The sequence below is a fragment of the Lysobacterales bacterium genome (assembly GCA_016703225.1).
Taxonomy (GTDB): Bacteria; Pseudomonadota; Gammaproteobacteria; order Xanthomonadales; family Ahniellaceae; genus JADKHK01.
In genome coordinates this window covers 1,901,050-1,954,133 of sequence record JADJCM010000001.1, presented here as the reverse complement: position 1 = coordinate 1,954,133, position 53,084 = coordinate 1,901,050, and the positions used below count along the sequence as shown (strand labels likewise).

52 protein-coding genes and 1 pseudogene (1 of these 53 running past the window's edge) are annotated in these 53,084 nt (G+C 66.8%); 28 read left to right on the top strand and 25 right to left on the bottom strand.

Annotation, left to right across the window (positions count from 1 at the left end; all coding sequences use genetic code 11):
* From IPG63_08460 to IPG63_08450, 3 genes are all read right to left on the bottom strand, one after another.
* Positions 1 to 356: DUF4238 domain-containing protein (locus tag IPG63_08460; protein MBK6727274.1), on the bottom strand; the 356-nt coding region annotated here is incomplete at its 3' end.
* Entirely contained in the window at positions 349 to 525 is a 177-nt protein-coding gene (locus IPG63_08455; protein ID MBK6727273.1) for a hypothetical protein, read from the bottom strand. The genes IPG63_08460 and IPG63_08455, both read right to left, overlap by 8 nt.
* Positions 526 to 1,030: 505 nt before the next feature.
* The gene (locus IPG63_08450) at positions 1,031 to 2,221 is read right to left on the bottom strand and encodes a hypothetical protein (GenBank protein ID MBK6727272.1); all 1,191 of its coding nucleotides are present in this window, start codon (positions 2,219 to 2,221) and stop codon (positions 1,031 to 1,033) included.
* 345 nt (positions 2,222 to 2,566) lie between these two features.
* Between IPG63_08450 and IPG63_08445 the strand changes: the two genes are divergently transcribed.
* The 6 genes and pseudogenes from IPG63_08445 (at position 2,567) to IPG63_08420 (ending at position 5,461) form a co-directional block, all read left to right on the top strand.
* Positions 2,567 to 2,977 carry an exo-alpha-sialidase gene (locus tag IPG63_08445; protein MBK6727271.1) on the top strand — a complete coding sequence of 137 codons (411 nt, stop codon included), beginning with the start codon at positions 2,567 to 2,569 and terminating at the stop codon, positions 2,975 to 2,977.
* Positions 2,978 to 3,093: 116 nt separating this feature from the next.
* Positions 3,094 to 3,375, top strand: coding sequence for a prevent-host-death protein (locus IPG63_08440; GenBank protein MBK6727270.1), 282 nt, complete (start codon positions 3,094 to 3,096; stop codon positions 3,373 to 3,375).
* A gap of 12 nt (positions 3,376 to 3,387) precedes the next feature.
* Positions 3,388 to 3,801: a PIN domain-containing protein gene (locus IPG63_08435; GenBank protein MBK6727269.1), complete on the top strand. Its 414-nt coding sequence runs from the start codon at positions 3,388 to 3,390 to the stop codon at positions 3,799 to 3,801.
* Positions 3,738 to 4,085, top strand: a pseudogene (locus tag IPG63_08430) (NTP transferase domain-containing protein). Before IPG63_08435 ends, IPG63_08430 begins: the two are co-directional and overlap by 64 nt.
* Positions 4,066 to 4,389, top strand: coding sequence for an NTP transferase domain-containing protein (locus IPG63_08425; GenBank protein MBK6727268.1), 324 nt, complete (start codon positions 4,066 to 4,068; stop codon positions 4,387 to 4,389). The pseudogene IPG63_08430 and the gene IPG63_08425 overlap by 20 nt, the downstream one beginning before the upstream one ends.
* 271 nt (positions 4,390 to 4,660) lie before the next feature.
* A complete protein-coding gene (locus IPG63_08420; GenBank protein ID MBK6727267.1) occupies positions 4,661 to 5,461 on the top strand; it encodes a DUF3800 domain-containing protein in 801 nt (266 codons plus the stop codon).
* Positions 5,462 to 5,728: 267 nt separating this feature from the next.
* Here the strand turns inward: IPG63_08420 and IPG63_08415 are convergent, their stop codons facing one another.
* From IPG63_08415 to IPG63_08385, 7 genes are all read right to left on the bottom strand, one after another.
* On the bottom strand, positions 5,729 to 8,575 hold the full coding sequence (locus tag IPG63_08415; protein MBK6727266.1) for an EAL domain-containing protein: 2,847 nt from the start codon (positions 8,573 to 8,575) through the stop codon (positions 5,729 to 5,731).
* A gap of 121 nt (positions 8,576 to 8,696) precedes the next feature.
* Complete coding sequence (locus tag IPG63_08410; protein MBK6727265.1) at positions 8,697 to 9,047, bottom strand: type II toxin-antitoxin system RelE/ParE family toxin; 351 nt, start codon at positions 9,045 to 9,047, stop codon at positions 8,697 to 8,699.
* The gene (locus IPG63_08405; GenBank protein ID MBK6727264.1) at positions 9,031 to 9,306 is read right to left on the bottom strand and encodes a type II toxin-antitoxin system ParD family antitoxin; all 276 of its coding nucleotides are present in this window, start codon (positions 9,304 to 9,306) and stop codon (positions 9,031 to 9,033) included. Before IPG63_08405 ends, IPG63_08410 begins: the two co-directional genes overlap by 17 nt.
* A gap of 72 nt (positions 9,307 to 9,378) precedes the next feature.
* The gene (locus IPG63_08400; protein MBK6727263.1) at positions 9,379 to 10,668 is read right to left on the bottom strand and encodes a hypothetical protein; all 1,290 of its coding nucleotides are present in this window, start codon (positions 10,666 to 10,668) and stop codon (positions 9,379 to 9,381) included.
* Positions 10,665 to 10,853 (bottom strand): DUF2249 domain-containing protein, encoded by a 189-nt coding sequence (locus tag IPG63_08395; GenBank protein ID MBK6727262.1) that lies wholly within the window; start codon positions 10,851 to 10,853, stop codon positions 10,665 to 10,667. The genes IPG63_08400 and IPG63_08395 overlap by 4 nt, the downstream gene beginning before the upstream one ends.
* A gap of 59 nt (positions 10,854 to 10,912) precedes the next feature.
* Positions 10,913 to 11,386: a hemerythrin domain-containing protein gene (locus IPG63_08390; protein ID MBK6727261.1), complete on the bottom strand. Its 474-nt coding sequence runs from the start codon at positions 11,384 to 11,386 to the stop codon at positions 10,913 to 10,915.
* Between the two features lie 66 nt (positions 11,387 to 11,452).
* Positions 11,453 to 11,974, bottom strand: a complete 522-nt coding sequence (locus IPG63_08385; GenBank protein ID MBK6727260.1) for a hypothetical protein — start codon at positions 11,972 to 11,974, stop codon at positions 11,453 to 11,455.
* A 323-nt stretch (positions 11,975 to 12,297) separates the two neighbouring features.
* On the opposite strand from IPG63_08385, the gene IPG63_08380 reads away from it, so the two are divergent.
* Positions 12,298 to 14,052 (top strand): M28 family peptidase, encoded by a 1,755-nt coding sequence (locus IPG63_08380; GenBank protein MBK6727259.1) that lies wholly within the window; start codon positions 12,298 to 12,300, stop codon positions 14,050 to 14,052.
* A 3-nt stretch (positions 14,053 to 14,055) separates the two neighbouring features.
* Positions 14,056 to 14,805, top strand: coding sequence for a hypothetical protein (locus IPG63_08375; GenBank protein ID MBK6727258.1), 750 nt, complete (start codon positions 14,056 to 14,058; stop codon positions 14,803 to 14,805).
* Between the two features lie 183 nt (positions 14,806 to 14,988).
* Here the strand turns inward: IPG63_08375 and IPG63_08370 are convergent, their stop codons facing one another.
* Positions 14,989 to 15,468: a hypothetical protein gene (locus tag IPG63_08370; protein ID MBK6727257.1), complete on the bottom strand. Its 480-nt coding sequence runs from the start codon at positions 15,466 to 15,468 to the stop codon at positions 14,989 to 14,991.
* Between the two features lie 56 nt (positions 15,469 to 15,524).
* On the bottom strand, positions 15,525 to 15,902 hold the full coding sequence (locus IPG63_08365) for a hypothetical protein (protein MBK6727256.1): 378 nt from the start codon (positions 15,900 to 15,902) through the stop codon (positions 15,525 to 15,527).
* 164 nt (positions 15,903 to 16,066) lie between these two features.
* Here IPG63_08365 and IPG63_08360 point away from each other — a divergent pair, with 164 nt between their 5' ends.
* A complete protein-coding gene (locus IPG63_08360; GenBank protein ID MBK6727255.1) occupies positions 16,067 to 16,897 on the top strand; it encodes a hypothetical protein in 831 nt (276 codons plus the stop codon).
* Positions 16,898 to 16,903: 6 nt separating this feature from the next.
* Here the strand turns inward: IPG63_08360 and minE are convergent, their stop codons facing one another.
* Genes minE through minC form a run of 3 tightly spaced genes read right to left on the bottom strand, consistent with a single transcriptional unit; the run spans position 16,904 to position 18,788 of the window.
* A complete protein-coding gene (minE, locus tag IPG63_08355) occupies positions 16,904 to 17,164 on the bottom strand; it encodes a cell division topological specificity factor MinE (GenBank protein ID MBK6727254.1) in 261 nt (86 codons plus the stop codon).
* Between the two features lies 1 nt (position 17,165).
* Positions 17,166 to 17,978, bottom strand: a complete 813-nt coding sequence (minD, locus tag IPG63_08350) for a septum site-determining protein MinD (protein MBK6727253.1) — start codon at positions 17,976 to 17,978, stop codon at positions 17,166 to 17,168.
* Positions 17,979 to 18,008: 30 nt separating this feature from the next.
* On the bottom strand, positions 18,009 to 18,788 hold the full coding sequence (gene minC / locus IPG63_08345) for a septum site-determining protein MinC (GenBank protein ID MBK6727252.1): 780 nt from the start codon (positions 18,786 to 18,788) through the stop codon (positions 18,009 to 18,011).
* Between the two features lie 331 nt (positions 18,789 to 19,119).
* Here minC and IPG63_08340 point away from each other — a divergent pair, with 331 nt between their 5' ends.
* The 4 genes from IPG63_08340 to IPG63_08325 all read left to right on the top strand — a co-directional run bounded on the left by IPG63_08340 (position 19,120) and on the right by IPG63_08325 (position 23,274).
* Positions 19,120 to 19,929 carry an alpha/beta fold hydrolase gene (locus IPG63_08340; GenBank protein ID MBK6727251.1) on the top strand — a complete coding sequence of 270 codons (810 nt, stop codon included), beginning with the start codon at positions 19,120 to 19,122 and terminating at the stop codon, positions 19,927 to 19,929.
* On the top strand, positions 19,926 to 21,617 hold the full coding sequence (locus tag IPG63_08335; protein MBK6727250.1) for an AMP-binding protein: 1,692 nt from the start codon (positions 19,926 to 19,928) through the stop codon (positions 21,615 to 21,617). The genes IPG63_08340 and IPG63_08335 overlap by 4 nt, the downstream gene beginning before the upstream one ends.
* Before the next feature lie 18 nt (positions 21,618 to 21,635).
* Positions 21,636 to 22,643, top strand: coding sequence for an NAD-dependent epimerase/dehydratase family protein (locus tag IPG63_08330; protein MBK6727249.1), 1,008 nt, complete (start codon positions 21,636 to 21,638; stop codon positions 22,641 to 22,643).
* 286 nt (positions 22,644 to 22,929) lie between these two features.
* On the top strand, positions 22,930 to 23,274 hold the full coding sequence (locus IPG63_08325) for a hypothetical protein (GenBank protein MBK6727248.1): 345 nt from the start codon (positions 22,930 to 22,932) through the stop codon (positions 23,272 to 23,274).
* A 45-nt stretch (positions 23,275 to 23,319) separates the two neighbouring features.
* Here IPG63_08325 and IPG63_08320 read toward each other — a convergent pair whose 3' ends face one another.
* Positions 23,320 to 24,099 carry an AMP nucleosidase gene (locus tag IPG63_08320; GenBank protein ID MBK6727247.1) on the bottom strand — a complete coding sequence of 260 codons (780 nt, stop codon included), beginning with the start codon at positions 24,097 to 24,099 and terminating at the stop codon, positions 23,320 to 23,322.
* A 121-nt stretch (positions 24,100 to 24,220) separates the two neighbouring features.
* Between IPG63_08320 and IPG63_08315 the strand changes: the two genes are divergently transcribed.
* The 8 genes from IPG63_08315 (at position 24,221) to IPG63_08280 (ending at position 31,993) form a co-directional block, all read left to right on the top strand.
* Entirely contained in the window at positions 24,221 to 24,469 is a 249-nt protein-coding gene (locus tag IPG63_08315; GenBank protein MBK6727246.1) for a CopG family transcriptional regulator, read from the top strand.
* The gene (locus IPG63_08310; protein MBK6727245.1) at positions 24,470 to 24,877 is read left to right on the top strand and encodes a PIN domain-containing protein; all 408 of its coding nucleotides are present in this window, start codon (positions 24,470 to 24,472) and stop codon (positions 24,875 to 24,877) included.
* A 17-nt stretch (positions 24,878 to 24,894) separates the two neighbouring features.
* Positions 24,895 to 25,722, top strand: a complete 828-nt coding sequence (gene thiD / locus IPG63_08305) for a bifunctional hydroxymethylpyrimidine kinase/phosphomethylpyrimidine kinase (protein MBK6727244.1) — start codon at positions 24,895 to 24,897, stop codon at positions 25,720 to 25,722.
* Positions 25,723 to 25,789: 67 nt separating this feature from the next.
* Entirely contained in the window at positions 25,790 to 27,175 is a 1,386-nt protein-coding gene (locus IPG63_08300) for an amidohydrolase (GenBank protein ID MBK6727243.1), read from the top strand.
* Positions 27,172 to 28,416: an amidohydrolase family protein gene (locus IPG63_08295; protein MBK6727242.1), complete on the top strand. Its 1,245-nt coding sequence runs from the start codon at positions 27,172 to 27,174 to the stop codon at positions 28,414 to 28,416. Before IPG63_08300 ends, IPG63_08295 begins: the two co-directional genes overlap by 4 nt.
* Positions 28,417 to 28,500: 84 nt before the next feature.
* Positions 28,501 to 30,585: a hypothetical protein gene (locus tag IPG63_08290; GenBank protein ID MBK6727241.1), complete on the top strand. Its 2,085-nt coding sequence runs from the start codon at positions 28,501 to 28,503 to the stop codon at positions 30,583 to 30,585.
* A gap of 44 nt (positions 30,586 to 30,629) precedes the next feature.
* Positions 30,630 to 31,334, top strand: coding sequence for an ATP-binding protein (locus tag IPG63_08285; GenBank protein ID MBK6727240.1), 705 nt, complete (start codon positions 30,630 to 30,632; stop codon positions 31,332 to 31,334).
* Positions 31,331 to 31,993, top strand: a complete 663-nt coding sequence (locus tag IPG63_08280) for a response regulator transcription factor (GenBank protein ID MBK6727239.1) — start codon at positions 31,331 to 31,333, stop codon at positions 31,991 to 31,993. Before IPG63_08285 ends, IPG63_08280 begins: the two co-directional genes overlap by 4 nt.
* A 138-nt stretch (positions 31,994 to 32,131) precedes the next feature.
* Here IPG63_08280 and IPG63_08275 read toward each other — a convergent pair whose 3' ends face one another.
* Positions 32,132 to 33,778: a CRTAC1 family protein gene (locus tag IPG63_08275; GenBank protein MBK6727238.1), complete on the bottom strand. Its 1,647-nt coding sequence runs from the start codon at positions 33,776 to 33,778 to the stop codon at positions 32,132 to 32,134.
* A 94-nt stretch (positions 33,779 to 33,872) separates the two neighbouring features.
* On the opposite strand from IPG63_08275, the gene IPG63_08270 reads away from it, so the two are divergent.
* The 3 genes from IPG63_08270 (at position 33,873) to IPG63_08260 (ending at position 37,602) form a co-directional block, all read left to right on the top strand.
* Positions 33,873 to 35,369 carry a tail fiber domain-containing protein gene (locus tag IPG63_08270; protein ID MBK6727237.1) on the top strand — a complete coding sequence of 499 codons (1,497 nt, stop codon included), beginning with the start codon at positions 33,873 to 33,875 and terminating at the stop codon, positions 35,367 to 35,369.
* 2 nt (positions 35,370 to 35,371) lie between these two features.
* Complete coding sequence (locus IPG63_08265) at positions 35,372 to 36,322, top strand: hypothetical protein (protein MBK6727236.1); 951 nt, start codon at positions 35,372 to 35,374, stop codon at positions 36,320 to 36,322.
* Between the two features lie 242 nt (positions 36,323 to 36,564).
* A complete protein-coding gene (locus IPG63_08260; protein MBK6727235.1) occupies positions 36,565 to 37,602 on the top strand; it encodes an IS630 family transposase in 1,038 nt (345 codons plus the stop codon).
* Positions 37,603 to 37,702: 100 nt separating this feature from the next.
* Here IPG63_08260 and IPG63_08255 read toward each other — a convergent pair whose 3' ends face one another.
* Positions 37,703 to 40,135, bottom strand: coding sequence for a hypothetical protein (locus tag IPG63_08255; GenBank protein MBK6727234.1), 2,433 nt, complete (start codon positions 40,133 to 40,135; stop codon positions 37,703 to 37,705).
* Between the two features lie 200 nt (positions 40,136 to 40,335).
* On the opposite strand from IPG63_08255, the gene IPG63_08250 reads away from it, so the two are divergent.
* Complete coding sequence (locus IPG63_08250) at positions 40,336 to 41,052, top strand: hypothetical protein (protein ID MBK6727233.1); 717 nt, start codon at positions 40,336 to 40,338, stop codon at positions 41,050 to 41,052.
* A gap of 8 nt (positions 41,053 to 41,060) precedes the next feature.
* Here the strand turns inward: IPG63_08250 and IPG63_08245 are convergent, their stop codons facing one another.
* Positions 41,061 to 42,284, bottom strand: coding sequence for a proprotein convertase P-domain-containing protein (locus IPG63_08245; protein MBK6727232.1), 1,224 nt, complete (start codon positions 42,282 to 42,284; stop codon positions 41,061 to 41,063).
* 97 nt (positions 42,285 to 42,381) lie between these two features.
* Positions 42,382 to 43,155, bottom strand: coding sequence for an SDR family oxidoreductase (locus IPG63_08240; protein ID MBK6727231.1), 774 nt, complete (start codon positions 43,153 to 43,155; stop codon positions 42,382 to 42,384).
* Between the two features lie 52 nt (positions 43,156 to 43,207).
* Between IPG63_08240 and IPG63_08235 the strand changes: the two genes are divergently transcribed.
* Entirely contained in the window at positions 43,208 to 43,450 is a 243-nt protein-coding gene (locus IPG63_08235) for a hypothetical protein (protein ID MBK6727230.1), read from the top strand.
* Between the two features lie 45 nt (positions 43,451 to 43,495).
* Here the strand turns inward: IPG63_08235 and IPG63_08230 are convergent, their stop codons facing one another.
* The 4 genes from IPG63_08230 to coaBC form a co-directional block, all read right to left on the bottom strand.
* Positions 43,496 to 46,243, bottom strand: coding sequence for an insulinase family protein (locus IPG63_08230; protein ID MBK6727229.1), 2,748 nt, complete (start codon positions 46,241 to 46,243; stop codon positions 43,496 to 43,498).
* A gap of 163 nt (positions 46,244 to 46,406) precedes the next feature.
* Positions 46,407 to 48,788, bottom strand: coding sequence for a phosphomannomutase/phosphoglucomutase (locus tag IPG63_08225; protein MBK6727228.1), 2,382 nt, complete (start codon positions 48,786 to 48,788; stop codon positions 46,407 to 46,409).
* Between the two features lie 70 nt (positions 48,789 to 48,858).
* The gene (gene dut / locus IPG63_08220) at positions 48,859 to 49,317 is read right to left on the bottom strand and encodes a dUTP diphosphatase (protein ID MBK6727227.1); all 459 of its coding nucleotides are present in this window, start codon (positions 49,315 to 49,317) and stop codon (positions 48,859 to 48,861) included.
* Positions 49,314 to 50,684 carry a bifunctional phosphopantothenoylcysteine decarboxylase/phosphopantothenate--cysteine ligase CoaBC gene (coaBC, locus tag IPG63_08215; GenBank protein MBK6727226.1) on the bottom strand — a complete coding sequence of 457 codons (1,371 nt, stop codon included), beginning with the start codon at positions 50,682 to 50,684 and terminating at the stop codon, positions 49,314 to 49,316. Before coaBC ends, dut begins: the two co-directional genes overlap by 4 nt.
* Between coaBC and radC the strand changes: the two genes are divergently transcribed.
* Together radC and IPG63_08205 are read left to right on the top strand one after the other, a co-directional pair.
* On the top strand, positions 50,628 to 51,302 hold the full coding sequence (gene radC, locus IPG63_08210; GenBank protein ID MBK6727225.1) for a DNA repair protein RadC: 675 nt from the start codon (positions 50,628 to 50,630) through the stop codon (positions 51,300 to 51,302). The two genes, coaBC and radC, sit on opposite strands and share 57 nt — an antisense overlap.
* A gap of 75 nt (positions 51,303 to 51,377) precedes the next feature.
* Positions 51,378 to 52,442, top strand: a complete 1,065-nt coding sequence (locus tag IPG63_08205) for a hypothetical protein (GenBank protein ID MBK6727224.1) — start codon at positions 51,378 to 51,380, stop codon at positions 52,440 to 52,442.
* 148 nt (positions 52,443 to 52,590) lie between these two features.
* On the opposite strand, the gene IPG63_08200 is transcribed toward IPG63_08205, so the two are convergent.
* Positions 52,591 to 53,084, bottom strand: partial view of a putative Na+/H+ antiporter gene (locus tag IPG63_08200; protein ID MBK6727223.1) — the end only. 766 nt of this gene lie beyond the right edge of the window; the window shows 494 of its 1,260 coding nt (coding positions 767-1,260); its start codon lies off the right edge, out of view; its stop codon occupies positions 52,591 to 52,593.

Here is a 53,084-nt window from a genome sequence, read left to right as displayed (position 1 = left end):
ACGACAGCGGCATGCATCTTGTCGAACACCCACACATTTCGCAGCTGCATCAACGCCACGAAGTGCGCAACAAACGATCTAATTTCGGGATCGGCTAGCGCCGTGTCGGTGCCTGTCAACATCGGCCATACGTCGCCGGCGCGAGTTTCGGTGATTCCTAGATCGTCTTCCATCGACCAGTCGCGCGTTCCGTCCAACAACCGTGGCGTGTATAGGAATCTCTTGCTGCAGATCGTATCCACTCGGGCCGGTCCACCCCTGAGCCGCTTGGTTGTCTTGTCCCACACCCACACCTTCGGATCTTGAGTTGCAAATGTGTCAGTCGTGGCGAAGTGCTTGAGGTAGACGCTAGGCACCCAGTGCTGCTGGCGAGGCTTGTTGTCTTTCTTTGGCGGCTGTATTGATGTCACGACTGGTCTCTCGGACGTTCTTGAAGTGCAGATCGACATAGTCGGTCGAGATGTCCGATTTGATTTGCCGGAGCCACTCGATGTTTTCGCTAGGGACTTTCTCGGCGGGGCCCATGCTGCGGTCGATTGTGCTCGCGACATCCGCAGTGACTCCGTCGACGCAGAGCCCCGGCGCCTTGGCTCCCCTGGGCATTTGGTGCGCATGGGATAGCCACCGGTGCCGCTTCGTCAGCCGGATAGAGACGACCTCTTCGCACCGCGTGAGCGTGGAACTTCTTGCTGAACGTCCGCCAGTCCTTCTCGGTATGGGGTGAGTAGTCGACGACAGCGTGCTGCGTTGTCAGGCAGCGGATCAGCGTAGGCGCTAGACAGTCTCGGCTGCGTACTCGCCGACTGTCACAGCCCACACACCACCAGATTTGCGTCCAGCCGCAGGTAAGCCTCAAATGCTTCGCGTGGTGTAACCATGCTATTGCGGTCCGAGGAAAGCTGACCCCCATCGTTTGAGTTCGGTTGGAACGAGCGGGTCGCTGGCCTGCCCTCCTGTATCCAAATCTCAATTACTTGGCGAAGCAGAAGCTCCTCGTGATCACCCAGCCTGTGTTCCTTCCCAACTGGCATTACGCCCCCCCTGTGTCGGAGTCCATTCCACTCCAAAATTGACTAAACGCGGATAGCGCATTCTCGTCGAACGGAGCGATGTCACCTTCGAGTTCTTCATTTGTCTCCACGTTTAGCGCGTGAAGATCAATCGCAAGGTTCGGCAGCGTAACCGTCGCACTGATTTCCCAGTCGCCGCGGGTCCACTCACCAGTGATGCTTCCATCGGGAAGTGGGTACACGTAAGGCATCGGCACACCAGCTTCGGTGGTGATGAGCGCCAGCAGTTCCCTCATTTGCGCTATAGCTGATCTGTCCGGCGCTGGATTCTGGCCCGAGTACCAACCCGCTGGAGTGCGAGCAATCTCGCCCAATCGTTCATCTAAAGGCCGCTGGGGTTCATCATCCGTGTAGATGAGCTCTTTGTACTTCGTAATCTTCGTGAGGCGATCCTGGCGATCGAACAATCCGGTGCCGACAACTCTCACTTGGTGTCGCCGCCGAGCGATAGCTTTCTCGCACTCTTCGTCAGTGTCGACCCGCAGGTCGAAGCGAATTCCATCTTCATCGGCGAGATGCACGATGAATGCGCGAATTTCGCCGCCGGTCAGCGTGAATCGCAGGTCTAACGCATTCTCGTAAGTTGCGTTGGCAGATAGAACAATTCGCTTGCGCGTCTCGCTGTCGTAGCGGACCGACGCTGTGCGTCCATGAGATAGATCGGCATGCTCACCGGCTCGGAGGCTTTGCCCAAAGCGATTGAATTTCCCGACCAACTCCCGCGGGAACCCTTGTGGAAGGGGCTGGCCTTCATTGGCTGCCGCAATCACTCGGTCGAGAAGATCACGGGCGTCCTCAAATTCGCTATACCTAGGGAAACCAAACCCAGCTTGTGCAGCATCTACGGGCTGGTCTTCCAACGTCTCCAGCCTCCGAGCTAGGGCTGTCGCACTATTGCCTTGGATGACTTGGGAGAGTCCGAGTTGGAACGACTCCTCAAAACCTTTAGGTACTCGCTGGCGATCACTGTTCCGTTCACGGAAAAGGTGCTTCGCTACTTCCACCACCAAATCACGGTAGGCAGCGAGATCGGGAAGTACGTCGAACGGAATAGTGTGAGAGTCGAAGCGCCCGCCAGCAAAGCGCACGCGCACGAAATCGCCGTTGTTCTCGATCTCTGACTGCGGTTGCTGGTCCGGTGCGTCCGTCATCTTACAGGCCTCCCCAGCCCATCCCTAGCTGGTCGATATAGCAGATTGCAGTTTATGTGTCTGTCTCAGTGAGACAGCAAGCCGCCGTTCTGGTTCCCGCGTTCTCTCAGCCCCTTGCCTATGCCGTGCGGCAGGACTACTGCTTGCGGCAATTGCCTCCAACTTCAGCGCGACGCCGGGGCTTGGATGAGCCATGAATGCCCAGCTCAAGGGGACGCCCCAAAGGCAGGCAAGGTGGTCGCGGGCTAGGTTTCGTGGCGACGGCCACATGATCCCAAATAGCACCGATCACTGAGTATCATCGTCCTGCTGGCGGTGGCGCAAAACAACGCCGGCGTGCCGGCCGTGCGTTTCGCAATCAGCAGCGGCGACGGCCCGTTCACTCTGCTGGCGAGCCGCATCGACGGCGCCGGCATTCCCGAACTCGCCGTGCTCGCCGACGGTTCGCTGCGGCTCTGCTACAACGCCCCTGGCGGTATCGCCAGCCGCCGCTCCTTCGACGCCGGCAACAGCTGGCAACCGGAAGCGGGGCTGCGCCTCGCGGTCGCCGAACCGATCGCCGACCCGAGCCTGCTACGGCGTGCCGAAGGCGGCTGGTGGATGTTCTACCAGGCATTCAACGGCAGCGGCACGCCGGGACCGGCCGGCCACAAGGTGCAACTCGCGCTCGCGCTCGACGGCGATACCTTCCTGCCGTTCAGCGCGGTCTTCGACTTCGCCAGCGTCCCCGACGGCGCGCTGCAGCCGGCGCCCTGAGCGCGACCCCGCGAGCGCGGCAGCGAAGACCGAAGCGGTTCGGGCGGGAGACGGCCACCGTCACGCACTTTCCTCCCGTAGCCGTTTTGGCTACGCTGGCCGCCGAGGTGATCCCCATGCGATGCGTTTCCCTGCGCGACTTCCGTACGCGCGGCACCAAGGCGCTGGAAGGCGCCGCCGCCGACGAAACCGTCCTGCTCTCGGGCCAACAAGGACCGGCCTATTTCCTGGTGCCCGCGCTCGGCGATATCGCACTCGAAGACCGCGACCTGCGCCGCGCCTTGGCACGCGCCGCGCTGCGTGCCAGTTGGCGGGAAGCGGAAGCATCGGGCCTCGCTGCCATCACCGACCGCGAGATCGACGCCGAGATCGAAGCCGCGCGCGTCGCGGCGAAGTGACCGGGAGCGCGCGTGCGCCTGGCGGTGTTCGATACCAACGTGATCGTCTCGGCCGGCATCCGTGCCGCAGGGCCGCCGGCGCGACTGGTCATGGATTGGGTGCTCGAAGGCCAGCTGCAACTGGCGACTTGCCCGGCAGTCACCGCGGAATATCGCCGCGTGCTCGCGCGCCCGAAGTTCCATCGCTATGGCTTTCCACCCATCTGGGTCGAGGTGCTGATCCAGGACAGCCTGCAGCTTCAGGATCCTTTGGCATGGCCATTGGCGCTGCCCGATCCGGACGACGCGGTGTTCCTGGCGCTGGCCGAACGGGCGGGCGCAGTGCTGGTCACCGGCAATTCCGCCGACTATCCCGCTGACCGCTGCGCGCGCGTGGTGGTGATGAATCCGGCCGATTATCTACGGGCTCTGGAGGCCGCGTCGTGAGCACCCACCTCGCCACCCTGGTCCTTGCGGCCGGCGCCGGTTCGCGCTTTGGCGGGGCGAAGTTGCTGGCGGAGGTGGAGGGCGAGCCGATGTTGCGACACGCGATCCAGCTGGCCGCAGCACTGACGCCAGGCGCGGCCTTCGTGGTGCTGGGTTGCGAGCGCGAGCGTTTGCGTGTGGCACTGCCCGCCGACGTGCACGCCATCGACCATGCGGCTTGGGCGGAGGGCCTCGGCAGCAGCCTTGCCGCCGGCGTCCGCGCGCTTGCCGACGCACATCGATGGCGCGCTGGTGCTGCTCGCCGACCAGGTCGCGCTCACCGCAGCCTCGTTGCAGCCGTTGCTCGCACGCTGGCAAGGTGCGCCCGAACGCGTCGTCTGCGCACACTACCGCGGCAGCCCCGGCGTACCCGCCATCTTCCCGCGCCGCCTGTTCGCCGAACTCGCCACCCTGCACGGCGACCGCGGCGCGAAACCGCTGCTGCTGCGCGAATCCGACACGACTACGCAACTACCGCTACCCGAAGCCGCCATCGACATCGACACCCCCACCGACCTCCACGCCTACCGCGCCACCTCGCGGGGTTAGGGTACGGGGTGGTCGAGCAGGGCTTGCGGCTACGTCGGCGCGAAAGTCCATGCCCTGCCACGGAGACGTGACCTTGGACAGCGCGCTGCCAGCCCAGCCGTACGCGGTAACCTAGACCGCAGAGCTTCTGGAATCCCCTCATCACCATGGCGCTGCACCCCGACTTCCCTCGCTCGCCCCACACGGTTCCCGCACCGCATACGCGCTGGTTCGAGCGGCAGCTATCAAGCTGGTTCGCCGCCCCGTTGGCGGGCTTCGTGAAGTACCAGGCGTGGGCGCGCCGAGCTTTCGCGTCTACGTAGACGAGTCCGGCGATGAGGGCTTCGTGTTCAGGGACAAGGGCGAGGGCTCCTCCCGGTGGCTGGTGCTGTCCGCCGTTGTCACTCGGTCCGAGCATGATTCCGAGGTGGTGAAGCTCATGGACGCCGTGCGCGCTTTATTGGGCCGGCCTTGGCGTCAGCAGCTTCACTTCGTCAAGCTGCAGCACGCGCAGAAGGTGGCCTACGCGCGGGAGATCGGGAAAGGTCGAATGCGGACGGTCAGTGTATTGATCCACAAGCCGTCCATCCTCGATCCGGAAACCTTCCAGGCGCAGAAGCATCAGCTGTATCGGTATGCCAGCCGCCTGCTGCTTGAGCGCGTTTCCTGGCTATGCCGCGACCACCGTCTCAGGGATCGAGGCGACGGCTTTGCCGAGATCATCTTCTCAAATCGCGGCCAGATGTCTTACGAGGACTTGCGGGACTACCTGGTCAGGTTGCGCGACAAGCCCCACGCGGGAGTCAATATCGATTGGTCCGCAGTCGATCCGACCAGGGTGCGTGCCGTGCAACACTCGCAGATGGCCGGTCTGCAGGTGGCGGATGCCGTGGCCTCCGGCGCCTTCGCCGCCGTCAACCCCAACCAGTTCGGCGACACCGAGCCTCGCTACCTGAATGAAATGATGCGGGTGGCCTACCGGCACCAGCACAACAAGCTGGTCGGCTACGGACTGAAGTTCTGGCCCGGCGACATCGCCGCACTGGAAACGAAAGACCCCCGGCTGCGTGAGCTGACCGAGGGTCTTGAGTAGTGCAGGCCCCAAGTTCGAGGATCCCACCCGTGCGGGCTGCCGCTGTTGCCAACGACCTCTACAGGTCTTGCGCTTGCCTGCCGTCGCAGTGTCTCTTCGACGGAGCCTGGCGTCAAGGCGAAGGCGAAAAAGGGCCGCGTGCCCAGAGAGGTGTCCCAACCAAGCAAACCCGCCATCGAGCTGCCTGACGGCGCCTGCGCCGAACATCGACAACGCGAAGTCCGACACCCCCGCCGACCTCGACGCCTACCGCGCCACCCCGCGGGGTTAGGGTGCGGGGTGGTCGAGCAGGGCTTCGAGGGTGTGGGCGAGGGCTTCGCTTTGTTGCTCGATCGCGGCCAGACCTGAGGGCGCGCCGGCCTCGCCGCGGCGGGCGCGGGCGAGCCACGCGTCGCCCTGGCGGTGGATGTCGCGATGCAGTTCGATCGCGCGCTGCAGTTCGGGATGGGTCTCGCGCTCGTCGGGCTGCGCGCCCAGCCATTGCCCGCAGCGGGCGTGGCGCGCCTCGACCTGGGACGAGACTGCAACCGCACCATGCACGCTCGCCTGCAGCGAGCGCAGCCAGGCGCGGTGCCCGATCAGCAGCGCCAGGGTCGGGATCGCCTCGCGCCGGATCGGCGCGCAGCGTTGCCAGCGCGGGTCCGGGCGCCAGGTGGCGATCCAGTCCGCGATCGCCTCGGGCGGCATCGGCCGCGCGATGGCATAGCCCTGGGCCATTTCGCAACCCATGCGCAGCAGGATCTCGCCCTGCTCCAGCGATTCCACGCCCTCGGCAATCACCTCGCGCGCGAAGGCGCGCGCCAGGCCCTGCACGCTGTCGAGGATGGCCAGGTTGTCGGCGTCGTCGAGCAGGTCGCCGACGAAGCTGCGGTCGATCTTGAGCTGGCGCACCGGCAGGCGCTTCAGGTAGGACAGCGAGGAATAGCCGGTGCCAAAATCATCGAGCGCGAAGTGCACGCCGATGCGGTGGCAGTCGTAGATCAGCGCGGCGGTGCGATCGAGGTCGGCGAGCGCGCTGGTCTCCAGTACTTCCAGTTCCAGGTCCTCGGGCTGCAGCCCCGGATGGCGCGCCAGCAGCGCCGACAGGCCGGCGGCGAACTGCGGCTGGTCGAGCTGCGCGGCGCTGACGTTGACGCTGACCGGCAGGTGCAGTCCCTGTCGGCGCCAGGACAGCGCCTGGGCCGCGGCCATCTCCAGCACGCATTGGCCGAGCGCGAGCTCCAGCGCATGGCCCTCGAGTTGCGGTAGAAACTCGTCCGGCAGCCGCGGTTCGCCGCCCGGCACCGTCCAGCGCAACAACGCCTCGACGCCGAGCACTTCGCCGCTGCGAAGGTTGACCTTGGGCTGGTAGTACAGACGGAACTCGTCGCGCTCGAGCGCGCGGCGCACCTGTTCGATCACGTCGAAACGGCTGCGCAACACGCGATCTTGCTCGGCGTCGAACAGGTGGTAGCGGCCCTTGCCGGATTGCTTGGCCTTGTACATGGCCTGGTCGGCCTGGCGCACCAGCTGGTCCGGTTCCAGCGTCGTATCCGCCTGCGGGTAGAAGGTGACGCCGATGCTCGCCGACACCCGCAGCTGCAGCTCGCCGATCTCCACCGGACGCGACACCACCTCGACCAGCCGGTCGAGCAGGGGCAGGCTCTGGTTCTGGCCATCGAGCTCGGGCATGACCGCGACGAACTCGTCACCGCCGAGCCGTGCGAGCATGTCGCCGGCGCGCAGGCCGCCCAGGAAGCGCTGCGCCAGCTCGACCAGCACGCGGTCGCCGGTCTCGTGGCCCTGGGCGTCGTTGATTTCCTTGAAGCCGTCGAGATCCAGGTAGGCCACCGCCAGCGTCGTGCCGGCGCGTACGCTCTCCGTCATCGCCTGGCGCAGGCGCTCGGCGAGCAGGGCGCGGTTGGGCAGCCCGGTGAGCACGTCGTGCAGGGCGCGGTGCTGCAACAGTTTTTCCTGCTTCTTGACATCGGTGATGTCGTAGAACAGCGAGACGTAGTGCAGGATCTGGCCGCGGTCGTCGCGCACCGCGCTGACCGTCTGACGCACCGGGAACACGCGGCCGTCGCGGCGCCGGCCCCAGATCTCGCCGGTCCAGGTGCCGGTCTGGTCCAGCGTCTGCTGCACCAGCGCGAAATACTCGCGCCCCTGGCGGTCGGAACGCAGCACGGTGGAGCGCTTGCCGAGCACTTCCTCGCGCGCATAGCCGGTGATGCGGCAGAAGGCCTCGTTCACCTCCAGCACCACGCCGTCGCGGTTGGTCACCAGGATCGCCTCGTTGGCGTGCGCGAACACGCTCGCCGCGAGCCGCAGGCTGGCCTCGTCACGCTTGCGCGCGCTGATGTCCTGCGCCAACGCGAAGATCACCGGCCGCCCGAACCAGACGCCGCGGGTCAGGTGCACCTCCTTCGGGAACTCGCTGCCGTCGCCGCGCCGTCCCCAGAACTCGAAGCACTGCGGTTCGCCGGTGAGCGCGCGAGTGTGGATGGCGCCGAGCGCCGCCAGGTCGTTGCGTCCGGGTGCGGCGACGTCGAGCGGCGTCTTGCCCACGAACCATTCGCGCGGCAGGCCGTACATGCGCTCGGCGCCGGCATTGACCGCGAGGAAGCTGCCGTCGTCGGCTTGCACGTAGACGGTCTCCTGCACGCTGTCGAACAGCGAGCGGAAACTGGCCTCGCTCTCCTGCGCGGAACGCTCCGCAGCCTTCAGGTCGCTGACGTCGGTGCGCAGCGCCACGTACAGCATCGGCCGCCCGTCCTCGCCCGCGATCGGCACGATCGTCGACTGCACCCAGTAGCGGCTGCCGTCCTTGGCGCGGTTGCAGAACGTGCCGCGCCAAGTCCGGCCGCGGCCGATGGTCGTCCACATCTGCCGGAAGAAGCTGCGCGGATGGTGCCCCGAGGCGAGGATGCGATGATCCTGGCCAACCAGTTCATGGCGTTCGTACTGGGAGAGTTCGCAGAACTTGCGGTTGGCGTAGAGGATGCGCCCGCCGCGGTCGGTCACCGCCACGATGGCGTGTTCGTCCATCGACTCGAGCACGGCATCGAGCAGGGCCGGGTGCTGGACCAAACCAGCCGAGTTTTCGACCGCCTCCACCAGCGCCTCGATCCGCATGGTCCTGCACCGCCACCTCTCGCCGCCCCCGCGGCGTACCGACCCGAGCCTGCCACAGCCGGGTGGCGCAGGCCAGCGCGCTGCGGCGCCGGGCGGCGGGGGCGGCAGCCCACGGCCACGCTCACTCGCTCGGGAGCAACCGTTCCAGCATCAACTGGATGTGGTCCTGCCCGCCGAAGAACACGGCCAGCACGCGCACACGCCGCATATGCCCGTCCACCTCGAACCAGTAGATCGCCCGTTCGATGCTCAGATGCCGCAATCCTGGCAAGAGTCGGTCGTGTCGCTCACCTCGATGTGGCGCAAGTGCGATGCGAGCCACGGCGGCACGAATGGCAAGGGTACGTCGTTCGGCGTGATCGAGCGCTTCGGCCACGCTCTCGCCAAGGGCGCTGTAGCTCGCGTAGAGGTGATCGAAGATCAGGCCGAAGTCGCGTTCCGCATCGGCGGAAAACTCAATCTGATAGGCCATGCGCGCGTCGGGCCGCAGCGGCCATCTCAGCGATGCGAGCATCCATCTGCTCGCCGGAAACAAACGCGCCTTCGCGCCGATACGTGAGCAGGGCCTTCAGCGCCTGCGCCTCCATCGGCTCGGCAATTTCCCGTTGCCGCAACAACTCGATGCCCTGCTGCACCACGGCATTCACGCTGCCATAGCGCCCCTGCTCAACCAGGGCGCGAGCGAAGTCGTGTTGTTCTTGACTCAATGAGACCGAGGGCTTGACGGACATGGGAACCTCCGGGCCAAAGCGTACTACCGCGCCAAGCCCGCAGCGAATGGCTCGCCCGCATCCCGGTGGATTTCAGCACTGGTCGATACGCCCGCACTCGACGCGGTAGCGCGCGAGCACGGACCCGAGGTTGCGGGCGAGCACGGCGAAGGCAGAGAACCAGAGTGCGGCGGCCGGGCGCACGAGCAGAGGCCAGAATGCCGCCGCGACCAGCACCGACAGCGCCGCCAGATGCAGTCCGAAGTGCAGGCGCGCGCGCGGCTCCGGCAACAGCGCCTTCATGTTCGGCGGGAAGATGCGATGGCGCGCTGCCGGGTTCGCGCCGATGCGTTGCTGCAGGTGCAGCCAGACCAGGAACGGAACAATCTTGTAGAGCATCGCGCAGACCACCGACAGCGCGAAGCCGGCGATGAACAGCGTCACCGCGAGCTGCATCGTCACGCCGGTCGCGAACCACCAAGACGCCGCGCCAACGGCGATCGCAACGAGCAACGCGATCAGACCGAGGCGCCAGAACGCGAGGCTGGCATCCCCCACCTTGCGCCGGCGGTGCCCGAGCAGCCACAGCGTCGTGATCCCGAAAGTGGCGAGCAGCAGCGCCAGCGCCAGCCACGAAAACCACCGCCACTCTGGGCGCCACATCGAGGTCGCGATCGCGAGCAGCAGCATCGCGGCCATTGCGGGCGCGAGCCATACGCGCAACCACTGCGGATACGGCGCGGTCATCTGGAACATCGGCACCACCTGGTAGGCCACGGCGACCACCAGCATCGCCACCCAGCCAGCGAGCGCGACGACCAGATGCAAGTCGGTGCCGATGCCGCGCCACAACCCCACGCCGGCGTCGGCATGGCCGAGCGCGAGTGCGACGCCAAGCAGCAAGGTCGCAAGCAAGCCGAGCAAGGCCAGGCGCATGCCGCGCGTGCTCGCGTCCGGGCGCTCGGCGCGCCACAGCGCGCGGCCGACGACGACGATGAATCCGCCGAGCGCGACCGCAAGCACACCGGCCGCGACTGCGAAGACCGCGCCCGATCCGCTGACGAAGCCGCCCGCGAGCAGCAAGCTGCCGAGCACCAGACCGCCATGGCACACGCCCGCGAACGCCTGCACCTGCGCGATCTGCACCCCCACCAGTACCGGCAGCATCTGCAGCAACGCACCGCACATGCTCATGCTCAGCACGCCGAGCCCGACCAGGTGCGTGAGCGCGAGCAGCAGCGGCGACCAGCGCGTCGCCAGCACCTCGTCGCCACCGATCAGCAACAGCATCGCGGCGAGCATGCCGAACAGCGGCGCGCTCAGCAGGAAGCGCATCGGCACCGCGATCGGCGGCGCCTGCTCCAATGCCAGCGGCGTGTTCACGGTGATGTGTCCGCTGGCGCGTGCCAGATGCGCAGCTCGCAGCAGTCGGGATCGTTGCGTTCGATGCGCCAGGCGAAGCCGCGCTGTTCCAGCAGCGGCAGCAGCGGGCGCGGCTCGCGGCTGATCGTGGCCAGCAGCGACTGGCCGGGCGCGAGCGTCTCGATCGCGGCGAGGATGCGCTCCATCGGCTCGCACGGCGGCAGGCCGCGCACGTCGAGCGCCAGCGTGTCGCCGCCGCCCACGGTCACAGCGCCTGCATGCGCTCGAGCAGCCGCTCGGCCGAAGCGGCGAGCGCCTGCTCGGCCATCGGGTAGAGCATGTGTTCTTCCTTCATGTTGTGCTGCTGGATCAGGATGTTCAGCGTCTCACCGATGCCGAGAAAGCTGTCCAGATCCTCAGCGGCGAGCGCGCCCTGCATCTGTCCGAGCAAGCCGCGCATCTGCTCGTGTTCCATGCGCATCACCGCGGTCGGGCCGACGCCGTGCATGCCAGTCGCCTGCTCGAACTCGGGGAACAGCACGCCCTCCTCCATCTCCAGATGGTGCGAGAGATTCGTCTCGAACTCCGCGAACGCAACGCGTGCCGCCGCGACGTCGCCGTCGCTGGCGGCCGCCTCGGCGCGCGCAAACTGGTCGTCGCAGTCACGGTGATCTTCGGTCAGGTACTTGGCCAGCATGGCGCACTCTCGCAGCGGAATCGGGCCGCCATTCTCGCGCATCGCGCGCGCTCGCGACTTGCTGCGGATCAAGCGCCCGAGCAGATCGCAAGTTCAAGCCGTCGCTCTTCAGTCGCCGGTTTCCTTCGCCGTGAAGGTCCTGGAAATCGAGAGTTTCCTGCCCGAGTTCTGGTCCACGACCGTTGCAACCACGCGGTAACTGCCGAGCTGCTCGCCCGGCTCCAGAACCGCCTTCAGGTAGTCAACACTCAACTGCAGTGCGTCCACCGGTGGCGCAGGTCTTCCAACCCAGCCTTCCATCTTCGGCGAATCCGCATACACCGACCCGTCGGGCGCGGTGACCTTGAACTGGACGGTGACATTGCAGTTCCCACTCGCGTCCGCCTCGCAGCCGCCGAACACGACGAACGCGTTGATCTCCGCATTGCGCGCCACCGTCTCGGTTTCCTCGGCATGAAAAAACTTGGCCGGTTTCTCCCAATCGGTGTAGAGCTTCTCGGCGTCGGCGACGAGGACCAACCAGGAAATCAATGGCCCGCTCGATTTCCGGTATTCCGTGTCTTCCAGCTTCTCGCCGTCGGGCGACGTCCACCCGGCAAGGGCGAGAGCGCTCCACAGCACCAGAACCACGCCAACTGCTCGAACCACGGCAATCTCCTTGCTTGAATGAACGGTCGTCGCCGCTCGCGCCTGATTCGCGAGAACTGCTACGGAAGTGCCCCTAGGCGTTGGGAGGCGGTCAAGGCAACACGCGGGCCGGCTTCTTGCAGCGCGCGAGAATCGTGGGCGAGCAGAGTGTGACCTGACGGGGCGGCCGGCCCGCCAAGACAGCCGCTGCAATTCGCTCCGCGTGGAAGTTGAAACGTACTGGCAAGGAACTGATCGCGATCAGGGAGCGCAGCGGCAACGCTGTCGCAGGCTAGAATCGGGATTCGCCTTGCCGGAGAACCTCGATGCGTCACTTGCTGATTCCCGTTTCCCTCGTGCTCGCCGCCTGCGGCAGTGACGCGCCGCCGCCGGAAGTGCCGGCACCGCCGCCGATGCCGCCGGCGTATGTCGAGCTGCTTGGCAACCCCGCACGCGCGAAGTTGGACGCGGCAATCGATGCCAGTGATCTGGCCCGGCATATCCAGACCCTTTCCTCGGACGAGTACGAAGGCCGCGGCCCGGGATCGCTGGGGGAGCGGCTGACGCTGAACTTCTTCGAGAACGAGTTCCAGCGCATCGGCTTTCTTCCCGCCGTCGCCGACGGCAAGCCGTGCGCGGCGTTTCCGTGCGAAGGCGCCTCGTTCTTCCAGCGCGTGCCGATGGTGACCACGCGCACCGCGGCCGGGACCACGCTCTCGCTTGCCGTCGGCGGGCAGCAGCAAGTGCTGACGCTCGGCAAGGAGATGGTGGTCGGCTCGCGCGTCGAGAAGCCGCGGATCGAACTCAAGGACAGCGACGTCGTGTTCGTCGGCTACGGCGTCAATGCGCCCGAGCAAAACTGGAACGACTACGCTGGCCTCGACGTGAAGGGCAAGACCGTGGTCATGCTGATCAACGACCCCGGCTTCCTGCGCGGCGACCAGACCCTGTTCAAGGGTCGCGCCATGACCTACTACGGCCGCTGGACCTACAAGTTCGAAGAGGCCGCGCGCCAGGGCGCGAAAGCCGCGTTCATCGTCCACAACACCGAACCGGCCGCCTACGGCTGGGACGTGGTGGTGAACTCCTGGACCGGTCCGCAGCACGACCTGCCGATCGCCGAAGACCCGGAGCCGCGCATCGACGTGCAGGGCTGGATCACGCTGGATGCTGCGAAGGCGCTGTTCGCCGCCGACGGCAAGGACTTCGACGCGCTGATGCTCGCCGCCGATGCCCCGGGGTTCAAGCCGGTGGCGCTGAACGCGAAAGCCAGCGCCAGCATCGCGATCAGCATGGAGAACGCGTTCTCTCACAACGCCGTCGCGATCCTGCCGGGCACCAGCAAGCCGGACGAATCGGTGCTGTACATGGGCCACTGGGACCACCTTGGCGTCAACGACCAGATCGAAGGCGAGGACCACATCCTCAACGGCGCCATCGACAACGCCAGCGGCGTCGCCGGCGCGCTCGAGATCGCACACGCCTTCGCCGCGATGGACCCGAAGCCCGAGCGCTCGATCGTGATCATGCTGCCGACGCTGGAGGAATCCGGCCTGCTCGGCTCCAAGTACTTCGCCGCGCATCCACCGCTGTCGCTGACCAAGATGGCGGCGGTCATCAACATGGACGCGCTACCGATCCGCGGCCGCAACCTCGACATGGGCGTGATCGGCCAGGGCCAGTCACCCGACCTGGAAGCCCTACTCGCCGGCGCGCTCCAGGCACAGGGACGCCGCACCGAGCCCGAAGCCGCACCCGAGAAGGGCTTCTTCTTCCGCTCCGATCACTTCAACTTCGCCAAACAGGGCGTGCCCGCACTCTACGCCCGCGCCGGGCTCACCCACGTCGCGCGTGGCGCCGAGTACGGCAAGCAGTGGTCGGACGAGTACACCGCGAACCGCTACCACAAGCCCGCGGACCAGTTCGATCCGGCCTGGGACTACGCCGGCGTGATCGAGGACCTGAGCGTGTACTTCGAGGTCGGCAAGACCCTGAGTGCTGCCGGGCAGTGGCCGCAATGGGGCGAGGCCAGCGAGTTCCGCGCGGCACGCGCGGCCAGTGCTTCCGAGCGGGCGCCGTAGGTCATGCCCTTCCTCGTGCTCTCGGCCATCCTGCAGATCGCGTGCATCGCGCACGCGGTCCGCACCGGCCGCGTGCAGTACTGGCCGATCATCATCCTGATCGGCTCGTTCGTGGGCTGTCTCGCCTATTTCCTGGTCGAAATCCTGCCGGAGATGCGCAACAGCCGCGCCACCCGGCGCGTGGTTGCGAACGTCGCGCGCGCGATCGACCCGGAGAAGCGCAAGCGCGAGATCGCGGCGCAGCTCGAAGTCGCCGACACCGTGCAGAACCGCATTCGCCTCGCCGAGGAGTGCCTGCAGCTCGGCGACTACCAGAACGCACGCGTGCTCTACGAGCGCTGCCTGAGCGGGCCCTATGCCGATGACCCAAGCTTCCTGCTCGGCCGCGCCCACGCCGAATCCGGCCTCGGCCTGTTCGCGGAAACGCGCGCAACGCTCGAGCACCTGATCGCGAAGCATCCGGACTTCAAGTCCAACGACGGCCACCTGCTCTACGCCACCACCCTCGAAGCCCTGGGAGAGTCCGACAAAGCGCTCGACGAGTACCGCGTGCTCGAACTCTCCTACCCCGGCGAAGAAGCCCGCCTGCGCTACGCGCGCCTGCTCGCCAAGACCGGCCGCGTGGCAGACGCGCGCAACACCTACGAAGGCATCCTCAAACGCGAAAAAACCGCACCCGCTTACTACCGCAAGAAGGAGCGCGAGTTCTTCGAGGCAGCGAAGCGGGAGATCGGGGCGCTGGGCCAGGGGTAGGCAATCGCAGCTGGAGATTTGTGGGTTCGGCTTCAGCCGAACGCTTCTGCGCAGCCGAGGAGCGTCCGGCTGAAGCCGGACCCACATCACCCACATCACCCACATCACCCACATCACCCACACTACCCTCATTACCCACATGCACTCGCCGCGCTGGCCGGAGCAGCCTCCGGTCGCGATTCCCTACCCAAACCGCCCCAGCTTCTTCTCCGGCCTTGCTTCCTGGGGGGCGAGTTGCAGGGCCTGGATCTTGGCGAGCAGGGCCTGGATGTTTTCGGCCCAGCGCGTGGACGCCGGGGGTGCGGGTGGCGGGCCGACGACGGGCGCGGCGACCGGGCGCTTGCCGACGCCGTCCTTGATCTGGTGCATGGCGTCGATAGCGAAGCCGTCCCAGCGCAGGAAGTGCGCGGTCGGCACGCTGACCCAGTTCATGTTGGGCAGGTCGCCTCCCTTCGGATCCCAGTATCGCGCACCGGCGAGCGTGGTCGCCTTCAGCCGCGCGCGGCCCTGCAGGCGAAACGCGACGCCGTCGAAGTGGTAGACCATGAACGGCTCACCGTGCAGCAACACCGCTTGCTTCCCGTACAACATGCCCGCAGTCGCCTCATGGCGGCGCACCATGTAGTCGGCGATGGTGTCGAAGCGAGTGCGGGCGTTGGCCATTGCGTGAACCGGGACGGGTGTGACCGAATGCTACGCCCAAACCGCGGGCCGCGGTATCAAGCGGAGCGCAGCGAACGCGCCAACAGGCCAATGCCGCCGGCGAGCAGGAACAGCATGGTCAGTGTGTTGAACAGGCTGGTCGGTTCAAAGTAGATGCGCAGGTTCATGATGACCCCGGCGAGGATGACCACCACCCCCGCAATCAGCAGCAGCCAGCCCACTTTCGAGCGGCCGTCGAAGAACAGCATCAACACGCCGACGATGAACGGCAGCAGCGACAGGCCGAAGCTGTTGTAGCCCCACAACGCCCAGAATCCGCTGGTGACCGTGACTTGGCTGGTCAGCAGGTAACCACCCGCCACCGCCATGACGAAGCCGATCAGGAACATCGGAATGCCGCCCGGCGTGCCGCCGGCGCCCGTGGGTTTGTCCATTCGCGATCCCCTCCTGCTGTCGAAGTCCGCGACGATTCTAGCCGCGAGTGCTTGCCAGCGGCGCGACGAGGGGGAACCATGGCGGCCCGGACCGCGCAGGAGCAGACCGCCATGATCCGACTGCCGCATCGCCCACGCAGCCTGCGCACTGGTGCCCGCCACTGATGCGCGCTCGCATCGCCGCAATCGCGCTGATCATCGCCGTCGCCTTGGCCTGGCTCGGCGTGCTCGATCGCGTTGCAGCCAGTGAACTCGACGCCGCGTTCAAGCGCAGCTTCGCGACCTTCGCGATCGCGCGCTCGCTCAACGGGGTGATCTCGCTGGTGCAGGACGCGGATGTCTCGGTGTCCCCGGTCGGCGTCGGCGTCTCCGTCAGCCCGGGCGAGCTGCTCGATCCGCTGAACGACCTGCTCGAACAGTTCTCGACGCTCGCCTTCACTGCGCTCACCGCGCTCGGCATCCAGAAGTTTGCGTTGCAATTGTCCGACAGCCTGCTGCTGAACCTCGTACTCAGTGCCGCGGCGACGCTGTGGTTCGTGGCGCGGTTCTGGTCGCGGGCGATTTCGCTGCAAGCACCCGCCGCGCGTGCGCTGGTGCTCGCACTGGCCTTGCGATTCCTGGTCCCCGGATTCGCGCTGGCAACGGCGCTGGTTGATCGCAGCTTGCTGACACCGGAGTTCGAGGCGGCCAAGGCGTCTCTGCAACTCAGCAGCGACGCCGCCGAAGCCGCAGCGGCCCCGGAACCCACACCCGAACCTGCGGGCATCGGCGAACAGATCACGCGCTGGTGGGATTCGGCCAAGGCCGGGATCGATGTGCGCGAACGCGTCGAGCGCATCCGCGCCATCGTCGAACACGCCGCCGAACCACTGGTCACGCTCGCGGTAGTGTTCCTATTGCAGTCGATCGTGCTGCCGCTGGCGTTCCTCGCGCTCGGTGCGCAGTTGCTGCGCGCGCTGCTCGCCGGCGCGCTGCCGAAGCGCGCGACACTCTGATCGAGATCAGTGACCCGGCTTGTCCGGCAACGCCACCGAGAGCTCCAGCAACTCGTGACCGCCTTCCTGGCTGAGCTTGACCTGGATCGCATCGGGGTCGACGTTGACGTACTTCTTGAGCACTTCCAGCAACTCGCGGCGCAAGGTCGGCAGGTAGTCGGGCGCTCCTCGCTGCGCGCGCTCCTGGGCGACGATGATGCGCAGGCGTTCCTTGGCGAGCGATGCCGAGTTCGGCGCGCGCGGCTTGAGGAAATCGAAGATGCCCATGTCAGCCTCCGAACAGCCGCGTGAGGAAACCCTTCTTCTGCGCATCGGTGAAACGCATCGGTACCGATTCGCCAAGCAGACGTGCGACCGCGTCGTCGTAGGCCTGGCCGGCCTGCGATGCGGGGTCGAGGATCACCGGCGTGCCGGCGTTCGATCCGGCCAGCACGGTGTCCGATTCCGGCACCACGCCGAGCACGTCGAGACCGAGGATCTCCTGCACGTCAGCGATGCTCATCATGTCGCCGCGCACCACGCGCTCGGGGTTGTAGCGGGTCAGCAGCAGGTGTTGCGCGACCACGCGCTCGCCGGTCTCGGCGTGGCGGGTCTTGCTCGCGAGCAGGCCGAGGATGCGATCGGAGTCGCGCACCGAGGACACTTCCGGATTCACCACCACCACCGCGCGGTCGGCGAAGTACATCGCCAGGAACGCACCCTTCTCGATGCCGGCCGGCGAGTCGCAGACGATGTACTCGAAGTCCATCTCCTTGAGCCCTTTGAGCACGCCTTCGACGCCTTCCTTGGTCAAGGCATCCTTGTCGCGCGTCTGCGAGGCCGCGAGCACGAACAGGTTGTCGAGGCGCTTGTCCTTGATCAACGCCTGCTTGAGCGTGCATTCGCCCTGGATGACGTTGACGAAGTCGTACACCACGCGCCGCTCGCAGCCCATGATCAGATCCAGGTTGCGCAGGCCGACGTCGAAGTCGATCACCACCACGCGCTTGCCGCGCCGCGCCAGCCCGACCGCAACGCTGGCGCTGGTGGTGGTCTTGCCGACGCCACCCTTGCCCGAGGTCACCACAATGATTTCAGCCAAGACAACTACTCCATCGACGAAAGTGGGGGATCAATGCAATGCCGCAACCATGAGCCGGTCGCCTTCGAGCCAGGCCTGCACGGCGTGTCCGTGCAGATCGGCGGCGGGCTCCTCGAATACGCGGTACTGGCCGGCGATGGCGATCAGCTCGGCCTGGAAGTTCTGACAGTAGATGCGCGCGCTGGCGTCGCCGCGGGCGCCGGCGAGCGCGCGTCCGCGCAGCACGCCGTAGAGATGGATCGAGCCATCGGCGATCACTTCGGCACCGTGGCCGACCATTGCCGCAACCGTGAGATCGGTACCACGCGCATACAGACGCTGGCCGGAACGCACCGGCTCGGCGTGGTGCTGGCCGGGTGCACGCGCCGCGACCTCGGTCGGCGCCGCTTCGGGCGCCGGTTCGACCGCCGACTCCGCGGCGACGGCGATCGCTGCGGCCACTTCGCGCTGCGCACGAAACTTCGCGAACAGCGGCAAGTCGAGCTCGCGCGCCAGCGCCGCGGTCGCCTCATCCGCGCTCGCCAGTCCCACCGGTCGCAAACCGCCAGCGTGCACCGCATCGAGCAGGGCGCGCATCGCTGGCACCGCGGGCAATGGCTGCAGCGCCGACAGATCGAGCACGACCGGCGCGAATTCGAGCAACTGCACCGCCGCCTGCACGCGCGCCTCGATTTCGGCGAACAGCAACGCCGGATCGGCGCTGAGCGGTTTCAACTGGCCGACGCCGATCGCGCCGAAACGCAACTCCGCCAGCGCCGGCGGCGCCGTGCCAGAAGCAGGAACGAACAGGTCTTCGGGTGTGGCCGCCATGCGGGCGGCCGCTGCGGACGGCGGAGATTTTCGGGTTCGCACGAGTTGCTGCAGACGCTGAAACAGCCGGCAAAATAGCCGGAATCAGGGTCCGTGAACATGTCCGCGTCCGGGCTGCGAGCGACCACAAGCGGTCGCGCCTTTGCAATACCGATAAAGTTCGAGTCGTCAAGGCTTCGATGGCGCTCGCGTTTGCGTAGAATCGGGGTCCGCTCCGACGGATGCCCGCCCCTTGTCCCTGCCCGACTACCCGTTTGCGTCGCAGTTCCACACGCATCCGGACCAATTGCGCCAGCACTATCTGGACGAGGGCAGCGGTGCACCGGTGCTGATGCTGCACGGCAATCCGTCGTGGAGCTACTACTACCGGCGCCTGGTTGCCGGGCTGCGCGACGGCTATCGCTGCATCGCGCCTGACCACATCGGCATGGGCTTCTCCGACAAGCCCGGCGACGACCGTTATTCGTATCGGCTGGAACGTCGCGTCGAAGATCTGGAACGGCTGATGCAGTTCCTGATCGACGAACGCGGCCTGCCCGCCAACGGCCACACGCTGGTGCTGCACGACTGGGGCGGCATGATCGGCATGGCCTACGCCTGCCGCCACCCGGAACGCATCGCGCGACTGGTGATCCTCAACACCGCGGCGTTCCCGAATCCGAAATCGTTGCGCCTGCCCTTCACGCTCAAGCTCGGCCGCGACTCTGCGTTTGGCGCCTGGCTGATCACGCGCTGCAATGCCTTCGCCCGCGGCGCCGCGTACTTCGGCGTGCGTCGCAAGCTCGATGCGGCGACGCGTGACGCGCTGCTGTCGCCCTACGACACGCCCGCCCACCGCATTGCCACCTTGCGCTTCGTGCAGGACATTCCGCTGCAGCCGAGCGACCCCGGCTACGCCCTGATCGAGCAGACCGGTCGCGACTTGGCGCAGTTCGCGACGCTGCCGGCGCAGATCCATTGGGGTCGTCACGATTTCGTGTTCGACGACGCCTTCCTCGCCAGCTGGCGCGAGAAGCTGCCGCAAGCCGAAGTCAAGGTCTACGAAGACGCCGGCCACTATGTGCTGGAGGATGCGCACGAGCGCATCGTGCCGGCGGTGCGCGCGTTTCTTGATCGCGGTGCGAAGGCGGTGCTGCGATGACCGCAAGCGGCAGCACATCCACCGGCAACATCGCCGCCAGCCTGAGCTTCATGGCCTCGCGCCAACCCACGCGCGCCGCGATCCACTGCCCGGTCGGACGCGACGCCGTCGGCGTGGCGATCTACAAGACCTTGAGCTACGCCGAACTCGAACACGAGGTCGGCATCGTCGCCTCCGGACTGATCGCCTACGGCATCGGACCGGGCGTGCGCACGGCACTGATGGTGCGTCCGAGCATCGAGTTGTTCGTGCTGATGTTCGCGCTGTTTCGCGCCGGCGCGGTGCCGATCCTGATCGACCCCGGTATCGACCGCCGCGCGTTGCGCCAAAGCCTGAACGAGGCGCGGCCGCAGGCCTTCATCGGCGTGCCGATGGCGCACGTCGGGCGCGTGCTGCTCGGCTGGGGTCGCTCCACGATCAAGCAGCGCATCACCGTGAACGGCTCGCGCCTGTTCTGGGGCGGCGCGCTGTACGAGCAGATCCGCGCGCTCGGCGACAAGCACGGCCCGGTGCCGCCGGCAGCGATGGCGCCCGACGCGCTGGCCGCGATCCTGTTCACCAGCGGCGCCACCGGCGTGCCCAAGGGCGTCGAGTACCAGCATCGGCATTTCCTCGCACAGATCATCGCCATCCGCGCCGCATTCCGCATCCAGCCCGGCGAGATCGACCTGCCGACGTTTCCGCCGTTCGCACTGTTCGATCCGGCACTGGGCATGACCAGCGTGATTCCGGACATGGACCCGACCAAGCCCGGCAGCGCCGATCCGGTCAAGCTGGTGAACACGATCGAGAAGTACGGCGTGACCACGCTGTTCGGATCGCCGGCACTGGTCGAAGTGCTCGCCCACTTCGGTGCCAGCACCGGCAAGCGCCTCGGCAGCGTGAAGCGGGTGATTTCCGCCGGCGCGCCGGTGACGCCGAAGACCGTGCAACGGCTGCGCACGATGCTGCCCGACGACGCCGAAATCTTCACGCCCTACGGCGCCACCGAGTGCCTGCCGGTTTGCACGATTGAGAGCCGCGAAATCCTGGCGCTGGCCGAACGCACCAATCGCGGCGAAGGCATCTGCGTCGGCAAGCCGCTGCCGACCAATCAGGTGCGCCTGATCAAGGTCACCGACGAGGCGATCGACGCCTTTGGGCCCGCGACCGAGGTGCTGCCCGGCGCGATCGGCGAAATCGTCGTCTGCGGGCCGACCACGACCGAGGCCTACTTCGCCCGCGCCTCCGCGACCCGACTCGCCAAGATCACGCAGGGTGGTCGCATCTGGCACCGCATGGGCGACGTCGGCTACTTCGATGCACAGGGCCGGCTCTGGTACGCCGGGCGCAAGGCACACCGGGTCGAGACCGGCAATGGCGTGTTCTATCCGGAAATCGTCGAAGGCGTGTTCAACGTGCACCCGAAGGTACGACGAACTGCGCTGGTCGGCGTGCGCGTGCACGGCAAGGCGGTACCGGGCATCTGCGTCGAACTGGCGCAGGATGTCTCGACAGCGGAATGGAAACGGATCCGCTTCGAGTTGCGCGACCTCTCGCTGCGCAACGAAGCGACCAACGTGATCCGCCACTACTGGCGGCATCCAGGATTCCCGGTCGATATCCGCCACAACGCCAAGATCGACCGCATCGCACTTGCACGCTGGGCCTTGAAGCGCGCCGACAAGGCCGATCTCGGTCTCACCTGAGCAACCACGGAGCAGCCCATGAAAGTCCTGGTCACCGGCGGCGGCGGATTTCTCGGCAGTGCCATCTGCCGCCTGCTCAAGGCGCGTGGCGACGACGTCGTCAGCTTGTCGCGTTCGCACTATGGCGCGCTGTCCGCGCTCGGCGTGCGTCAGGTGCAGGGCGACGTCGCCGCGCTCGACAGCGTGCTCGCCGCCAGCAAGGGCTGCGACGCGGTGATCCACACCGCCGCGCTCGCCGGCATCTGGGGCCATTTCGACGAGTTCAGCCGCACCAACATCGGCGGCACCATGGCGGTGATCGGCGCCTGCGAACTGAACGGCGTCGGCAAACTGGTGCACACCTCGACGCCCAGCGTGGTGCATGCCGGTCACGACATCGAAGGCGGCAACGAGAGCCTGCCCTACGCCAGCCAGTTCAAGGCGCACTATCCAGCGACCAAGGCCGTCGCCGAACAGCGCGCGCTGGCGGCAAACTCGCCGAAGCTCGCGACCGTGGCCTTGCGCCCGCACTTGATCTGGGGGCCGGGCGATCGCCACCTGCTGCCGCGCATCCTGGCCCGCGCCAAGGCCGGACAACTACGCTTCATCGGCCCGCCGAAGAAGATCGACACGATCTACATCGACAACGCCGCGCAGGCGCATCTCGACGCACTCGATCGCCTGGCGCCGTCCAGCGCCTGCGCCGGTCGCGCCTATTTCATCTCGCAAGACCAGCCGATCGCGCTCGAAGAAATGGTCAACCGCCTGCTGCGCGCCTGCGGCCGCGAAGCGGTGACCAAGCACTTGTCTCCGGCCATCGCGCGAGTCGCCGCACGCTGCTTCGAAACGCTCTACAAGACCCTCGGCAAACAAGAAGAACCACCGCTCACGAGCTTTCTGGTCGAGCAACTTTCGACCGCGCACTGGTTCAGCATCCACGCCGCCAAACGCGACCTCGGCTACCAGCCCAAGGTCAGCACCGTCGAAGGCCTGCAGCGACTGCAGGAATGGTGGCAGCGTGAAGGGAACATGAAATCCGGCGGCTGAGCGGCCTGCGCAGCATTCGATTCTGCTGGCGCGCGTCAATTTTCGCGTCGACGCTCGTCGCGGGCGTAGGCGCAACTGGGTTGGCGGCGCTCAATCTACAGAGAGGATTCACACAGCTTTTCAAAGCCGGCGGAGTCGGTGTCATCGTCCGACTCCTTCCATCCACCGATTCTTCATTGCCAAACAGCCACTTCGCTTGCGGTCCGCGTTCCACGCCGGGTGCCCTTCGGCGTTTGAGACCGGCGCCACCATACGCTAGGCTCAGTCCAGCACTGGAGGATGCACCATGCGCTTGAACGTGATCGTCAAGGGAGCTGCTCTGGGTCTGATCGTGGCGTCGACGCTCGTGCTCGGTGCCTGCAGCAAGAGCCGCGAGACGCGTGCCGCGGAAGCCTGCGTCGCCGAGTTCGCGGCCAAGATCGAGAAGGACCGACCCTACCGCGCCGACATCGCCGCGATCGCCGCTGCCGCCAAGGCGGAAGGCGCCGACCTGTTGGTCATCGAGTCCGAGGCCACGCTCGACGCCGCGCAGGCCAACGAGTCGAAGCAGAAGTTCCTGTGTCGCGTGCAGTTCGACGCCAGCAAGCCGGACGCCGAACCGGCCGTCATCCTGTTCCAGTTCGCGTTCTGATCACGCCGGCGCGAGCGCGCTCCGGCAAGAGCCGCGATCCTTGGCTCACTCGTCGAAACGCAAGTGCTTCACGGACTTGCCGTGACGGCGGATCAAGCGCAGCGCCTCGATGCCGACCTTCACGTGCGCATCGACGAAACCCTCGGTGACCTTGCGGTCCGAAGCCTCGGTCTTGACCCCTTCCGGGATCATCGGCTGATCCGACACCAGCAGCAACGCACCGGCCGGAATCTCGTTGGCGAAGCCCGCCGAAAATACCGTCGCGGTCTCCATGTCGATGGCCATGGCGCGGGTCTTGCGCAGGTATTCCTTGAACACCTCGTCGTGCTCCCAGACGCGGCGATTGGTGGTGTAGACGGTGCCGGTCCAGTAGTCGTAGTCGAGGTCGCGGATCATGGTCGAGACCGCGCGCTGCAGCGAGAACGCCGGCAACGCCGGCACCTCGGGCAGCAAGTAGTCGTTGGACGTGCCCTCGCCGCGGATCGCAGCGATCGGCAACACCAGGTCGCCGATCTCGTTCTTGCGCTTGAGCCCGCCGCACTTGCCGAGAAACAGCAACGCCTTGGGCGTGATCGCCGAAAGCAGGTCCATCACCGTCGCGGCATTGGCACTGCCCATGCCGAAGTTGATCATGGTGATGCCATCGAAAGTGACGCTCGGCATCGGCCGATCCTGACCGCGCACCTCGCCACCGCCGATCACGCGCTTGAACACTTCCAGATACCCGCCGAAGTTGGTCAGCAGAATGTGCTCGCCGAACTCCTCCAATGGCACGCCGGTGTAACGCGGCAGCCAGTTGGCAACGATTTCCTGTTTTTCCTTCATCGTGTTCTCCTTCGTATCCCGCCATTGTATGCGAGCGATGGACTGGCGCCGGACCCGGCTTCGCCGTAGCAGCGATTCCAGATCGTTGGAATACCAATTGGCAGCCGGTACTATTTGGCGCATGAACACGCTGTCGATCAAGCTGCCGAGTGACCTGGACGAGGAAATCGCGAAGGCCAGCGCGCAAGAACACATCAGCAAGTCGACGCTGGTGCGTCGCGCGCTGGAGGCTTATCTTGCGCGACGCAAGTCGCAGACGCCCTACGCCTCGTCGCTGGACAAGGCAGGCGATTTGGTTGGTTGCTTCGAAGGCGGCGCGCGCGACCTCGCATCCAACCCCGCGCACATGGCCGGCTTCGGAAAGACCTGAGTGCGACTCATCCTCGATACCGGCCCTTGGGTCGCGCTGCATTGCCGCGATGAGCAGCACCACACTTGGGCCAAGGCGCAGTTCGCCAGCACCTCGGAACCATTGCTCACCTGCGAGGCGGTGGTCGCCGAAACCTGCTTCCTCCTGGCACGCGGCGGCTTCGACCCCGGCAAGGCGCTGCAACTGATCGAGCGCGGCGTCGTGCAGCTGGCCATGCATCTGGAGGAGGAGATCACGACGGTGCGCGCCCTGTTCGAGCGTTACGACAACGTACCCGCCTCGCTCGCCGATGCCTGCCTGATTCGCATGTCGGAACTGTTCGAGCCCTCGCGCGTGCTGACGCTCGACAGCGATTTCCGCATCTACCGACGCCACGGACGCAAGACGATTCCGCTGCTCACGCCGTGACCCAGCCGGAGCCACCGATGTCCGACCCACGCCCGCTTTGCGCACTCACCATCGCCGGCTCCGACTCCGGTGGCGGGGCCGGTATCCAGGCCGATCTCAAGACCTTCGCCGCGCATGGCGTGCATGGACTGTCGGTGCTGGCCGCATTGACCGCACAACACACGCGCGGCGTGAGCGCGGTGCATGTGCCGCCCGCGGCCTTCTTGCGATCGCAGATCGATGCCTGCTTTGCCGACTTCCGCATCGGCGCGGTCAAGCTCGGCATGCTCGCGAGCACGGAGATCATCGACGCCGTCGCCGATGCGCTCGAGCACTGGGCGCCGCCGCAGATCGTGCTCGATCCGGTGATGGTCGCGACCTCGGGCGCGAAGCTGCTCGAAGACTCGGCACTGGATGCACTGCGCACGCGCCTGCTGCCGCTGGCGAGCGTGCTCACGCCGAACATCCCCGAGGCCGAATTGCTGCTCGGTCGCAAAATCGGCGCCGACAGCGCCGATGCCGCGCTGACCGCCTTGCTCGCACTCGGCGCGCGCGCGGTCTTGCTCAAGGGCGGGCACCTGCCCGGAACGCGCATGCTCGATCGGCTCGGCGAAGGAACGCGCCGCACCTGCTTCGAACACGCGCGCATCGCGGTCGAAGGCCACGGCACCGGCTGCACGCTGGCCTCCGCCATCGCCGCGCAACTCGCGCTCGGCCAGCCGCTGGCCGAAGCCTGCGCGCGCGCGGCCGACTACGTGCACGGCGCGCTGCGGCATTCCTATCGGCCCGGGCTCGGCAGCGTCGCCGTGCTCGATCATTTCTGGCGCAGCCGTGACGAGTCGCGTCCGCGCAGCCACCACCCGTGAACCTCGCGTCGGGCCGACGCGAAGGCCTCTGGCATAGTGCAGCCTTTCCCGTGACGGAGCGTCCCGCGTGAACTTGCTGCGTATCGCGATTGTGCTGGCCCTGGCGCCGCCGCTGCTGGCAGCGGAAGTGCCCTACCCCAGCACCTACCAGGTTCCGGCCAGTACGCCGGTGTTGATCCGCGACGCCACCGTGCTGGTCGGCGACGGCAGCAAGCTGGAGTCTGCCGACGTGCTGCTGCGCGACGGCCGCATCAGTGCGGTTGCGGTCGATCTGGCGGCACCGGCCGACGCCCGCGTCGTCGAGGGCAAGGGCAAGGTGCTGACGCCCGGCCTGATCGACGTGCACTCGCACCTCGGTGTCTACGCATCTCCCGGCATGATGTCGCACCAGGACGGCAACGAGATGACGGCGCCAACCACGCCGAACGTCTGGGCGGAGCACTCGTTGAATCCCAACGACCCTGGCTTCGACAGCGCACGCGCCGGTGGCGTCACCTCGATGCAGATCCTGCCTGGCTCGGCCAACCTGATCGGCGGCCGCGGCATCACGGTGAAGAACGTGCCGGCCACTACCTATCAGGCGATGAAGTTTCCGGGCGCGCCCTACGGACTGAAGATGGCCTGCGGCGAAAACCCGAAGCGCGTATACGGCACCAAGGGCGCGGCGCCGATGACCAACATGGGCAATGTCGCCGGCTACCGCAAGGCATTCCTCGACGCGCAGGAATACGTGCGCGCGCAGGATGAGTTCACGCGCAAGCTGGTGGCCTGGGAAAGCAACGACAAGAAAGACCGCGGCGAACGTCCGACACCACCGAAAACCGACCTCGCGCTCGACACGCTGGCCGGCGTGCTGCGCGGCGAGATCCTGGTGCACAACCACTGCTATCGCGCCGACGAGATGGCGACCATGCTCGACCTGGCCTCCGAGTTCGGCTTCAGGATCACCGCCTTCCACCACGGCGTCGAGGCCTACAAGATCGCCGACCTGCTCGCGTCGAAGGGCACCTGCGCCGCGCTCTGGGCCGACTGGTGGGGATTCAAGATGGAAGCACTCGATGGCATCCAGGAGAACCTCGCCTTCGTCGATGCGGCCAAGGACAGTTGCGCGATCGTGCACTCGGATTCGCCGGAAGGCATCCAGCGTCTGAACCAGGAGGCGGCGAAGGCGATGGCACACGGCAACCGCGCCGGACTCGCGATCACGCCCGAGCAGGCGATCCGCTGGCTCACCGCGAACGCGGCGAAGGCGATCGGCGTCGCCGACCAGGTTGGCACCATCGAGGTCGGCAAGCAGGCCGATGTCGTGCTCTGGAACGGCGATCCGTTCAGCGTCTACGCGAAGGCCGAGCAGGTGTGGATCGACGGCGCGCTGCGCTTCGACCGCAACGATCGCAACAGCTGGCACCAGGCCGACGTGATGCTCGGCATGCGCAAGGAGGTGACGCCATGATCCGTCGTCTGATCACGCTCGCTGCGGCGCTTGCGCTCGCCACGCCGGCCGCGGCCGAAACCGTGCTGATCCGCAATGCGCGCGTGCACACCGTCGATGTCGCCGGCACGCTGGAGGCCAGCGACGTGCTGGTGCGTGACGGCTTGATCGCCGCGGTCGGCAAGGCGCTGGTCGCCCCCGACGCGCGCGTGCTCGAAGCCAACGGCCGCGCGCTGACGCCGGGGCTGTTCGGTGGGCTCACCGCACTCGGCCTGGAAGACGTATCGGCCGAGATCGGCAGCGTCGATCACGCCTACACGCCCGGCGCAGTGATGCCGGCGCAACCAATGTCGATGCGGCCCGAGTTCGACGTGACCTACGCCTACAACCCGGCCTCGATGGTGATTCCGGTGCAGGTGGTGGAAGGGGTGACCTTCACCCTACTGGCGCCGAGTTCGATGCCCGGCGGCAGCCTGGTCGGCGGGCTTGGCGGTCTGGCCACGCTCGATGGCAGCAGCATCGATCTGTTGCCGGCCTCGCGCACCTTGTTCGTCGCGCTCGGCAGCGGCGCTTCACCGCTCACCGGCAATTCGCGCGCGGCGCAGTTCATGTTGCTCGACCAGGCCATCCGCGAAACCCGCGGTGCGCTGTTCGAAGGTGATCGCCTGCTGACCCTGGCCGGGCGCGAGACGATGGCGAAGTATCTTGGCGGTGGCCGCGTGCTGTTCTACGTCGACCGTGCCGTCGATATTCGCCGCACGCTGGCCTTCGCGAAGAAGCACGGCATGAAGCCGGTGATCGCCGGCGGCGTCGAGGCCTGGCAGGTCGCGGCCGAACTCGCCGCGGCCAAGGTACCGGTGTTGATCGACCCGCTGGTCAACCTGCCCGGCAACTTCGACCAGTTCGGTGCCACGCTCGAGAACGCGGCGCGCTTGCACGAGGCGGGTGTCCGCATCGCCTTCACCATGTCCGGCGATTCCTCGCACATGGCGCGCAAGCTGCGCCAGGCTGCGGGCAATGCGGTGGCCAACGGCCTGCCCTGGGACGCCGGCCTCGCCGCGGTCACCGCGAACCCGGCGGCGATCTTCGGCGCCAATGATCGCGGTCGCATCAGTGTCGGCCAACGCGCCGACCTGGTGCTGTGGAGCGGCGATCCGCTGGAAGTGACCTCGCTCGCCGACCAGGTCTGGATCGGCGGCGAAGCGCAGCCGATGACATCGCGCCAGACCCTGCTGCGCGACCGCTACGCACCGAAGCGCTGAGGCGCGGCACCGCGGCGCCGACGGGCGCCGCGGGCGCACCGGCGATGTACGCTCGCGCCCGGGTTCCAGCCGGAGACACCCGCGATGCCGCATCCGAACCTGCTTCTGCGCGTTTTGCTCGCGCTGCTGTTGATCGCGCCGAGCGCGCTGGTCCACGCCCAGGGATACCTGTGGCCGGGCGCCGCGCCGCCGTGCAACGGCACGCTGCAGCAGTGCATCGACGGCGTCATCGACAACGCCGTCATCTCGATCAACACCAACACGCCGAGCATCGCCAGCGATCCGCTGATCACGCGCGGTCTGGTGTTGCGCGCCGCACCGGGGCTGAAGCCGGTGTTCCCGCCCGGGATCGGCATCAACGTGGTCATCAGCACGGCGATCTCGGTGGAACTGGATGGACTGATGCTGCGCAACGGCGGCGATGTCAATGTCGTCGCCACCCTCGGCGCCGGTGCCGGTAGCGCGCATTTCACCGCCGAGCACATGCGCTTCGAGCATATCGGCGTCCCCGGCGGCGGCTTCCTTGTCGACTTCGTCGGCGAGAGCGAACTGGTGCTGCGTATCCGCGACAACGACTACCTGCGCACCGGCGGTGCCGGCAACTTCGCCGTGGTGCAGGCGCATCCAGGCCACCTCAGAGGCGAGATCGCATTCAACCGCATCGACATTCCGGACGGGTCCAGCAGTGCCTACGGCATCTCGCAGGCGGTGGATGGAATCACCGCCTGGTCCGACGTGGTCGTCGCCGGCAACCGCATCCGTGGCTCCTTCAGCTACGGCGCGATCTGCGGCCTCGCCAAGACCTCCGGCCCCGGCAAGCTGCCGATCTCGCAGATGCGCTTCCTGAGCAATGTCGTGATCGGCGCGATGGCCGGTTCCGGCACCGGCCTGTGTCTGTTCGCGGGCGAGGGTTACATCGACGCGCAGGTGATCAACAACAGTTTCATCGACCTCGGCACGGCACTGCGCGTGGAACCGCGTCCATTCGATCCGCCGACCACCGTGTATCCGATCTATGGCGAGTTCGCCAACAACCTGTTCGCGCACAATGCCAGCGCCGTCGCCATCAACCCGGCGGCGTCGGCCCTGACCAACCGCAACAATCTCTACTTCGCCAACAGCACCAACGGCAGCGGCTACAGCGCCGGGACCGGCAGTCGCTACGACGACCCGCGCCTGCTCTCGCGCAGCCAGCCCTATTTGCTGGCGACCTCGCCGGCGATCGATGTCGGCGTCGCCACCGCGCTGCCGCCAAGCACGACCTGGCCCAGCCTTGACGCCGAAGGCCACCGCCGCGTCAAGCGCAGCACGGTGGACATCGGCGCCTACGAGTACGGCGACGGCTGGTTCGATGTCATCGGCAACGGCAGCAACAACACCGGAAACACCTTGCTGCTCGATCACCCGACCAGCAACGGCGCCCCGGCCGCACGCGTGTTCGCAACACCCGACTTCAGCCTCGGCGGCGTCACCAACATGCGCCCGTTCGGGGTCTATTGGCACAGCGCAGCATCGCGCTGGCGCGTGTTCAACCAGGACATCGCCGCGATGCCAACCGGGGCCGGCTACAACCTGTTCACGCCGGCGGCGCCGACCGCATTGACCGCGTTTCCCGACATCGGACTGTTCCTGCACCGCCTGCCCGCATCGGGCCCGACCAATCCCTCGGATCTGATGAACCACCCGAGTCTGGACAACCGCCCGGACCAGATCGCGATCGTTACCCAGAACTGGAATCCGCAGGATCCGCCGGCTTCCACCGGCGTCTACAACAACTCGATCGTCACCTTGCAGTACTACGGCGACAACCTATGGCGCATCGCCAATGTCAGCGGCTTCTCGCTGCCGCTGAACGCCGCCTTCAACGTCTATGCGCAACCGCCGAGCCCAAGCGCGTTCCACCATGTCGCCGAGTCCGGAAATATCCTCGGCGGCACGGTCACCTTGCTGTCGCACCCGCTGCTCGACGGCAAGCCCTGCGCGCGCATCCAGGTGACCTCGGTGTTCGGCGACCGCGAGTTCGATGTCGCGTTCTTCCCGGTCTACCTGCGCTGGGGCATCTACAGCGTCGGCGCAATGCCCGACGGCGCGCGCTTCAACGTGCTGTTCAGCCCGCGCCAGATCGAGGAATGCTCGGGGGCGCAGATGTTCCGAGATGGTTTCGAGTAGGAGCGCACGATGCAAGCCAACCGCCACTGCGGCAAGATCGGCGGATGACCCTGACCCTTGCCCTGCTCGCACTCCTGGCCGGATTCGCACTCCTGGGCGCATTCGCGTTCGCGTGGTCGCGCCGAAGCCCCCGACCCGCGCAAGTTCCAGGCATCGACCATGCGGCCGCGCTCGCCGCCGAGCGCGAGCGCATCTACGCCGACTTGCATGACGATCTCGGCGCCAAGCTGCTGCAGCTGATCCACACCGCCAGCGACGCGCGCCAGGCCGATCTGGCGCGTGCGGTGCTGCAGGACCTGCGCGACGTGGTCACGCGCTCGCGCGGCGAGCCGGGCACGCTCGGCGACGTGCTCGCCGACATCCGCGCCGAAGCCACGCAACGGCTCGCGGCGGTGAACCTGCAACTTGACTGGCAGCAAGACGACGACATCGCCGACCCGGCGCTGAACCAGCATCAGGCGCTGCATCTGTTTCGCATCGTGCGCGAGGCGATCAGCAACGCCATCCGCCACGCCGGCGCGACGCGCCTGCGCGTGCGCGTCGACGCGACGCCGGAGCGGCTCACGCTCGAACTCAGCGACGACGGCATCGGCCGGGACGGCGCCGTCAGCCGCGGTCGCGGCACGCAAAACATGCGCGATCGCGCACGCGAACTGGATGGCAACGTCACCTGGCGCGACGCCACCGGGCATGGCACCAAGGTGATCCTGAGCGTGGCCTTGAACGAAGCCGCGGCGGTGTCGCCATGAGCGCGTTTGCCTCGGCGCTGGTCATCGACGACCTCGACCATTGCCGCGACTGGCTGGCACTTGCGCTGGCGCTGGCGTTTCCCGGCATCGACGTGCGCTTCGCCGACAGCGTCGCCAGCGGCCACGCGGCGCTGGCTTCGCCGCCGCCGCTGGTGCTGTGCGATCTCGGACTGCCCGATGGTTCCGGGCTGGAGCTGATCGAGCGGCTGGCGCGCGAGGCGCCGCAGGTGCAGGTCGTGGTCAGCACCGTGTTTGACGACGACGCGCACCTGTTCCCGGCGCTGCGCGCAGGCGCACACGGCTACCTGCTCAAGGATGCGACGATCGAGACCATCGCCGAATTGCTCGGCGGCATCGTCGCCGGCCAGCCGCCGTTGTCGCCCTCGATCGCACGCCGCCTGCTGCGCCACTTCCAGCCCGCCGCGACCACGCCGGCACCCGCCGTGGAAGCCGACCCGCTGACCGCGCGCGAACGCGACGTGCTGCGCCTGATCGCCAAGGGCCTGACCGTCGCCGACACCGCGGGCGCGTTGCAACTGACGCGCCACACCGTCGCCGGCTACGTCAAGGACATCTACCGCAAGCTGCAGATCAACTCGCGCGCCGAGGCCACGCTCGAAGCCACTCGCCGCGGTCTGGTCGGCGCCGGCGCGCGCTGAGCGAAGGCCACGGCCGGCCTCGTCCGTGTATGCCGGCCGTGGAGAAGGGCGCGGCGCTCTTTGGCGCCTGATCGTCACTGCTCACGGAACCGATGCTAGGCCCGGGCCAGCGCGGCGTGTACCCCGCGAATGCGGGGGTCACTCGAACGCGTCGACGAACAGATCGAAACCCGCGCCGCGCACCAGCACGTCGCGTGCGGCATCGCGCGGTCGGAAGTGTTCGATGGCACCCTCCGGCCAGCGCACGCGCAGCCCGGTGATGGACGCTGCACCAAGCCCAAAGTGCGCCTCGATCGGATGGCTGCCGAGAAAGCTGCCGCCGCCTTCGAGTTCGCGCATCTGCGTCAGTCCGTCGCTGCGACGCAGATGCACGCGCGCATTCACCGCATGACGGTTCATGCCCGGCTGGCGCAATGCGATGCTGATGCCGCGCGCGCTGTCCGCCGCGTCGTTGAGGTAGAACCGGCTCGTCGCCAACAACTCGGAACCGGAGTTCTGCACCAGCACGTCGATGTCGCCGTCGCGATCGAAATCGGCGCAGACCACGGCACGACCCTGGCCGGTATCGGCAATACCGAGCGCGGCGGCCTGTTCGCTGAAATTCATCGTGCCATCGTTCAGGAACATGCGTGCCGGATCGGCGTGGAACTCGGTGGCGTTGGCGCCGAAGAAACCGTTGACGTGGAACAGGTCGAGGTCGCCGTCGAGATCGAAGTCGCGCGCGCAGGCACCCCAGCCCCAGCGACCATCGCGCACACCGGCATCGACACTGACATCGACCCAGACCGGCACATCGGCTTGCGCATCGAAGCGATAGAGACGATTGCCGCTGTGCCCCCAATTGCCGTCGGGGTCTTCCGGTGACGGCGGGGTTGGGTCGAACACACTGGTCACGAACCACTCGAGCATGCCGTCGTTGTCGAAATCTCCGCTCGCGGTGCCCATGCCGTTCTCGTCATTCGGCACGCCCGCATTCGCCGGGATCTGACTGAAACCGCCATCACCGATCCCGAACAGCATCGTGCTGGTGCCAAAGTCGCGCGCCCAGAAGGCATCGGGCTGGCCGTTACCGCTGAAGTCGACCAGGCTCGCGGTGAACGAGTGATCGCGCGTCGAGGTCATCTCGGCGCAACAGACCAGGTCGCTGAAATCGGCATAGTCGCCATTGCCATCCAGGGCCAGGAAGTGACCGCGCACGCTGCTCACCTGGCTCATGTCCATGGTCCAGTGCGACAACACCAGCGCCAGGTCATCCTGAGCCAGCGGCCAGAAGGAGGCCACGCTGGCACCCCAGGTGTCGCGACCGATGCTCTCGAGCCCGGTATCGAGGTCGCGGGTGAAATGACCGGCACCGTCGTTTCGCCAGATCTCGGGTGGCGCCAGCAGGGCGCCGAGCAGCAAGTCCAGATCAGCGTCGCCGTCGAGGTCGTAGAGGTAGGCCCCGTTGTGGATCTGCGTCTCTGGATTCAGATGCGCGGCAGACAGTCCCGAGGCGGCGGTGATGTCAGTGAAGTTCGCGCCGCCATCGTTGCGCAAAAGCGTCGGCGGCCGCAGTTGCTGGCTGCCATCGACCAGCGCACCGCGCAGCAGCACCAGATCGATGTCGCCATCGCCATCGATGTCGCCACCGGCCGCACCGCCGGTCATCATCTCCGGGCCGTAGCGAAAGCCGTTCGGAAATCCATGGCTGACGGCGGCGCCGCGCGACGATGCGACTTCGTTGAACTGGAATGCCGCAGCCGGCGTCGTCATCGCGAGCAGCATCAGGCACGGGATCGTTCGCATGCCGGCGATGCTGCGCCAGTCCTGGACGTGGCGCAACCGTGACGGTGATTTCACGCGCAGCGGCGTACACCTTCTGCGAGCCTTGGAGCAGACCATGATCAGAAAACGCACCGCAGTCCTGCTTGCCGCACTGTCCTGCGCGCTGCCCATCGGGTCGAGCGCGCAGAGCATCGAGGTCTCGGCCGCCAACCAGCGCGTGCAGCATCCGACCCCATCGAGCTACGGCCAGGCCGAGATCCGCGTCCATGGTCCACATGGCTACCGCTTCGAGCAGCGCGTGAATGCGTCCAGCGGATTCCTCCTGAATACGGCCGGGCTCGCCGACGGCAGCTATCGCTACAGCATCCAGTTCTCTTCCCCGCAACCGGCGAGTGGCGCAGGCACGCAGATCGGCGACGAACAAGGCCGACGTGCCGGAACCCGGCCGGGACCTGCCGCGCCGGAACCGGTCGATGGCAGCTTCGTCATGCTTGGCGGGCAGGTTCACTTGAGCACCGGTTCCGAACAGCAGGCGCGCGAGGACGAACCAAAGCAGGGCAAGGCTGCTCCGATCGCGAAAGATCAGGTCATTGCCGATGATCTTATCGTGCAGGGATCCGGCTGCTTCGGTTTCGACTGCATCGACAACGAGAGTTTTGGAGCCGACACGATCCGGCTCAAGGAAAACAACCTTCGCATCCATTTTGAAGACACTTCGGCAACTGCGGGTTTCGCTACCAATGACTGGCGGTTGACGGCCAATGATCAAGCCAGTGGTGGGATCGAGCGATTCTCAATCGAAGATGCGACCAATGCGCGCATTCCGCTGACGATCGAAGGCAATGCCAGCACGAATTCGATCTACGTCGATTCCACCGGACGGGTGGGACTTCGCACCGCCACGCCGGTACTCGACTTGCACGTGAACACCAGCAACACCCCGGCGCTGCGCCTGGAACAGAACAGCAGCGGCGGCTTCACCGCGCAGACCTGGGACATTGGCGGCAACGAGGCGAACTTCTTCGTGCGCGACGTGACCGGCGGATCGAAATTGAGTCTGCGCATCCGACCGGGCGCACCGACCTCGAGCCTCGACATCTCCGCCAGCGGCAATGTCGGCGTCGGCACGGGATCGCCGGATGCCAAGCTGGATGTGGCCAACAACGCCGCGAGCAATGCACCCACCTTGGCGCTTCTGGTCAGCAATGTGCATGCCGACTTCACCGGCGTGACCGACCGATTCACCGTGGACTCTTCCGGCAACGTGTTCGCGCGCGGCAGCATTTCCCAGTTGTCGAGTCGCGATGCCAAGACCGACTTCGTCTCCGCCGATGGCGACGCCGTGCTCGCCCGCATCGCGGCCTTGCCGATCAGCAGCTGGCGCTACAAGGACGCCGCAGGCGACGACCGCCACTTCGGCCCGATGGCGCAGGACTTCCACGCCGCGTTCGGGCTGGGCCACGACGACACCCAGGTCGCGCCCGCGGACATGGCCGGAGTCGCACTGGCGGCGATCCAGGCCCTGAATGCGCAATTGGCCGAGCGCGATGCGCGCATCGCCGGGCTGGAGCAACGCCTCCAGGCACTGGAACACGCGGCCGGAGCGCAGTGACCATGTGGCGCCGCAACTGGTACGCGCTGCTGGCCCTGCTGCTGGTCGGCAGTGCCGACGCCGAGGTGCTGGGCGTGCGCGGCAGCCAGGGCCAGATCGAGTTCTACGGCGCCGAAAGCAACACGTTGCTGCTCAATCCGATGCCCAACCCGTGCTGTGGCATCGCGGTCGGCGCCTCCGCTCGCGACGCCAACAGCAATCGACATTGGCTCGGCACGACTTCAGCCGCGACCGGAACCCGGCTGCATGCGATCGATGCCAGCGGCATCGCCACGCCACTGCCGTTCGACAGCAGCGAGCGGATCGAGGCGCTGGCCTACGACTCCCCCCGCCAGGAGCTGCTGGCGCTGGTCCGCCGCAGCGACGCCGATGGCCTGCGCGTGCATCGTTATGGCGCCGCGACTGGCCTGGCACTCGGCTCGGCCGACGTGGCCGGAACCTGCTGCACACTGCGCAGCGGCGTGTCGGCCTGGTCGAACAGCCAGCGCGCATTCGTGGTGGTCGGTCGCGGCGCCGTCGACCAACCGTTGGCGATCTGGGTCATTCGCCATGATGGCCTGGCCAGTGAGCATGCATCAGCGCTCGCGGCTACGACCACGGCGCTGGCCGTCAACCAGACCACCCTTACCCTGTACGGACTGCAGACGACGGACGCGGCGATGGCGACGACGACGCTGAACCAGATCGCGCTCGGCGCCGGCATTGCGGGCTACGCCAACGTCGGTGCGGGTGAGGTGGACTGCTGTTTCGTGCTCGCCGGCCCGGCGGCAATCGCCAACGGCAAGTTGCAGGTCTACGCGCGGCCGCTGCTTTCCAGCAGCGCCGCCCTGCATCAGTTCGACCTCGCCACCGGCGTGGTCACGGTGTTGCCAACCACGGCGCCCGCCGCTGCCCTGCACGACGATGCGGCCGTACCAGTGCTGGTGGTGCTGTTCCGCGACGGCTTCGAGTAGGTCGCCCGCGCAAAGCCCGAACTCGTCGCCGGGGCGACATCGCTGCACGCAGGCGAAGGACGACACTGGGCTCCCGCAATGGAGTTCGCATGTCCCCGCGCCGGCACCCGCCGTGGAAGCGGACGCGCCGACCGCGTGCGAACGCGGCATGCTGCGCCTGATCGTCACTGCTCACGGAACCGATGCTATTGACTCGGCACGAATATATTTGAACTATTCGCGCATCGGGTTGTCGAAGATGCATGGACAAAGAAGACGCAAGATTTCAGTCGCTGGAGCAGTTGCACGAGCGACGCAAGCAGGTGGTGCGATTGCACCGTCAAGGCATGGGCGTGATGCGCATCGTCGAACTGAGCGGGCTGTCGTATCCGACGGTTCGCGCGGCGATTGATCGCTTTGAAGACGGCGGTTCGTCGGCGAACAAACCGAAGCCGCGTGGCAAGCAGTCGGGTTCGGGACGCAGCCTGAGTGAAGCGCAGGAGGTTTCGATACAGCGAATCATTATCGACAAGCGGCCGGAGCAGCTGAAGATGGACTTCGCGCTGTGGACACGATCGGCAGTGATGCAGCTGATCGAACGCGAACTCGGCATCACGCTGTCGGTGCGCGGCGTCGGCAACTATCTGCAGCGCTGGGGCTTCACGCCGCAGAAGCCGATCAAGAAGGCCTACGAACAGCGCCCAGAAGCAGTGCAAGCGTGGCTCGATGAGCAGTATCCCGAGATCGAGCAACGCGCCAAGGCCGAGGGCGCAGAGATTCACTGGGGCGACGAGACCGCGTTGGTCAACACCGACGTGCGCGGTCGCAGCTATGCGCCAGCGGGCAAGACGCCGGTGGCTTACGCCGTGGGCGGCACACGCCAGAAGCTGTCGATGATTGCGACCGTGACCAACCAGGGCAAGACGCGCTGGATGATCATCGACGATGCGTTCAATGCAGATCGATTGATCGAGTTTCTCGGCGCGCTGATCAAAGACACACAGCGCAAGGTGTTTCTGATTCTCGACAACTTGCGCGTGCATCACAGCAAGCTGGTCAAAGCGTGGGTCGCCGAACGCGCAGAGCAGATCGAACTGTTCTACCTGCCGAGCTACAGCCCGGAACTGAATCCCGAAGAACGACTCAACGCCGATCTCAAGCACCACATCGGCTCGAAAGTCCCGGCACGCACCAAGGCAAGGCTGAAAGCTGCCGCGACCGAGCACATGGAGCGCCTCGAAAAATCACCCGAGCGCGTGCGCAGCTATTTCCAAGATCCTCACGTAAAGTACGCCGCATGAAAAGTTCAAACTTCACTTGGCCGGATCAATAGGTCCTGGCCAGTACGGCGAGTACCCAGCGAATGCGGGGATCGCCGCGACGTCGCGCCTTGCGGCACCACTATTCGAATCCGTCCACGAACAGGGAATCGATCAGGGTGACCGGAAAGCACTCGGAGAACTCGCCGAAGCCGCGTGCAGGGTAGCCAAAGGGAAAGCCGGGCAGCGCATAGCTCACGTGGCTGGCGATGGTGGTGAGGTACTTGCCCTGGAGCTGACTCCAGTCGTCCGAGGTGGGACGCAGGATCTGCGACTGAATGGTTTGCATGCCCTCGCCCCCGATGCCGGTCGGCTTCATGACGAACACGCGCTCGCCTTCACCGAAGCCGCTGGGGTCGCAGGCCTCGTTGACGTAGACCGTGACTTCGTAGCCCCCGGGCATGCCCGAGAATTCGATGTCGATGCTTTCGCCATCGACGGCCAGGATCCGGGGGCGGTTCATTCCGCCCTGGGCCAGGGTGAATTCCTGGCTGGTGTCGTCGTCGATCGGGTCCACGCCGTCGTTGCCGATATCGACGGCGAGATCATCGTTGTCGTGCACCGTGTTTTCGCGCCAGATGGTGCCCCAGCCATCGACAAGGCCGAAGCCAGCGCCGCCATTGAATGCGACCTCGTTGCGGATGAATCGGTTGTAGGTTGGCACGTGGTTTTCGGCATCCCCGGCTGCGCGCGTGACATGAATGCCATCACCGCCGTTCGGCAGCGCCGGGTTCGGCGTGCAGGGTGGCAGGCAGAAGGAGAAGGCCTTGACGCCAATGCTGTTCTCTTCGACGACGTTTTCGTCCGAGTCACCACCGCGGATCATCAGGCCGTGGCCGAGGTTGCCCGAGATCTTATTGCCTGCGACATGGTTGAAGCCGGAGTCATCGATCAATACGCCGGTTCCGTTGGCGAGCACGCTGTTGCCCGAGCTGCCGGTACCGATCAGGTTGCCGCGCAACGCGACCCTGCCTTCCGCGGAGGCGATGAGCACGCCAACCTCGCTGCTGCCACCGATCAGGTTGCGTGCCGCAAGGTCGCCGCCGATTTCGATTCGATTCGCCGACGCGCCGACGCGGATGCCATTGCGACTGCCGACCAGACCCAGGCCGGCGACATGGCCACCGAACTGGTTGCCGTACACGCGGTGGTCGGCACCGGAGACGAGCTGGATCGCCGCGGCATTGCCATCGCTGCCGAGGAAGCCGGAGAACGCGAGGCCCTTCACTTCGCTGCCGCCGTAGCCCGTGGTTGCGACGCGCAGGCCGTAGGGCAGTGTCGGTGCGCCGGCAGTGATGATGACGCAGAGCGAGGCATTGAAGCCGAAGGCGCTGTCATTCGCGCGCGAACCGGGTTGGGTGTAGCCGTCGATGCTGACCAAGTCGGTGAGTTCGGGCAGCAAGCTGGCGAGGGTGATGACACGCGGGCAGGCACCGGGAATCGCAAAGTGGATGAACTGCCGCCCTGGCGCAGCCTGCGCGTCGAGGAGGGCATCACGGAGGCTGCCGATTCCGCTGTCGTTGGCATTGAGCACGGTGAGGATCGAGTCGGGCGATGCACCGAACTCCATGGCGCCACGATCGACCTTGAGGCCGACTATGCGCGGTCCGCCACCGAGGTCGCTGGTCGCGAGCGTGATCGCAACATCGTGCGTGCCGGAGTCGATCGCGGGCGACAGCGCCGCGACCGGATGGAAGTTCGAGTCGAGTTGCGGATCGACCGCGAGATTGTTGCTGCCGGACACCGTCGCTGCGCCTCCGCTGCTCGCGAAGATCGAATGCTCGACCACGAAGTTGCCGCCATTGCCGTAGAGATCGGTGCCATTGCCGTGCACGATGGCGTTCCACAGCCGGGTACTGCCTTCGCCTAAACGGATCACCTTGAGGCCACGACCTCCGTTGTCGACGCTGGTCAGGTTGACGAAGTCGATTTCCTCGCTGGCGGCGTCGGACACGGCACTGACACCGTCGCCAACCGCATCGTGCACCAGCACGTTGTACCCGCGGGTGTCGCCACACAGGTTGTGCAGGGACAGCGCGTCGCTGCTGGCGCTGCCGCCAAGTCCGACGCGAACGTTGGACAGCTTCAGGGTGGCGCCGCCCGAAGCGCAACTGCCGACCGCGAACCGCACCTCGTCGAAGCCCCAGAAGTCGATGTTCGCGAACTGCGAGAGCCGCTCGCCAGACAGTTTCTGGATACGGAAACTCGTGCCGACGCTGGCGCTGAAACTCGTGTCCTGCGCACGCGTCGAGCGCACGCCGTCGCTGCAGTCGCCGAGGTAGCCGCCAGTAATGCTGAGCGCACCCCCCATCGCGATCGGCGCGTAATCGATGTCGCCGCCAAACGTGTACTCGCCCTGCACGACCTGGATCGCGTCGTCGCCCGAAGACAGCGCCGCCGATACCAGCGCGCTCTCCAATTCCGCGGCGGTGTCCACGCAGTAGTTCGCCGCCGCCACCCAGACCGGACAGACACATAACACCATGAGCCACACGACCCGTTGCATCCGCTTCATCACGCGCATTCCCCCACGGCATCAGCCCACACTGGCCACTGTTTCCATGAATGCGCCAGACCGGGAAAACCGAACGTGGCGGGGAACGGGGTCGTGGCGGTTGTCGCCACGACCGCCCGCGCAAAGCCCGAACTCGTCGCCGCGGCGACATCGCTGCAAGCAGGCGAAGGACGACACTGGGCTCCCGCAATGGAGTCCGCATGTCCCCGCGCCGTCTCGCCCTCGCCCTCTGCTGCAGCCTGGTCGCCAGTCCGCTCGCCGCGACCGAACTGTTGCTGCCCGGCGACTACCACGGCGACGAGGTGACGGCGCGCGATCGGGAAATCTGGCTGACGCTGGTGCTGGACGCCGAGGGCCGCACGCATCTGGAACCGCGCCCGGTCGAGATCGATGCCATCCACGATGCCGTGCTCGACGAACTCGACGCCGCCACCGGCAAGCGCGTAGGCGCCGGCAGTGACGACGCCCTGTTCCATGTGCGCGACATCGCCGGCGCGACCGCAGGCAACATCGTCTCAACCTACATCGCCGGCGGCGAGCCCTTGATCATCGACGCACAGTTCGACCGCAGCTTCCAACTCGATGGCCGCGATGCCGGAAACCTGCGCCTCGAATGCGGCGCCCCCGACCGCGACGCCCTCACCACCTGCTCACTCCAGCTGCGCCTCGGCCAGCGCAGCCAGACGCTCGCAACCTGGCAGGCGGAAGCACGCGCGCCCGGACCCTGGATGCTCGGCAACGACGCCTACCCGCACCTGCGCTGGGCCGGCGATCTGGACCGCGACGGCCGCCTCGACCTGCTGATCGATGTCAGCGACCACTACAACGTCTCGGCGCCAACGCTGTTCCTGTCCTCGCAGGCCAAGAACGGCGAACTGGTTGGCGAAGCCGCGGTGCTGCGCTCGGTCGGTTGCTGAGGGCTCGACTACTCGAAACTGTGGCGGAACAGTTCGACCTCGGAGATCACCACGGCGTGGGTGCCGAAGATCGTCACGTTGGCCGGCAAGCCGCTGACGCTGGCCTGGAAGACGATGGTCTCGTTCGGATCGCCGGCGCCGTCGTTGCAGACGCGGATCACCGGCAGGTCGGTGGGCAGCGTGACGCTCAGCCAGAAGGCATCGGAAGGCTCGAAAGTGATCGGGTTCTGCAGGAATGACCAGTCCTGGTTCGGGCAAGAAACGTTGTAGGCACCCTGGGTCGCGCTACCGCTGATGCGCGCGATGGTGCCGGACAAGGACAGGCCGATGCTGGCCACGCCGTCGCTGCTCGATGGCAGCAACGAGATCGGGAACGGGTGCAGCAAGCTGGTCGCCTCCTGGAGGGTGCTGCCCGGAGAGTCGAAGGAAATCACGCCGGTCTCGTCGTCGTTGAGCGTGATCGTGTGGGTGCTGGCGGACGCCACCACGCCATTCGGGTTGGCGAACTTCAGGCGGATGGTCTCGGCGCGTTCGAGCGCTGCGTCGTCTTGCACCTGGCCGACCACGAACATCTGGCCGCTCGCGGTTCCGGCGGGGATGTTCAGGGTGCCCGGCACCAGCGTGTAGTCGCTGTTGGTGGTAGCCGAGCCGGAGTCATCGACATCCAGCAGGACATCGACCGAACGCGACCCGGTGGTCGGCACGCCGCCCTCGGTCGTCACCTGCACGCGCAGCACCGGACCGAGATTTTCGCCGAGCGTGGCATCGGCGAAGGAGACCGTCGGGTTCGGCGTGCCGGCCAGCGTGAAGTTCAGCCGCCACGAATTGACCGTGTCGTTGCAGGCGTCGTTGCCGTTGCTGTCGGTCACGCGCAGCGTCCAGGTGCCGTTCGAGCTCTGGCCGTTGAAAGTGTTGATGGTCGCCGTGGTCTGCACGCCGTTGCGGGTGCCGACCAGGTGTTCGCTGCCGAGCGGGCTGAACAGGCGGAAGGTGTGCTCGTTGATGCAGGGAGCGAACGAATGGCGCACGTCGCTGGTCAGCGTCATGCCGTTGATGGCCCCGCTGTTGCCGGACACGCTGCAGGCAAAGTTGGTGCTGCTGCCGTTGTTCGGCGGGTCGTAGTTGCCGCCGCTGCAATTGGTCGGGTTCGCTGCCCGTGCTCCGAGGCTGATGACCAGACCGAGCACAGCCACCGCAGCCCATCCGCCGAACCTGCCGTGACCGCTGCCCATGACTGCACCCTCCGAGCCGCCGTCGCGGACGCACGCCGCGCCCGCGCAACGCCGGCAAGACTACTCCCGCGCCGAAAACGCGACGAGTGCCGCCAGCTCAGAACCCGTCGCGCAGGAAGCCGCCGTCGACGGCGACGGTTTCGCCGGTGACGTACGACGCCGCGGGCAGGCACAGGAAGGCGATCACCGCGGCGACTTCCTCGGGTTCGCCGACGCGGCCGAGCGGGGTGTGCGCGACCACCTCTTCGAGGTATTCGGGATTGGCAAGCTTGCCTTCGGTGCGCTGGGTGCGGATGTACCAAGGCGCGACCGCGTTGACGCGGATTCCGTCACCGGACCATTCGATCGCCAGGTTGCGCGTGAGTTGGGTGAGCGCCGCCTTGCTCATGCCGTAGGGCGAACCGGTGCGCACCGCAGTCAGGCCGCTGACCGAGCCGACGTTGACGATCGCCGCCTCGCCATGGCGCGCGAGCAGCGGATGCGCCATGCGGCAGACGTCGAAGGCGGTGATCACGTTCAGCTCGAAGATGCGCCGCACCTCGTCGAGTTCGTAGTCGAGCGTGGCGCGCGTGCTGTTGCCGCCGACGTTGTTGACCAGCACATCGAGGCCGCGCCCGAGGTCGTTGATCCAGTCGAACAGGTCGAGGCGCTGCTCGGCCTCGGCCAGGTCGGCGGCGAAGGCGAGCGCACGCTGCTTCGGATACAACGATTCCAGTTCGGCCCGGCGTGCTTCCAGCACCGAAGCCTCGCGCGCCACCATCAGCACATCGCAGCCGAGCATCGCCAGTTCACGCGCCGTGGCCAGGCCAATGCCCTTGCTGGCCCCGGTCACGAGCGCGATCTTCCCGTCCAGCCGCCAGCGCGCATTCATCGGTCCGCTCTCCCGCTAGGATCGACGCATTATCACCGCTGGAGCCACGTCCATGACCATCCGCGTCCGTACCGCCGCCATCACCGCATGGTTCGCGCTTGCCGCCTGCAGCAGCGAACCCGCACCGGTCGATCCGGCGGTACAAGCCGAGCGCACCGACCCCAAGGGCAATCCCCTCGAAGGCACCGTGCTCGACGCCCAAGGCGAAGCCCTGAAGAAAGCGCGCGGCGTCCAGGACACCCTCGACGCCGCGGCGCAGCGCAAGATGGACGAAGCCGACGCTGCATCGCAATGACCTCGCCCCGGCGCCTTCGTGGCGCCGGAGCGAAGTCAGGCAGGTTCAGCGCAACACCTTGCCGTCGGCGTCGAGCACCTTGACCTCGCCGAGGTTGAGCGCGCGGATGCCGGCCTCGATCTTGCCGAGATCGCCGACCACGACCCAGGTCAGCGCGTCGGGCTGGAAGTACTTCTGCGCCGCGGCGCGGATGTCGTCGTCCTTCTGCGCCTCGTAGCTCGCCTTCAGCGTCTGCACGTAGTTGTCCGGACGCTCGAACACGACCATGTCGGTGATCGTGCCGAGCGCCGCGGCGGCGGTCTCGAACGAACCCGGCAGGCTGCGCACGTCGTCGTTCTTGACCTTGGTGATCTCCTCGGCCGTGGCCGGACGCTTGCCGGTGAACTCGACGAACTCGCGTTGCAGTTCCTGGATCGACTCGATGGTCTTGTCCGACTGCACGCCGGCGGAGGCCATCAGCGGGCGCTGGCCGAGCGCGGCGCTGGCGTAGGAGTAGGCACCGTAGGCCCAGTGCTTGTCCTCGCGCAGGTTCAGGTTGATGCGCGCGGTGAAGGCGCCGCCGAACACCGTGTTCGCGGTCTGCGTGACCAGGCGATCGGCGGCCTTGCTCGACGGAATCAACTGGCCGGCCAGGATCACCGACTGCTCGGCATCGGGCTTGTCGATCAGGAACACGCGCGCCTTGGTCGGCAGCGCGACCTCGGCGATGTTCTTGTCCGGGCGCTTCTTCTTGTCCGCAAGCCAGTCACCGAACACGCGGTCGAGGCGCGCAGTGATGTCGGCCAGCGTGGTGTCGCCGACGACGATGATGCGGGCGTTGTTGGCGCGCACGAAGTCGGCGTGGAACAGGGCCAGGTCCTCGGGCGTCAGCGACTGGATCGAAGCCTCGGTGCCGGAGCCGGTGAGCGGGATCGCATAGGCGTGGCCTTCGCCGTACAGCAGCGGCGGCAGCACGCGCAGGCCGAGCGCATTCGGGCTGGTCTTCTCCTGCGCGATCTGCGCCAACCACTGGCCCTTGACGCGATTCATTTCGGCGGCATCGAACTTCGGGTTGCGCACCACGTCGGCGAACAGCTCCAGCGAACCGTCGAGTTGCGCAGTGAGCGCCGACAGCGTGGCGCCGGAGACGTCGAGCGAGTTGTACACGCCGATCTGGGCACCGAGTTCCTCCATGCGCGCGGCGATGGCGGTGGCGTCGCGCTTGCGCGTGCCCTCGTCGAGCATGTTCAGGGCGAAGCTGGCGGTGCCGAGCTTGCGACCCTGGTCAGCGGCGTAGCCGGCGTCGAAGATCATGCGCATCTGCACCACCGGCACTTCATGGCGCTCGGCAAGCACCACCTCGATGCCGTTTCGCAGCACGCCGCGCTGGATTTTCGGGAACACCAGGTCGGGGAACTGCGCAGTCTCCGGCACGCCCTTGGCGCGATCGACCCCGGCGGTACCAGCCTTGACCTCCGGGAACGGCGAGATGGTCAGGGTGTAGTGGTTCGGCGTCAGCCATTCCTTCGCGACTGCTGCAATGCTCGCCGGCGTCGCTGCGGCCATGTTGGCGAGCGAAGTCTTGTAGCAAGCGGGATCCTGGGTATAGGTCGCGCATTCGGCGAGGATGTCGGCCTTGCCGCCGAAGCCGCCGATGCGCTCGGCTCCGCGGATCACGCCGGCTTCGATCGCGACGCGGGCGCGGCGCAGTTCTTCCGGGGTCGGCCCGTTCGCGACCAGCTTCGCCAGTTCCTCGTCGAGGATCGCCTCGACCTTGGCCGCGTCCACGCCCGGCTTCAGGTCGGCCTGGATCATGAACATGCCGGCGATTTCCAGACCGTACTGGTAGGCGGACACGCTGCTCACCAACTGGTCTTTCAGCACCAGTCGCTGGAACAGGCGCGAGGTCTTGCCCTGGCCGAGCACGCGCGCGAACAGGCCGAGTTCATCGGCGGCACGCGCGGTCGAGGCCGGGGCCACCCAGGCGCGCATGATGCGCGTCTGCGCTACGCGGTCCTGCATCTGATCGCGCGCCGGCGATGTCATCTTCGGCGCCCAGGCATCGCGACGTGCGAGCGGACCGCCGGGCGCAATGTGGCCGAAGTACTGCTGCACCTTCTCACGCGCGGTCTTGGCGTCGATGTCGCCGGCCAGCACCAGCACCGTGTTCGACGGGCCGTACCAGGTCGCGAACCACTCCTTCACGTCCTCGAGCTTGGCGGCGTTGAGATCGTCCATGGAACCGATCGGTGACCAGCGATACGGATGACCATCGGGGAACACGCCCTCGAGCAGGCTGTACCAGGACTTGCCGTAGGGTGAGTTGTCGCCCTGGCGCTTCTCGTTCTGGACCACGCCGCGCTGCTCGTCGAGCTTGGCCTGGTCGATCGCACCGAGCAGATGGCCCATGCGGTCGGACTCCATCCACAGCGCCATGTCGAGCGCGGTGGTCGGCACGTTCTGGAAGTAGTTGGTGCGATCGAAGTCGGTGGTGCCGTTCTGGTCAGTGGTGCCGACCTTCTCGAACGGCTTGAAGAACTCGTCCTTGAAGTTCTCCGAACCCTGGAACATCAGGTGCTCGAACAGATGCGCGAAGCCGGTGCGCCCGGGCTTCTCGTTCCGGGAACCGACGTGGTACCAGAGGTTCACCGCGACAATCGGCGCCTTGTGGTCCTCGTGCACGACCACGGTCAGCCCGTTGTCGAGCTTGAACTGCTCGTAGGGAATGTCGATCGGCGCCTTGTAGTCGGCGGCGAAGACCGGCGTCGCGGCAAGCGCGGCGGCCAGCCCGAAGGCGAGTCGGTTCAGGGTCATCGGAAGTCCTCGGTCAATGGATGCGCCAACGCAGCACGCGGCGGGCCGGGCATCCTGCCGACATCATCCGCAATTGTCACGTGGCGGTGGTCATGGGGCGGCGGCATCAGGCCGCGGATATCCCGTCTCATGGGATATCCGGTTTTCAAGTGCGCCAGAAACTTCAAAACGGCAGTTTGAGGTCGGCGTCGACAGCGAGGAGCTGGGCGCGGAAGGATTCCTGGATGCGATCGAGGCCGATCTTGTTGAGGGCGTCGAAGCGCAGCACCAGGCAGGGCGTGGTGTTCGAACATCGTACCAGGCCGAAGCCGTCCTTGTAGTCGGCGCGCACGCCGTCGATGGTGGTGACCTTGGAGCCGGGGAACTTGGCCTTCTCGCGGAAGCGTTCGATGAAGGCGTAGTGCTCGCCCTCGACCATCGGGATCTTCAGCTCCGGGGTGCTGACGCCCTTGGGCAGAGTCGCGAATACCGCCTCCGGTTCCTCATCGCGCTGGGCGAGGATCTCCATCAGCCGTGCCGCCGCGTAGATGCCGTCGTCGAAGCCGTACCAGCGTTCGCCGAAGAAGAAGTGGCCGCTCATCTCGCCGGCCAACGCCGATTCTTCCTCGCGCATCTTGGCCTTGATCAGCGAGTGCCCGGTCTTCCACATCACCGGGCTGCCGCCATTGCGCAGGATATGCTCGGACAACTGTCCGGTGCACTTGACGTCGTAGATGATGGCGGCGCCGGGGTTGCGCGTGAGCACGTCCTCGGCGAACAGCATCAGCAGACGATCCGGATAGATGATTTCGCCGGCGCGGGTGACCACGCCGAGGCGATCGCCGTCACCATCGAAGGCGAGCCCGAGGTCGGCCTGATACTGCTTGATCGCAATCTTGAGGTCATCGAGATTGTGCGGCTCGGACGGGTCAGGATGATGATGCGGGAAGTGCCCGTCGACTTCGCAGTAGAGCGGCATCACTTCGCAGCCGATGCCTTCGAGCACCGCCGGCGCGAACGCTCCGGCGATGCCGTTGCCGGCATCGACCACGACCTTCATGCGGCGCATCGCCTGCACGTCGCCGGTAATGCGTTCGATGTAGTCGGCCTTGACGTCGACCGCGCTGACACCACCGGCGCCATGCGCGAAGCGACCCTCGACGATGCGCGCGAAGATGTCCTGGATCGCGTCCTCGGCCAGGGTCTCGCCACCGACCACGATCTTGAAGCCGTTGTAGTCGGGCGGGTTGTGGCTGCCGGTGACCATCACGCCGTTGCCGGTGTTGAGATGGTGGGCGGCGAAGTACAACACCGGGGTCGGCGCGGCGCCGATGTCGATGACGTCGCAACCGGCCGAGCGCAGACCGCGGATCAGCGCGGCCGACAGGTCCGGTCCGGACAAGCGACCGTCACGCGCCACGCAAACCTCGGCCATGCCCTGGTCGCGCACGATCGAGCCGATCGCCTGGCCGATCAGTTGCGCGGTTCCCTGCGTTAGGTTTTGCCCGACGATGCCGCGGATGTCGTAGGCGCGGAACATGCTGCGATCGAGCGCGCCTGCGGGCGCAGGCCGTTCTTCCTCGACCCGCACGTCACCGGCTGCTGGCGCCGCCGCCGCCTCCTCGGCGGCGGTCTGCGTCGCCAGTTTCTGCTGCAGCTGCTCCATGGTGGCGCGCGGCTTGGGCGCCTCCATCACCACCTCGTCGGTCGCGACATGCTGCGGCAGTCGCTGGCGCCAGTAGACCAGACCCGCGATCGCCGCGAGCGCGAGCAGACCCTGCAGCAGCAACGAACCCGAACCGCGCGAGTCGAACACGCCGAACACGGCGCCGATGCGGAAGTGCGCCGGCACCCGGGTGGCGACAGACAACACCGATCCGGCGATCGCTTCGACGCGGTCCGACTCGTCTGCACTGGCATTGCCGTGGTCGATTGCGATCACTGCGCCCGCAGACTGCAGCGACTTGCCCTGACGCAGTTCGAGACGGCCATCGTTGACCTCAGCGGCTCCGATCTGCGCCTGCACCTCACTCAGCGGCAACAGCACATAGGCGTATCCGATGATCCCCTCGCCGCTGCGGATCGGCTGCACAAACGCCATGCAGTGTGCGTCCTTGCCGCAGCCGTGCACCTGCACGCGCGCGGCACCATCGGCCTCGCGCGCTTCGGCCAGAATGTCGGCTTTGGCATAACCAAACTTGACCAGATCGGCCTCGATCAGATCAGGCAGGCTGGCTTCGTGGACCTCTGCCTCGACCAGCTCCGGAATCAGTACTCGCAGGCGCTGTCTTGCGCGCATTTGGGCAGCGCCATCGAAGCCGATGACCGCAGTGGAGAATTCCTGATCGGCGACGGCCTGCGCGACCCGCTGCGACTGCTGCTGCACGGTGGCGGCCACCGAAGTGGCCAGCGCCAAGCGCGCTTCGTCAAGCGCAACGGCCGCGCTCTCTTCGCGCCTGCGCTGGACGCCGTCGAACAGCGACAGCACCGCAAACGCCAGCAGTAGCCCGACGCCCGCGGTGATGCCGAGCCGCTGCGCGTCGAGCGGCGCGCTGCGCTCTTGCATGGCCGCCTCGAGCGCCGTCCTTTTCTTGCCCAGACCGATTGCAAGTTTCATGCGTTGCGCGCTCCGTCCTTCACTGCCGCCCGCTATGGCCGAAGCCACCGGTGCCGCGATCGCTCGCGGCGAATTCGTTCACGAGTTCCAATTCGGCATGCACGATCGGCACCAACACCAGCTGCGCCAGACGGTCGCCGGGCTGGATGGTAAAGGCGTCGTGCGCACGATTCCAAACCGAGAGCATCAGCGGCCCCTGGTAGTCGGCATCGATCAGCCCGACCAGGTTGCCGAGCACGATGCCATGTTTGTGGCCGAGCCCGGAGCGCGGCAGCACCACCGCCGCAAGGCCGGGATCGGCGATGTGGATGGCGATGCCGCTCGACACCAGCACCGTCGCCCCCGGGGCGAGCTGCAGCGGCGCCTCGATCATTGCGCGCAGGTCCATGCCGGCCGAGGCCGCGGTCGCATACTCGGGCAGCGGGAACTCCGCGCCGATGCGCGGATCCAGGATGCGCACCTGCAGCCGGTGCTTCATCGCACCGCACCCAGCCGCTCGGCCACCAGCGCCACCAGGCGCCGCGCCAGCTCGGTCTTGGGCGCCTGCGGCCAGTGCCACTCGCCGTCGGCGGCGACCACATCGAGGGCGTTGTCGGCGCGCTCGAAGCCGCAGTCGGCGCCGACGCGGTTGGCGCAGACCAGATCGACGCGCTTACGCGAGAGCTTGCCGCGTGCATTCTCGATCACGTTTTCGGTCTCGGCTGCGAAAGCGACCACCAGTCGCGGCCGCTGCGCATGCGCAGCGACGCTGGCGACGATGTCCGGGTTCGGCACCAGCTCCAGCGTCAGCGCCGTGCTGCTGCGCTTGATCTTGCTCGCGCAGGGCGCCGCAATGCGATAGTCGGCCACCGCTGCGGTGGCGATGAACACGTCTGCCGTCAGCGCGGCGAACACCGCCGCCTGCATCTCGCGAGCGCTGCGCACGTCAACGCGGGCCACGCCGCGCGGTGTCGCCAGTTCGACCGGACCGGCGACCAGGGTGACGCGGGCGCCGGCTGCCGCCGCCGCTGCGGCGATCGCGAAACCCATGCGCCCGGAGGAACGGTTGCCGATGAAGCGCACCGGGTCGATGTCCTCGAAGGTCGGCCCGGCATTGACCAGCACATGCCTCCCGGCTAGCGATTGCGAGCGTGCACGCAGCTGCGCCAGCGCTTCGACCAGCTCCGGCGGCTCGAGCATGCGCCCGGCACCGTGTTCGCCGCAGGCCTGCTCGCCACTGGCGGGCCCGAGCAACTGCACGCTGCGCGCCAGGAGCAGCGCCACATTGGCCTGGGTCGCAGCTTGCGCCCACATCACCCGGTTCATCGCCGGCGCCAGCAGCAACGGCGCCTCGCTGGCCAGGCACAGCGTGCTGAGCAGATCGTCGGCGCGGCCATGCGCGAGACGTGCGATCAGGTCGGCCGACGCCGGCGCGACCAGGATCGCGTCGGCCCAGCGCGCCAGTTCAATGTGGCCCATCGCTGCTTCGGCGGCCTCGTCCCAGAGCGAGCTGCGCACCGGCCGCCCGGACAACGCCTGAAAGGTCTGTGCGGTAACGAAGCGCGCGGCGTTCTCGGTCAGCACCACCTGGACCTCGGCGCCGGCGTCGCGCAGCCGACGCACCAGGTCGGCAGACTTGTACGCAGCGATGCCGCCGCTGACGCCGAGCAGGCAGCGCAATCCTTGCAATGATGCAGCCACAGGAAAATCCGAGGTCGAATTGCGACTTATCCTAGCCGAATCGGCGCCCGTGGCCGATGCCGGCGTGACCGTCAGCGGGGAAACTGGGGCACCCGCCCGGAAACCCGCATGCGCCTCGCCGAACTCAACCCCGAAGACCGCCCGCGCGAGCGCCTGTTGCGGCATGGCCCCGAAGCGCTGGCCGATGCCGAGCTGCTGGCCTTGTTCCTGCGCACTGGCCTGCCCGGCGAGGATGTGCTGGCGTTTGCGGCACGCGTGCTGCGCGAGTGCGGTGGCGTCGCCGGGCTGTTTGCCCACGAGGGCCGCGCGCTCGCCGGCGTCCACGGCATCGGCCCGGCCAAGCGCGCAGAATTGCGCGCGGTGCTGGCGCTGGCCCAACGCTTCCTCGGTACCACGCTGGCGCGGCCGGACGCGGTGCGCGACCCCGGCCAGGCCGCCGACTACATCGCGCTCAGCCTGCGCGACCGACCGCAGGAAGTGTTCGCGGTCGCGTTCCTCGACGCCCGCCACCGCATCGTTGCCTTCGAGGAGATGTTCCATGGCTCACTCGACGGCGCCAGCGTGCATCCGCGCGAGGTGGTGCGGCGCGCCATCCACCATCGCGCCGCCGCCGTCATCGTCGCGCACAACCACCCGAGCGGCATCGCCGAGCCCAGCGCCGCCGACCTCGTGGTAACCCGACGCCTGCAGGAGGCGCTCGCGCTGGTCGAGGTGCGCCTGCTCGACCACTTCATCGTCGGTGACGGCCGACCCTTGTCGCTGGCAGCGCGCGGCCACCTCTAGCCGCGCCCCTACCGCGGCGCGCACAGCGGCGCCTATACTCACCGGACAGGTTGGGAGGGGCGCGCGCCCGAGGCCGTGATCGAAGGTTTGCTGGACAGATTTCCCGCCGACGCCATCGAGATCCGCCTGCAGGATCCCGACGAGGCCCTGCGCCTGATCGGCGAACGCCGTCCCGACGTCATCGCCCTGTTCGCACAGCGCCGCGCCGTGCTTGCGGAGAACTTCGGCGCCGCCATCGCCCAGGCCTGGGACCGCGCCGAGCGCGCGCTGGCACTGAGCCTGGTGCGCTTCGCCGTGCGCCATGGTCGCTTCGGCAGCGATTACCACGACTATCACAACGAGATGCACGCGCTCGAGATCCTCGACCGCCGCATCGGCCGCGTCATGCGCGAGGCCGGGCCGCACACGCTGGCCGGCATGGACTGGATTGCGCTCAGCCTGTTCGCGAGTTGCCACGACCTGCGCCAGCGCGAGGTCATCGATACCGGCCATCCGATCGGCAGCAACGAGGCCGCCAGCATCGCCGAGACCCAGCGCATCCTCGACCGCTGCGGCTTCGACCGCCGCCACGACCGCGCCCTGTACCTGGCGCTGGAAGTGATGATCGCCGGCAGCACCTTCGACGCGCGCCCGCAGCCGATCGACCGCCGCGCCTACAACACCGCCGAGGTGATCCACGCTGGCGGCCCGCTGGCGCCGCTGCTGGCGCACGAGATGGAGCGCAGCAACCCGGGCTGGCGCGACGACCCCGAGGTTGAGCGCGCGCTGGAACTGGCACTGCTCGCCTCCGACCTCGACACCGCCAACGTCGGCGAGAGCTTCGTCGAACTGTGCGACAGCTCGGCACGCCTCGCCGGCGAGCGCGAGATGCGCGCCGGCCGTTCGCTCGACTCGGTCGCTTCGGGCGTGCCGATGCTCGGCTTCGTTACCGGCGGCCAGGAGCGCTACTTCTTCGAGCTGCACCGCTTCTGCTCGCCGCTCGGAGAACGCGTATACGCCGCCGGAAAGGCCGCGAACGCCGACAAGGTGCGCGAAATGTCGCTGCGCCTGCGCGCAGAGTTCGGCGATCGCGCGCCCGACAGCTTCAGCGGCGCCGACGTCCTGCGCGCCCAACAACGCGTCGCCTGGGACCTGCAGTAGCACGTCAAGAGCGTGCGAATGAATTCGCACCCACAAGAGCGGGCTCCTTCACGGGGGTGCGCCGCTGCCTTTCCGTAGGTGTGATTTCAATCGCACGCTCTTGGCCAATGCGCACCCACAAGAGCCGCACCCACAAGAGCGGGTTTCCTCAAGGCAGGAACCAGAAACACACGATCGCCACCGCCGTCGGCAACAACGCCGCGCGCAGCAGCCCGATCGGGCTGATCGACTCCTCGTCGAAACAGGTGCGCAGGATCGAGAAGCCGGCCGGGTTCGGTGCGTTCGCGATCACGGTCAGGCCACCGCCGGTCACCGCACCCGCGACCAGCGCGTACTTGAACTCGTCGCTGAGGCCCTCGACCAGCGAACCGAGATAAGTCAGCGCGGCATTGTCGGTGATCGCGGTCAGCGCGGTCGCACCGAAGTACACCTGATCAGGACTCATCTGCGTGAGCAGCGGCGCCAGCCACCAGCGCTGCAGGCCACCGAGCACCACCAGCCCGGCGAGGAAGAACGCGACCAGCAAAGCCTCGCGCAGCAGCAGCTTGTCCTGATGCTGCGGATAGGCCTCGACCAGCGCCAGGAACAGCAGCAGCATGCCCATGAACACCGGCGGCTCGTGCGCGAACACGACTACGCCGG

Excerpts from the sequence above, each read along its gene's own strand:
- IPG63_08370 (MBK6727257.1), bottom strand. The coding sequence starts at position 15,468 with ATGGCCAACGCCCGCACTCGCTTCGACACCATCGCCGACTACATGGTG.
- IPG63_08225 (MBK6727228.1), bottom strand. The coding sequence starts at position 48,788 with ATGCAAGAGCGCAGCGCGCCGCTCGACGCGCAGCGGCTCGGCATCACC.
- IPG63_08270 (MBK6727237.1), top strand. The coding sequence starts at position 33,873 with ATGATCAGAAAACGCACCGCAGTCCTGCTTGCCGCACTGTCCTGCGCG.
- minC (MBK6727252.1), bottom strand. The coding sequence starts at position 18,788 with ATGGCGGCCACACCCGAAGACCTGTTCGTTCCTGCTTCTGGCACGGCG.
- IPG63_08250 (MBK6727233.1), top strand. The coding sequence starts at position 40,336 with ATGTCCCCGCGCCGTCTCGCCCTCGCCCTCTGCTGCAGCCTGGTCGCC.
- coaBC (MBK6727226.1), bottom strand. The coding sequence starts at position 50,684 with ATGCCGCAACAGGCGCTCGCGCGGGCGGTCTTCGGGGTTGAGTTCGGC.
- IPG63_08265 (MBK6727236.1), top strand. The coding sequence starts at position 35,372 with ATGTGGCGCCGCAACTGGTACGCGCTGCTGGCCCTGCTGCTGGTCGGC.
- IPG63_08450 (MBK6727272.1), bottom strand. The coding sequence starts at position 2,221 with ATGACGGACGCACCGGACCAGCAACCGCAGTCAGAGATCGAGAACAAC.
- IPG63_08315 (MBK6727246.1), top strand. The coding sequence starts at position 24,221 with ATGAACACGCTGTCGATCAAGCTGCCGAGTGACCTGGACGAGGAAATC.
- IPG63_08365 (MBK6727256.1), bottom strand. The coding sequence starts at position 15,902 with ATGGACAAACCCACGGGCGCCGGCGGCACGCCGGGCGGCATTCCGATG.
- IPG63_08290 (MBK6727241.1), top strand. The coding sequence starts at position 28,501 with ATGCCGCATCCGAACCTGCTTCTGCGCGTTTTGCTCGCGCTGCTGTTG.
- IPG63_08230 (MBK6727229.1), bottom strand. The coding sequence starts at position 46,243 with ATGACCCTGAACCGACTCGCCTTCGGGCTGGCCGCCGCGCTTGCCGCG.
- IPG63_08325 (MBK6727248.1), top strand. The coding sequence starts at position 22,930 with ATGCGCTTGAACGTGATCGTCAAGGGAGCTGCTCTGGGTCTGATCGTG.
- IPG63_08275 (MBK6727238.1), bottom strand. The coding sequence starts at position 33,778 with ATGCGAACGATCCCGTGCCTGATGCTGCTCGCGATGACGACGCCGGCT.
- dut (MBK6727227.1), bottom strand. The coding sequence starts at position 49,317 with ATGAAGCACCGGCTGCAGGTGCGCATCCTGGATCCGCGCATCGGCGCG.
- thiD (MBK6727244.1), top strand. The coding sequence starts at position 24,895 with ATGTCCGACCCACGCCCGCTTTGCGCACTCACCATCGCCGGCTCCGAC.
- IPG63_08335 (MBK6727250.1), top strand. The coding sequence starts at position 19,926 with ATGACCGCAAGCGGCAGCACATCCACCGGCAACATCGCCGCCAGCCTG.
- IPG63_08260 (MBK6727235.1), top strand. The coding sequence starts at position 36,565 with ATGGACAAAGAAGACGCAAGATTTCAGTCGCTGGAGCAGTTGCACGAG.
- radC (MBK6727225.1), top strand. The coding sequence starts at position 50,628 with ATGCGCCTCGCCGAACTCAACCCCGAAGACCGCCCGCGCGAGCGCCTG.
- IPG63_08330 (MBK6727249.1), top strand. The coding sequence starts at position 21,636 with ATGAAAGTCCTGGTCACCGGCGGCGGCGGATTTCTCGGCAGTGCCATC.
- IPG63_08235 (MBK6727230.1), top strand. The coding sequence starts at position 43,208 with ATGACCATCCGCGTCCGTACCGCCGCCATCACCGCATGGTTCGCGCTT.
- IPG63_08280 (MBK6727239.1), top strand. The coding sequence starts at position 31,331 with ATGAGCGCGTTTGCCTCGGCGCTGGTCATCGACGACCTCGACCATTGC.
- IPG63_08390 (MBK6727261.1), bottom strand. The coding sequence starts at position 11,386 with ATGCGCGAGAATGGCGGCCCGATTCCGCTGCGAGAGTGCGCCATGCTG.
- IPG63_08285 (MBK6727240.1), top strand. The coding sequence starts at position 30,630 with ATGACCCTGACCCTTGCCCTGCTCGCACTCCTGGCCGGATTCGCACTC.
- IPG63_08375 (MBK6727258.1), top strand. The coding sequence starts at position 14,056 with ATGCCCTTCCTCGTGCTCTCGGCCATCCTGCAGATCGCGTGCATCGCG.
- IPG63_08405 (MBK6727264.1), bottom strand. The coding sequence starts at position 9,306 with ATGTCCGTCAAGCCCTCGGTCTCATTGAGTCAAGAACAACACGACTTC.
- IPG63_08240 (MBK6727231.1), bottom strand. The coding sequence starts at position 43,155 with ATGAATGCGCGCTGGCGGCTGGACGGGAAGATCGCGCTCGTGACCGGG.
- IPG63_08455 (MBK6727273.1), bottom strand. The coding sequence starts at position 525 with ATGGGCCCCGCCGAGAAAGTCCCTAGCGAAAACATCGAGTGGCTCCGG.
- minE (MBK6727254.1), bottom strand. The coding sequence starts at position 17,164 with ATGGGCATCTTCGATTTCCTCAAGCCGCGCGCGCCGAACTCGGCATCG.
- IPG63_08380 (MBK6727259.1), top strand. The coding sequence starts at position 12,298 with ATGCGTCACTTGCTGATTCCCGTTTCCCTCGTGCTCGCCGCCTGCGGC.
- IPG63_08320 (MBK6727247.1), bottom strand. The coding sequence starts at position 24,099 with ATGAAGGAAAAACAGGAAATCGTTGCCAACTGGCTGCCGCGTTACACC.
- IPG63_08410 (MBK6727265.1), bottom strand. The coding sequence starts at position 9,047 with ATGGCCTATCAGATTGAGTTTTCCGCCGATGCGGAACGCGACTTCGGC.
- IPG63_08360 (MBK6727255.1), top strand. The coding sequence starts at position 16,067 with ATGCGCGCTCGCATCGCCGCAATCGCGCTGATCATCGCCGTCGCCTTG.
- IPG63_08340 (MBK6727251.1), top strand. The coding sequence starts at position 19,120 with ATGCTGCACGGCAATCCGTCGTGGAGCTACTACTACCGGCGCCTGGTT.
- IPG63_08245 (MBK6727232.1), bottom strand. The coding sequence starts at position 42,284 with ATGGGCAGCGGTCACGGCAGGTTCGGCGGATGGGCTGCGGTGGCTGTG.
- IPG63_08295 (MBK6727242.1), top strand. The coding sequence starts at position 27,172 with ATGATCCGTCGTCTGATCACGCTCGCTGCGGCGCTTGCGCTCGCCACG.
- IPG63_08415 (MBK6727266.1), bottom strand. The coding sequence starts at position 8,575 with ATGCGGATCGAGGCGCTGGTGGAGGCGGTCGAAAACTCGGCTGGTTTG.
- IPG63_08440 (MBK6727270.1), top strand. The coding sequence starts at position 3,094 with ATGCGATGCGTTTCCCTGCGCGACTTCCGTACGCGCGGCACCAAGGCG.
- IPG63_08255 (MBK6727234.1), bottom strand. The coding sequence starts at position 40,135 with ATGAAGCGGATGCAACGGGTCGTGTGGCTCATGGTGTTATGTGTCTGT.
- IPG63_08395 (MBK6727262.1), bottom strand. The coding sequence starts at position 10,853 with ATGGAGCGCATCCTCGCCGCGATCGAGACGCTCGCGCCCGGCCAGTCG.